The sequence below is a fragment of the SAR202 cluster bacterium genome, from assembly GCA_016872285.1.
Classification (GTDB): Bacteria; Chloroflexota; Dehalococcoidia; order Lucifugimonadales.
The window spans coordinates 1-45,751 of the sequence record VGZZ01000020.1; the positions used below are offsets into that span (position 1 = coordinate 1).

54 protein-coding genes and 2 pseudogenes are annotated in these 45,751 nt (G+C 57.5%); 35 read left to right on the forward strand and 21 right to left on the reverse strand.

What is annotated here, in order from left to right; all coding sequences use genetic code 11:
* The 3 genes from FJ320_06805 to FJ320_06815 all read right to left on the reverse strand — a co-directional run.
* The coding region (locus tag FJ320_06805) for a hypothetical protein (GenBank protein ID MBM3925686.1) at positions 1–321 on the reverse strand (321 nt) is incomplete at its 3' end.
* A gap of 40 nt (positions 322–361) precedes the next feature.
* The gene (locus FJ320_06810) at positions 362–1,093 is read right to left on the reverse strand and encodes a hypothetical protein (protein MBM3925687.1); all 732 of its coding nucleotides are present in this window, start codon (positions 1,091–1,093) and stop codon (positions 362–364) included.
* Complete coding sequence (locus tag FJ320_06815) at positions 1,090–2,034, reverse strand: ATP-binding cassette domain-containing protein (GenBank protein MBM3925688.1); 945 nt, start codon at positions 2,032–2,034, stop codon at positions 1,090–1,092. Before FJ320_06815 ends, FJ320_06810 begins: the two co-directional genes overlap by 4 nt.
* Positions 2,035–2,186: 152 nt before the next feature.
* On the opposite strand from FJ320_06815, the gene speD reads away from it, so the two are divergent.
* The 7 genes from speD to FJ320_06850 all read left to right on the forward strand — a co-directional run bounded on the left by speD (position 2,187) and on the right by FJ320_06850 (position 7,777).
* Positions 2,187–2,600, forward strand: coding sequence for an adenosylmethionine decarboxylase (speD, locus tag FJ320_06820; GenBank protein MBM3925689.1), 414 nt, complete (start codon positions 2,187–2,189; stop codon positions 2,598–2,600).
* 9 nt (positions 2,601–2,609) lie between these two features.
* Positions 2,610–3,524, forward strand: a complete 915-nt coding sequence (gene speB / locus FJ320_06825) for an agmatinase (protein MBM3925690.1) — start codon at positions 2,610–2,612, stop codon at positions 3,522–3,524.
* Between the two features lie 3 nt (positions 3,525–3,527).
* A complete protein-coding gene (locus FJ320_06830) occupies positions 3,528–4,640 on the forward strand; it encodes a hypothetical protein (GenBank protein MBM3925691.1) in 1,113 nt (370 codons plus the stop codon).
* Between the two features lie 135 nt (positions 4,641–4,775).
* On the forward strand, positions 4,776–5,972 hold the full coding sequence (gene nifS / locus FJ320_06835; GenBank protein MBM3925692.1) for a cysteine desulfurase NifS: 1,197 nt from the start codon (positions 4,776–4,778) through the stop codon (positions 5,970–5,972).
* A gap of 12 nt (positions 5,973–5,984) precedes the next feature.
* Positions 5,985–6,515, forward strand: coding sequence for a hypothetical protein (locus FJ320_06840; protein MBM3925693.1), 531 nt, complete (start codon positions 5,985–5,987; stop codon positions 6,513–6,515).
* Between the two features lie 97 nt (positions 6,516–6,612).
* A complete protein-coding gene (locus FJ320_06845; GenBank protein ID MBM3925694.1) occupies positions 6,613–7,092 on the forward strand; it encodes a peroxiredoxin in 480 nt (159 codons plus the stop codon).
* Positions 7,093–7,171: 79 nt separating this feature from the next.
* Positions 7,172–7,777, forward strand: coding sequence for a hypothetical protein (locus FJ320_06850; protein ID MBM3925695.1), 606 nt, complete (start codon positions 7,172–7,174; stop codon positions 7,775–7,777).
* Between the two features lie 12 nt (positions 7,778–7,789).
* Here FJ320_06850 and cofC read toward each other — a convergent pair whose 3' ends face one another.
* Both cofC and FJ320_06860 read right to left on the reverse strand, forming a co-directional pair.
* Positions 7,790–8,443 carry a 2-phospho-L-lactate guanylyltransferase gene (cofC, locus tag FJ320_06855; GenBank protein MBM3925696.1) on the reverse strand — a complete coding sequence of 218 codons (654 nt, stop codon included), beginning with the start codon at positions 8,441–8,443 and terminating at the stop codon, positions 7,790–7,792.
* Entirely contained in the window at positions 8,433–9,410 is a 978-nt protein-coding gene (locus FJ320_06860) for a 2-phospho-L-lactate transferase (GenBank protein ID MBM3925697.1), read from the reverse strand. The genes cofC and FJ320_06860 overlap by 11 nt, the downstream gene beginning before the upstream one ends.
* Before the next feature lie 386 nt (positions 9,411–9,796).
* Between FJ320_06860 and FJ320_06865 the strand changes: the two genes are divergently transcribed.
* The gene (locus FJ320_06865; GenBank protein ID MBM3925698.1) at positions 9,797–10,738 is read left to right on the forward strand and encodes a fumarylacetoacetate hydrolase family protein; all 942 of its coding nucleotides are present in this window, start codon (positions 9,797–9,799) and stop codon (positions 10,736–10,738) included.
* Positions 10,739–11,026: 288 nt separating this feature from the next.
* Positions 11,027–11,461 (forward strand): hypothetical protein, encoded by a 435-nt coding sequence (locus FJ320_06870; GenBank protein MBM3925699.1) that lies wholly within the window; start codon positions 11,027–11,029, stop codon positions 11,459–11,461.
* 817 nt (positions 11,462–12,278) lie between these two features.
* Here FJ320_06870 and cofH read toward each other — a convergent pair.
* From cofH to FJ320_06885, 3 genes and pseudogenes are all read right to left on the reverse strand, one after another.
* The gene (gene cofH, locus FJ320_06875; GenBank protein ID MBM3925700.1) at positions 12,279–13,652 is read right to left on the reverse strand and encodes a 7,8-didemethyl-8-hydroxy-5-deazariboflavin synthase subunit CofH; all 1,374 of its coding nucleotides are present in this window, start codon (positions 13,650–13,652) and stop codon (positions 12,279–12,281) included.
* A 149-nt stretch (positions 13,653–13,801) separates the two neighbouring features.
* Entirely contained in the window at positions 13,802–15,148 is a 1,347-nt protein-coding gene (gene cofG / locus FJ320_06880; protein MBM3925701.1) for a 7,8-didemethyl-8-hydroxy-5-deazariboflavin synthase subunit CofG, read from the reverse strand.
* Between the two features lie 544 nt (positions 15,149–15,692).
* Positions 15,693–15,818, reverse strand: a pseudogene (locus FJ320_06885) (hemagglutinin).
* A 211-nt stretch (positions 15,819–16,029) separates the two neighbouring features.
* On the opposite strand from FJ320_06885, the gene FJ320_06890 reads away from it, so the two are divergent.
* Positions 16,030–16,722 carry a molybdenum cofactor guanylyltransferase gene (locus FJ320_06890; protein ID MBM3925702.1) on the forward strand — a complete coding sequence of 231 codons (693 nt, stop codon included), beginning with the start codon at positions 16,030–16,032 and terminating at the stop codon, positions 16,720–16,722.
* An 11-nt stretch (positions 16,723–16,733) separates the two neighbouring features.
* On the opposite strand, the gene FJ320_06895 is transcribed toward FJ320_06890, so the two are convergent.
* The 4 genes from FJ320_06895 to ruvB all read right to left on the reverse strand — a co-directional run bounded on the left by FJ320_06895 (position 16,734) and on the right by ruvB (position 19,746).
* On the reverse strand, positions 16,734–17,150 hold the full coding sequence (locus FJ320_06895; GenBank protein MBM3925703.1) for a response regulator: 417 nt from the start codon (positions 17,148–17,150) through the stop codon (positions 16,734–16,736).
* A 144-nt stretch (positions 17,151–17,294) separates the two neighbouring features.
* Positions 17,295–17,804 carry a nitroreductase gene (locus FJ320_06900; GenBank protein MBM3925704.1) on the reverse strand — a complete coding sequence of 170 codons (510 nt, stop codon included), beginning with the start codon at positions 17,802–17,804 and terminating at the stop codon, positions 17,295–17,297.
* Between the two features lie 383 nt (positions 17,805–18,187).
* Positions 18,188–18,511 carry an NIPSNAP family protein gene (locus FJ320_06905; GenBank protein MBM3925705.1) on the reverse strand — a complete coding sequence of 108 codons (324 nt, stop codon included), beginning with the start codon at positions 18,509–18,511 and terminating at the stop codon, positions 18,188–18,190.
* A gap of 200 nt (positions 18,512–18,711) precedes the next feature.
* Positions 18,712–19,746, reverse strand: coding sequence for a Holliday junction branch migration DNA helicase RuvB (ruvB, locus tag FJ320_06910; protein ID MBM3925706.1), 1,035 nt, complete (start codon positions 19,744–19,746; stop codon positions 18,712–18,714).
* 102 nt (positions 19,747–19,848) lie between these two features.
* On the opposite strand from ruvB, the gene FJ320_06915 reads away from it, so the two are divergent.
* From FJ320_06915 to bfr, 18 genes and pseudogenes are all read left to right on the forward strand, one after another.
* Positions 19,849–20,139, forward strand: a complete 291-nt coding sequence (locus FJ320_06915) for a hypothetical protein (protein MBM3925707.1) — start codon at positions 19,849–19,851, stop codon at positions 20,137–20,139.
* Positions 20,140–20,164: 25 nt separating this feature from the next.
* The gene (locus tag FJ320_06920; protein MBM3925708.1) at positions 20,165–20,434 is read left to right on the forward strand and encodes a type II toxin-antitoxin system prevent-host-death family antitoxin; all 270 of its coding nucleotides are present in this window, start codon (positions 20,165–20,167) and stop codon (positions 20,432–20,434) included.
* Positions 20,407–20,829: a type II toxin-antitoxin system VapC family toxin gene (locus FJ320_06925; protein ID MBM3925709.1), complete on the forward strand. Its 423-nt coding sequence runs from the start codon at positions 20,407–20,409 to the stop codon at positions 20,827–20,829. The genes FJ320_06920 and FJ320_06925 overlap by 28 nt, the downstream gene beginning before the upstream one ends.
* 31 nt (positions 20,830–20,860) lie before the next feature.
* The gene (locus tag FJ320_06930) at positions 20,861–22,528 is read left to right on the forward strand and encodes a methylmalonyl-CoA mutase (protein ID MBM3925710.1); all 1,668 of its coding nucleotides are present in this window, start codon (positions 20,861–20,863) and stop codon (positions 22,526–22,528) included.
* A 10-nt stretch (positions 22,529–22,538) separates the two neighbouring features.
* On the forward strand, positions 22,539–22,769 hold the full coding sequence (locus FJ320_06935; protein MBM3925711.1) for a type II toxin-antitoxin system HicA family toxin: 231 nt from the start codon (positions 22,539–22,541) through the stop codon (positions 22,767–22,769).
* Positions 22,769–22,920, forward strand: a pseudogene (locus FJ320_06940) (type II toxin-antitoxin system HicB family antitoxin). Before FJ320_06935 ends, FJ320_06940 begins: the two are co-directional and overlap by 1 nt.
* Before the next feature lie 178 nt (positions 22,921–23,098).
* Positions 23,099–24,247 (forward strand): acyl-CoA dehydrogenase, encoded by a 1,149-nt coding sequence (locus FJ320_06945; protein ID MBM3925712.1) that lies wholly within the window; start codon positions 23,099–23,101, stop codon positions 24,245–24,247.
* A gap of 257 nt (positions 24,248–24,504) precedes the next feature.
* Positions 24,505–24,852: a methylmalonyl-CoA epimerase gene (locus tag FJ320_06950; GenBank protein ID MBM3925713.1), complete on the forward strand. Its 348-nt coding sequence runs from the start codon at positions 24,505–24,507 to the stop codon at positions 24,850–24,852.
* Positions 24,853–24,877: 25 nt separating this feature from the next.
* Positions 24,878–25,294, forward strand: coding sequence for a cobalamin B12-binding domain-containing protein (locus FJ320_06955; GenBank protein ID MBM3925714.1), 417 nt, complete (start codon positions 24,878–24,880; stop codon positions 25,292–25,294).
* Positions 25,295–25,411: 117 nt separating this feature from the next.
* Positions 25,412–25,939 (forward strand): DUF177 domain-containing protein, encoded by a 528-nt coding sequence (locus FJ320_06960; protein ID MBM3925715.1) that lies wholly within the window; start codon positions 25,412–25,414, stop codon positions 25,937–25,939.
* The gene (locus FJ320_06965) at positions 25,939–26,136 is read left to right on the forward strand and encodes a 50S ribosomal protein L32 (protein ID MBM3925716.1); all 198 of its coding nucleotides are present in this window, start codon (positions 25,939–25,941) and stop codon (positions 26,134–26,136) included. The genes FJ320_06960 and FJ320_06965 overlap by 1 nt, the downstream gene beginning before the upstream one ends.
* A gap of 138 nt (positions 26,137–26,274) precedes the next feature.
* Positions 26,275–27,159 carry an ACP S-malonyltransferase gene (gene fabD / locus FJ320_06970; protein ID MBM3925717.1) on the forward strand — a complete coding sequence of 295 codons (885 nt, stop codon included), beginning with the start codon at positions 26,275–26,277 and terminating at the stop codon, positions 27,157–27,159.
* Between the two features lie 30 nt (positions 27,160–27,189).
* A complete protein-coding gene (nusB, locus tag FJ320_06975) occupies positions 27,190–27,648 on the forward strand; it encodes a transcription antitermination factor NusB (GenBank protein MBM3925718.1) in 459 nt (152 codons plus the stop codon).
* A 1-nt stretch (position 27,649) separates the two neighbouring features.
* Positions 27,650–27,910 (forward strand): acyl carrier protein, encoded by a 261-nt coding sequence (locus FJ320_06980; protein ID MBM3925719.1) that lies wholly within the window; start codon positions 27,650–27,652, stop codon positions 27,908–27,910.
* Positions 27,911–28,258: 348 nt separating this feature from the next.
* Positions 28,259–28,876 (forward strand): uracil-DNA glycosylase, encoded by a 618-nt coding sequence (locus tag FJ320_06985; protein MBM3925720.1) that lies wholly within the window; start codon positions 28,259–28,261, stop codon positions 28,874–28,876.
* Positions 28,877–28,894: 18 nt separating this feature from the next.
* Complete coding sequence (locus FJ320_06990) at positions 28,895–30,553, forward strand: ribonuclease J (GenBank protein ID MBM3925721.1); 1,659 nt, start codon at positions 28,895–28,897, stop codon at positions 30,551–30,553.
* A 21-nt stretch (positions 30,554–30,574) separates the two neighbouring features.
* Positions 30,575–32,770, forward strand: coding sequence for a DNA translocase FtsK (locus FJ320_06995; GenBank protein ID MBM3925722.1), 2,196 nt, complete (start codon positions 30,575–30,577; stop codon positions 32,768–32,770).
* A 47-nt stretch (positions 32,771–32,817) separates the two neighbouring features.
* Complete coding sequence (bfr, locus tag FJ320_07000) at positions 32,818–33,297, forward strand: bacterioferritin (protein MBM3925723.1); 480 nt, start codon at positions 32,818–32,820, stop codon at positions 33,295–33,297.
* A gap of 369 nt (positions 33,298–33,666) precedes the next feature.
* On the opposite strand, the gene FJ320_07005 is transcribed toward bfr, so the two are convergent.
* From FJ320_07005 to uvrB, 3 genes are all read right to left on the reverse strand, one after another.
* Positions 33,667–34,524, reverse strand: coding sequence for an Mrp/NBP35 family ATP-binding protein (locus tag FJ320_07005; GenBank protein ID MBM3925724.1), 858 nt, complete (start codon positions 34,522–34,524; stop codon positions 33,667–33,669).
* 37 nt (positions 34,525–34,561) lie between these two features.
* The gene (locus FJ320_07010; GenBank protein MBM3925725.1) at positions 34,562–34,876 is read right to left on the reverse strand and encodes a metal-sulfur cluster assembly factor; all 315 of its coding nucleotides are present in this window, start codon (positions 34,874–34,876) and stop codon (positions 34,562–34,564) included.
* A gap of 218 nt (positions 34,877–35,094) precedes the next feature.
* Positions 35,095–37,101, reverse strand: a complete 2,007-nt coding sequence (gene uvrB, locus FJ320_07015; GenBank protein ID MBM3925726.1) for an excinuclease ABC subunit UvrB — start codon at positions 37,099–37,101, stop codon at positions 35,095–35,097.
* Positions 37,102–37,253: 152 nt separating this feature from the next.
* On the opposite strand from uvrB, the gene FJ320_07020 reads away from it, so the two are divergent.
* From FJ320_07020 to FJ320_07035, 4 genes are all read left to right on the forward strand, one after another.
* Complete coding sequence (locus tag FJ320_07020; GenBank protein ID MBM3925727.1) at positions 37,254–38,723, forward strand: hypothetical protein; 1,470 nt, start codon at positions 37,254–37,256, stop codon at positions 38,721–38,723.
* 2 nt (positions 38,724–38,725) lie between these two features.
* Positions 38,726–39,355, forward strand: coding sequence for a hypothetical protein (locus FJ320_07025; GenBank protein ID MBM3925728.1), 630 nt, complete (start codon positions 38,726–38,728; stop codon positions 39,353–39,355).
* Between the two features lie 293 nt (positions 39,356–39,648).
* Complete coding sequence (locus FJ320_07030; GenBank protein MBM3925729.1) at positions 39,649–39,852, forward strand: type II toxin-antitoxin system HicB family antitoxin; 204 nt, start codon at positions 39,649–39,651, stop codon at positions 39,850–39,852.
* A 1-nt stretch (position 39,853) separates the two neighbouring features.
* Positions 39,854–39,991 (forward strand): type II toxin-antitoxin system HicA family toxin, encoded by a 138-nt coding sequence (locus FJ320_07035; protein ID MBM3925730.1) that lies wholly within the window; start codon positions 39,854–39,856, stop codon positions 39,989–39,991.
* A gap of 84 nt (positions 39,992–40,075) precedes the next feature.
* On the opposite strand, the gene FJ320_07040 is transcribed toward FJ320_07035, so the two are convergent.
* On the reverse strand, positions 40,076–40,477 hold the full coding sequence (locus FJ320_07040) for a hypothetical protein (protein MBM3925731.1): 402 nt from the start codon (positions 40,475–40,477) through the stop codon (positions 40,076–40,078).
* A 192-nt stretch (positions 40,478–40,669) separates the two neighbouring features.
* On the opposite strand from FJ320_07040, the gene FJ320_07045 reads away from it, so the two are divergent.
* The 3 genes from FJ320_07045 (at position 40,670) to FJ320_07055 (ending at position 42,156) form a co-directional block, all read left to right on the forward strand.
* Positions 40,670–40,966, forward strand: a complete 297-nt coding sequence (locus tag FJ320_07045) for a hypothetical protein (GenBank protein MBM3925732.1) — start codon at positions 40,670–40,672, stop codon at positions 40,964–40,966.
* Between the two features lie 205 nt (positions 40,967–41,171).
* A complete protein-coding gene (locus FJ320_07050; protein ID MBM3925733.1) occupies positions 41,172–41,615 on the forward strand; it encodes an ester cyclase in 444 nt (147 codons plus the stop codon).
* 184 nt (positions 41,616–41,799) lie between these two features.
* Positions 41,800–42,156, forward strand: coding sequence for a hypothetical protein (locus FJ320_07055; GenBank protein MBM3925734.1), 357 nt, complete (start codon positions 41,800–41,802; stop codon positions 42,154–42,156).
* 504 nt (positions 42,157–42,660) lie between these two features.
* On the opposite strand, the gene ruvA is transcribed toward FJ320_07055, so the two are convergent.
* The 5 genes from ruvA to rpsP form a co-directional block, all read right to left on the reverse strand.
* Positions 42,661–43,248: a Holliday junction branch migration protein RuvA gene (ruvA, locus tag FJ320_07060; GenBank protein ID MBM3925735.1), complete on the reverse strand. Its 588-nt coding sequence runs from the start codon at positions 43,246–43,248 to the stop codon at positions 42,661–42,663.
* A gap of 355 nt (positions 43,249–43,603) precedes the next feature.
* Entirely contained in the window at positions 43,604–44,122 is a 519-nt protein-coding gene (gene ruvC / locus FJ320_07065; protein ID MBM3925736.1) for a crossover junction endodeoxyribonuclease RuvC, read from the reverse strand.
* Between the two features lie 3 nt (positions 44,123–44,125).
* Positions 44,126–44,887 (reverse strand): YebC/PmpR family DNA-binding transcriptional regulator, encoded by a 762-nt coding sequence (locus FJ320_07070; protein MBM3925737.1) that lies wholly within the window; start codon positions 44,885–44,887, stop codon positions 44,126–44,128.
* A gap of 132 nt (positions 44,888–45,019) precedes the next feature.
* The gene (locus tag FJ320_07075) at positions 45,020–45,247 is read right to left on the reverse strand and encodes a KH domain-containing protein (GenBank protein ID MBM3925738.1); all 228 of its coding nucleotides are present in this window, start codon (positions 45,245–45,247) and stop codon (positions 45,020–45,022) included.
* Positions 45,247–45,504, reverse strand: coding sequence for a 30S ribosomal protein S16 (rpsP, locus tag FJ320_07080; protein MBM3925739.1), 258 nt, complete (start codon positions 45,502–45,504; stop codon positions 45,247–45,249). Before rpsP ends, FJ320_07075 begins: the two co-directional genes overlap by 1 nt.
* Positions 45,505–45,751 lie beyond the last annotated feature (247 nt).

A 45,751-nucleotide genomic window follows, 5' to 3' on the forward strand; every position in this document is an offset into this window, starting at 1 on the left:
GTCCCACCGGAAGGGGTTGTCGAAGGCCACGAAGTTCAGCACGCCTATTAGACCCACGAACGCCACTGTCATAACAATGACGTTGGTGCTGTATCTTCCCTGCCTGGCAGCTATAGTCCCGGCCACATTCCTACGGGACACGACCAGCGCAGTGGCCAACAGTACGATTCCAATACCCAGGATGACATATCCGAGGGTCTTCAATTCCGAGACCAGGCCCACTATTACCAGGCCTACGACGATGCAGAGAACGCTTAGGAGGCCTGCGGTGGCAGCCACGGTCCCGAGGCCCTGTCCCAGGCCTTTCACAGCGTCCAGCATTGTCCCTGACGTTCGTTCTACGCGCGGATCGTTGCTCACTTCATCTCCATCGGCGCGTCTCCAGGGACCTGACGGTCAAGAAGAGGAAGACGGCAATCAAACTTACGTAGTAGACAACGTTCCCGGTGTCTATAACGCCACGCACAAAATCATCGAAATGGGTGGTCATACCTATTTGAGACACGATGGTGGAGGCTATGCCGGTGACCTGGTCCGCCGCCAGTTCTAAGAACGACAGCAGCACCAGTATTCCTAGCGACGTCACCGCCGCCACAATCTGGTTGCTGGTCAGGGAGGAAGCCAGCAGGCCTATGGCTATGCCTGAGGCGCCAAAGAGAATTACGCCAAGATATCCGCTCAGCAGTGGGCCAGGCTCGGGGTTCCCACGCCACACCAGCATCAGCACGTACCAGAGGGTGAGCGCCAATGCCCCGAGGAAGAAGGCCATGGAAGCTATGAACTTGCCCAGCACGACTTCCCAGTCCTTGACCGGCGATGTTAGCAGCAGCTCTATGGTGCCCATCTTCTGCTCTTCCGCCAGCAGACGCATGGTCAGTACAGGGGCCAGCCAGGGCATGAGGAAGAGGGACATCTGCCTGAACATGTCCCTAAGGCTTGCCTCGGGAAAGTTCGCGCCGGTTAGAACGCTGTCCACGCTGCGGACGAAGAAGAAGCCTGTCAGGGCCACAAAGATCAGGGCCACCACATACGCCATAGGGCTGGAGAAATAGCCTTTTATTTCCTTCCAGGCAATGGTACAGGTATTTTTCAAACAGAGGCCTCTTCCGTAGTGAGCTTGAGGAATATCTCTTCCAGGCTCATGCCCATAAGCTGAAGGTTTAAAAGAGACCATCCGTTGCTGATAATTGTCTTGGATGCCGTAGGCCGCAGGTCCAGCCCGCGCCGCGCGCGAATCCGAAATATATTACGGTCCGTGTTCCCTGCGGTCACGCAAGTCACGTCAATGACGCCTCTGATTTTCTGCAGCGCCTCCATGACCTCCACCTTGGGCCCTACCACCTCCACCTCCAGACGCTCCACGCCCTGGAGCTTGTCCGCCAGGTCTCTAGGCGTGTCCTCCGCGACAATTTGCCCCTGGTTGATAATCAGCACACGGTTGCACAACATACTGACTTCGGGCAGGATGTGGGTACTCAGGATCACCGTGTGGCTCCCCGCCAGGTCCCGAATCAACTGCCGCGTCTCGACAATCTGGATAGGGTCGATGCCGATGGTGGGTTCGTCCAGGACCAGCACGTCCGGTTCGTGGAGCACGGCCTGGGCGATGCCTACCCTCTGCCGGTACCCTTTGGACAGCTTGCCGATATGGCTGTACATGTAATCGCCGAGGCGGCACGCGTCGATTACGTAGTCGACGCGTGCCTTTATGGTCTTCTGTTTCATCCCTCGAATCGATCCCATAAAAGACAGGTAGTCTTCTACGGTCATGTCCGTGTAGAGGGGCACGGTCTCCGGCAGGTACCCGATGTGAGACCGCGCCTGAATGGACTGGTCCACCAGGTCGAAGCCGGCTACCAGGGCCGAACCGCTGCTGGGCGGCAGGAAGCCAGTGACAATACGCATGGTTGTGGTCTTCCCCGCGCCGTTGGGGCCGAGGAAGCCCACTATCTCACCCTTCTTCACTTCAAAGTTTACGTTTTCTATAGCAAGGAAATTGCCGTAGGACTTGGTCAAATTCCTGGCTTCTACCATGGTTGCCATGGAAACTTATCTCCGCTCTAGAGCAACTGCCGCGCGCAAATTAAAGCTATTGTGTAGGACAGCCTAGAATGATATTCTAAATATTCGTGTTTGCCAATATTAGGGCTAAACTTTCCAACAACTACTAGCTAAGGAGTAGGGGGGTGCACCTTCTTATTGACGGTTACGCTGGCGATACCCAGCGAATGTGGGATAGGGACTTTGTTCACAAGTTCCTGGAGGAGTTTCCGGCTACCCTCGGCATGAATAAGATTTACGGGCCCGTTGTATTAGAATACGACGCTCCCAAGCCCGAGGATTCCGGTGTTTCCGGTTTTGTGGTTATTGCCGAGAGCCATATCAGCGTTCACACCTTTCCAGAGCGCAGCTACATGAATATAGATATCTTCTCATGTAAGGCCTTCGACTCTCAGAAAGCTTTGGACAGGGTCAAGGAACAGTTCCGCCTGCAGAACATGAAGACCTGGCAGGTGGACCGGGGCCTTGAGCATTACGACCCCAGTCTGGCCCGCCCGCGAGGAGTTCGGGAGCAGGTGGCTGGCCCGGCGGACAACTAGGCACCGCCGGTGGCCTCCACGCCTGACATTTCCTGGGTTCCCTTCAACTTCCTAGCTCTCACGCCCGAACAGTCAGACCTCCGAAAAGCTCGCGCAGTGGTCCTGCCCGTGCCCTACGACAGCACTACCTCCTATCGCACCGGATCCCGCTACGGCCCGATGGCGATAATCCAGGCTTCCGGGACTCTAGAAGACTATGACCAGGAGCTAGACTTGGATGTGGCTAGCCTGGGCATACACACCACTCCATTTCTTGAACCGCATATGGCCGGCCCAGCCCAGATGGTGGAGCGGATCCAGCATGTAGTTCAACAATACGCCTCGACGGGTAAGATTGTGGCCGTTCTGGGCGGCGAGCATACCGTCACTGTAGGGGCTGTCAGGGCCATGGCGTCGCTATACGAAGACCTATCCGTTTTATACCTGGATGCCCACGGCGACCTGCGGGCCTCTTACATGGACACGCCCTACAGCCACGCAACTGCAGCGCGTCGAGTCCGCGAGATGTGCCCCGTGGTGCAAGTCGGCGTACGAAGCATCAGCCTGGAAGAGCGGGATTTCATCAAGAAGGGCGGCGCGGCCACCTTTTTCTGGGACGCCCAGTCCCCCAGCCTGCCCAAGATCAACGACGTTCTTAAACATTTGAGTCCTACTGTGTACGTCAGCGTGGACCTGGACTCCCTGGACCCCTCCATTATGTCGGCGGTGGGTACGCCTGAGCCTGGCGGTATGACCTGGGCGCATATGACCGGGCTGCTAAAGGATGTCGCGAGGCAGCGGCGCATCGTTGGCTTCGACGTCACCGAGCTGAGCCCCGAGGAAGGCCCCAACGCCTGCTCCTACACCGCGGCCAAGCTGGTGTATAAGCTTATAGCTTATTCCGCTACCCTGGGGCCTGACAAAGCAAAAACTTCAAAAGGCTAGCGCATGGGCGCCAATATTAGTCTGGGGCGCGTGCTGGGCATACCCCTGGGTGTAAGTTATAGCTGGTTCTTAATACTAGGTCTGGTCACCTTTGTCCTGTCCCGCCAGTACGGCGACCTATATCCCGCATGGTCCGCCGCGCAACAGTGGACTCTGGGTATTGTGTCCAGCGTACTTTTCTTCGCGTCCGTCCTTGTCCATGAGCTTTCGCATAGCGTCCTGGCTATCAGGAAGGGAATACCGGTAAAGGGCATTACTCTGTTCATCTTCGGCGGGGTCTCCCAGATATCCCGCGAGGCTGAGCGTCCGTTCAGCGGGTTCATCATTTCCGCCGTAGGCCCTTTCTCCAGCCTGATCCTGTGCGGCCTGTTCGCCGGCCTATATTTCGCCTTCGACCGTTTCGGCGACCACCTTGGGGCCCTTTTCTTCACGCTTGCCTGGATTAACTTCTCTCTCGCCGCGTTCAACCTCCTCCCTGGATTTCCTCTGGACGGCGGCCGCGTTTTGCGCTCCATTATCTGGGCGGCGACGAACAGCTACTGGCGGGCTACCCTTATGGCTACCCGGGCCGGCCAGGCCATGGGTTTCCTGATGATTGCCGGGGGCCTAGCTATGCTTTTGTTCATGGAGGAATTTCAGGGGATATGGATCAGCGCTATGGGCTGGTTTCTTACCATGGCCGCCAGCGCCAGCTACCGCCAGTTCAAAGTACGGCAGCAACTGGAAGGTCTGTCCGCCGCGCAGATCATGAATCCCTCCTTTGGCGTGGTCCCATCCGACGCCTCGCTGGAGTCTCTGGCCAGCGACATCCTGAACAATAGGCATAACCTCTACCTGGTGGTACAGGGGCAAGAATCCCTGGGGGTCATAACCTTCCGCGCCATGAACCGGGTACCCAGAGACAAGTGGGCGTCGACCCGAGTTGGGGAGGCCATGCGACCGCTCCACGGATACCCCGTGGTCTCTCCCGTGTCCACGGCTCTCTCCGCCCTGGAGGCGATTGAAAACCGCAATTCCCCTATGGCGCTAGTTTTCGACGGCCAGCAGTGCCGTGGGTACATTACCCAGGAGCACGCTCTACACACTCTTAAGAACCGCCCCTCCCAGCCCGCCTAAACGGTTTCTTAACAAGTTTCCTATAGAGTATCTCTAAGCACATTTCTCAATTCCGTCTATGAGGCCGTCCCACGGCGAAGGCGCCACCCCTGTGCTACAATACCTGGCGGAGCGCGAAGACGCACAAAACACAAAATGACCGTCCCTAATCACATCATTTATATGGACCACGCGGGCACCACTCCCATGGACCCCCGTGTAGCTGAGACTATGCTCCCCTACTTCACCTCGCTCTTCGGCAACCCTTCCAGTATACACACTGTGGGCCAGGAAGCTAAAAAAGCGCTGGATGAGTCTCGAGAGAAGGTGGCGCGGGTACTGGGCTGCCGCTCCAACGAGGTTGTGTTCACCAGCGGCGGCACCGAGTCTGACAACGCGGCCCTCAAAGGCGTCGCGGAGGCGCTCAAGCATACAGGGAATCACATTATCACCTCGGTCATCGAACACCACGCCATACTCCACACCTGCCAGTATCTTGAAAACCAGGGCTTTGAGGTCACTTATCTACCGGTGGATAAGCACGGTCAGGTCAGCCCACAAAAAGTCCAGGACGCCATCACCAGTCGTACCATTCTTGTGAGCGTAATGCTGGCCAACAATGAAATCGGCGCCATCCAGCCTATTCCTGAGATCGCCAGGGCTGTGAAAGAGCGCGCCCAGCAGCTTGAGCGCACGGTGGTAGTCCACACCGATGCCGTCCAGGCTCCCGGCCTGCTGGACATCAACGTGAGGCGCCTGGGCGTCGACCTGCTGAGTCTCTCCGCCCATAAGTTCCACGGTCCTAAGGGCGTAGGCATTCTTTTTATTCGACGCGGCACTCCCTGGCTGCCCCAGCAACTGGGCGGCGGGCAGGAGCGGGAGCGGCGCTCCGGAACGGAGAACATCCCCGGTATTGTAGGCGCGGCCCATGCCCTGGAGCTGGCGGAAGAGGAGCGGCCGCAGACCGCTGCCCACTGCGCCCGTCTGCGAGACCGCATTATCCAGGGGATGCAAGCGTCCATACCTCACGCGTATCTCAACGGCCATCCCATCCAACGACTGCCGAATAATGTCAACTTCTCCTTTGAGAATGTTGAAGGCGAGCCTATTCTGCTTGGGCTGGACATGAAGGGCATTTGCGCCTCCAGCGGCAGCGCCTGCTCCTCCGGCTCCCTGGAGCCCTCCCACGTTCTCCTGGCCCTGGGCCAGTCCGCGGACCTGGCCCGCGGCAGCCTGCGGCTTACCCTTGGACGCAACAATACAGACGATGAAGTGGACCGATTGCTCTCCGTCCTTCCCGACCTGGTCCACCGCCTTCGCGAGATGCCCTCGCTCACAACAACTGGAACATAGCGAGTAGTAGACATGAAGTTTTACCGAGCGTTCATAACCCTGGTTATCCTTGTGGCTGCGATAGGCCCCACCGCCGCCTGCTTTGGAGGCTCCGCGTCCTGGGGCCGAACCTTCCAGGGACCTATCCTGGAGGTAACGCCTGTAGAATCGTTCACCGTGCCTGAGGTGGTCTACCAGGAAGACGACAAGAACACATACGTCATCAAGCCTTCCACCGGCAATGACCTTCTGGTCTTTCACGCCCGCATTGGGAACCACGCCGCCGACGTCGCCTTCATGGATATAGACAGCCAGCCTGCCGAAATAACCCTTGCCAGTGCCGGTTCAGTTAAGTCTGTCAACACTGCCCAGGTTAAGCAGCCTTTCGATGGCAGCGGCCAGCATCCCAGCCTGAACCGATACATCCCTTTTGTTCGCGGCACCCAGGAGTTGGAAAAGGGCTACGAACTGAATGGGTGGCTGGTATTCGACGTGCCCAAGGGCGATAAGCTTGAGCAGTTCAAGTGGGAAGCCGGCGGCGACGTCATCATCATTGATTTCTAGCCTCCCGCGTTCCCTACTTTGTACCAGGCACTATTCCTGATACCATTACAGGCATTTCCCGGCTTATTAACTCTCGCCATTTACACAGGAGGACTCCATGGCCGTAGACGTTGGACAAAAAGTCCCGGACTTTACGCTGCCCGATAGCGGCAACACCCCTCAGAAATTCAGCGACCTGGCCAAGGGCAAAAACGTTGTTCTGGCATTCTTCCCGGGCGCGTTTACCGGCGTCTGCACCAAAGAGGCTTGCTCTCTTAGAGACAGCGCGAGCAAGCTCAACACGATGAACGCCCAGGTTATAGGCATTTCCGTGGATTCACCCTTTGCCCAGAAGGGCTGGGCCACGGCTAACAACCTCAACTTTCCGCTTCTCAGTGATTACTCTCGAATAGTGGTAAACCAGTTTGGCGTTTCTCTGCCCAACTTCGCGAAGCTGGAGGGGTATACGGCTTCGCGGCGCGCCGTCTTTGTTATCGACAAGAGCGGCACCGTGCGCTACAAGCAGGTCACGCCATCCCCCGGCGTAGAGCCTAACTATGACGAGATTAACCAGGCTGTGGCAAAGCTACCGAAGTAGTCGCTGGCTTCGCTTTTGATTCGAGATTACGATAAGGCAGGCCGAGGCATAGCGCCTGGCCTGCCTTATAATATTCGCCATGGCTGACATTGCCCCGACACGTCAGGTACACCCGCCTCCCTGGCGCCGGCTGTTCCATCTCACCGCCGGCAGCTCTATACCTATCATAGGCGTCTTCGCGTCCAAGGAGGCTATGATTGTCCTCCTATCTGTCCTGGCTGGGCTCTCCCTTATAGTCGAAGCCGCGCGCATGTTCATCCCACCCCTCAACACCTTCCTGCTACGTTACCTCAAGCCGCTTCTCAAAGACGCTGAGAGCCGGCGATTCACCGGCTCTACCCATATGGTCATAGCAGCCTTATTCTGCTTCCTGTTCCTCGACAGAGGCTTCGCCGTGGCCGCTTTCCTATTCCTGTCGGCTGGCGATCCGATGGCGGCTATCATTGGCCGCCGCGCTCCCGGCTGGCGGCTCAACGGCAAGTCTCCCGTGGGCACCCTGACCCTATTGGCCACCGGCATGGCTCTTTCCTTTCTCCTCTGGTCTACCGACGTGGCCTCACCACTATGGGCGCTTCTGGCCGGCGCCGCTGTAGCCTCGGTGGTGGAGATATTACCTCTGCCGCTGGACGATAACTTCACTATTCCAGTCATCGCCGGCGCCGCCATGGGGATTATGACCTTGTAGGAGTGCCTACACTTATGGCGCGGCGTCTGGGGCGGTGAGGCGGTAGATGAGGCCGGGGGTGAGGCTTTCGTATTCCTGGGCGTCTTCCCAGGTGTCGAGGTCAAGGGTGAGGCCGAGGGAGTAGTTGATGGTGAATGGAAGGAAGATAGAGGCGGCCTGGGCGACGTGCTTTCTGAAGCTGGACTCGCCCATCATGAACTGGAAGGCAATGGGCTGGGGGAGGAAGATAGCGTTGGTACCGCCGCTGCGCTGGGCGGGGACGAGGACGGCGGTGTCTCGGTGGGGGGAGGATGAGATGAGCATGTCCAGGTCGCGCTTTTTGACGTAGGGGAGGTCACCGGGGAGGAAGAGGGGAGCTTTGTGGGTGTCCCAGGCGGTGCGGAAGGTGAGGTGGAGGATGGTGTTAAGGTCGGGGCCTGGGTCGGTTTTCCAGAGGGCGGCGTGGTCGGCGGCGAGGCGGCGGACGGGGTCGTCGGTGGCGACGACCCAGGTCTCGAGGGCGGCCTCCTGGCAGGCGCGGAGGGACTCGCGGAGGAGGTTGAGGGTGAGGCGCTGGCGCTGCTGGGGGTCGAGGTGAGGGGCGAGGCGGGACTTGGCCTGGGCGAGAGGTTTGACGGGGATGATAATGACTGGAGCGGGGGGGGTGGGCGCGGGGCTAGTCGACATGGGCTAGCTGGAGCACAAAACGGGCCAAGGCGACCTTGTCGTCGAGGGTGTTCATTATGGTGTTGGCGACGGCGGGCTCCATGCCGAGAGATTGTATGGCAGGGGCGTGGGCCTTGTCAGCGGTGTCGATGATAAAAATGTCGCAGAGGCCTTGGTACCATTTGGCGACCTCGACACAGTTTACCGGCATGCCCAGCTCGGCCATCATTTTGGCGGCGGGGCCTTTGACGGCGGCGCCGGCGACGATGGGGCTGACGGCGATGCGCTTGCCCCTTCGACCTTGCTCAGGACGGGCCTGGAAGGCCTCAATGCGTTTACGGACGCCTTTGAGGGCTAGTATGGGCGCGACGCTAAGGAAGGGGTTGGAGGGGCAGAATACCAGAACCCCGGCCGTCTTGAGGGCGGCGTCGAAGGTGGAAGAGGGGCGGGCTTTGGCTGCGCCTTTGTATTGAACGGCGCGGGCGGCGGGCTCGCAGTGGCGCTTGACGAAGTACTCTTGAAAGCGCAGAAGGCCTTCATTGGTGTCCACCAGGGTGCGGACGGGCTGGTCGGTCATGGGGGCTACGGCGTGCTTGATTCCGAGACGCTTGCAGAGGTCTTCGGTTATACGGGAGAGGGTGTGGCCCTGGCGGAGAAGATGAGTGCGCCGGATATGGGTAGCGAAGTCTTTGTCGCCGAGGTTGAACCAGGTGTCGTCGGCGTTATAGAGAGTGAGCATAGCCAGGGAGTTCCATGTCTCGTTGACGAGTCCCCAGCCTCTATGGGTGTCGTTGAGGCCGGCGAGGGTGTACATGACGGTGTCGAGGTCGGGGGAGACGTGGAGGCCGTGGAATTCATCGTCGTCGCCGGTGTTGACGACGATGGTGAGGCGGTCGGGAGGAAGGGCGCGAGTGAGGCCGAGGGCGAGCTTGGCGCCGCCGACGCCGCCGGCGAGGGCGAGGATGGAGGGAGATGTGAGGTTAGGCATAGAGGTATGTTTTCAGGGAGTCGTTTTGTGGCAATATCTCTTAACATCTTTTTTATTTGACAAACGAATATACAAACGAATAGCAACCGACCCAAGGCAGGTTATGGACTGCCATACGGATGGGATGACAGAAGGCCGCTGGGTATAGGTGAGTGCACATGCGGTAAAGGGTAGGGGATTGGAGGCGCTTAAGGCAAGAGGAAGTTGTCACTGGGAGGATAGAGAGGACAGGGTAAGGAGGTTGGTCTTAGACCCGTCCCTACGGCTGTTCCTATCACGCCGTCGCAGCCTCGCTGGATTATTATGACGGTCTTGGTAATAATGGGCGCATAAGTGGGGAACGGATAAAGTCGGCCGAATTTTGAGGCAGAGGAAAGGGGTTTGTTATGAAGCTGGCATTTTTTGACGATTACAAGCTGGGTGTGATTAAGGGAGACAGGATTGTGGACGTGAGCGAGGCGGTGAGGGGGGTAGTACACACGTCGCCGCAGGACCTGATAAGGCAGGTGATTGGGGACTTTCCGAGGCACCGGCGGTTGATAGAGGCGGCGGCGAGCAAGTCGCAAGGGGTGGTGGTAAGCGGGGTGAGGCTGCGAGCGCCGCTGCCGGAGCCGCCCCGGATTGTCGCCATGGCGGTGAACTATATGGAGAACGGGACTCGAGAGAAGGCGGCGGAGATTAACGCGTTCCACAAGTCGGCGAGCTGCGTCATCGGGAACGGGGACACCGTGATACTGCCGGACGCCGACGCGACGATTTTTGAGCAGGAGGCGGAGCTGGGGATAGTCATCGGCAAGAAGGCGAGCAAGGTAGAGAGGTCGAAAGCGCACGAGTACATCTTCGGCTACACGAACTTTTTCGACATATCGGCGCGAGGGTTCAGGCCGGAGGGGAGCGGGAGCTTTTTCTGGGGGAAGACGTGGGACACCTTTGGGCCCATGGGGCCGGCGATAACGACGTCGGACGAGATAAAGAATCCGATGAAGCTGCAGGTGAAGTCATGGATTAACGGGAAGCTGTACCAGGACTATTCGACCAGCGACATGGCGAACGATATACCTCGGATTGTGGAGTGGGTGACGTGGATGACGACGCTGCAGCCGGGGGATATCATCGCTTGCGGGACGAACCATCGAGGCCTGGCGGCGATTCAGAACGGGGATGTGGTGGAGATGGAGGCGGAGGGCCTTGGCCGCCTGATGGTGCGAGTGAACGACGAGCTGGGGAGGGAGTGGGATAGGAAGCCGAGGTTGGAGAAGAGCGCGGAGGAGATAAAGAAGATTAACGGGCCGGCGAGGCTGGAGAGATTGGGGAAGAGGAGTAGGTAGGAGATTCCAGAGGGGACAAGGGGGCAGGTCTGTGACCTGCCCCTACAAAGTCTGAGAACAATGATAGGCGGCATTGATACAGTATCGTTGAGCTAGTGTTCACCCTCACCCATTCGGCTACGCTCAGGGCAGGCGCTTATATTCTCTCCCTTGACGGGAGAGAATATAATAAACGAGAGCCATTCGAGGCGTGTGGTTAAACCGATGGGTCGACTCAATAGCGGTCGATTAGATTCGTCCCCTGAGTCTGCCGGAGGCGAACCTCGCTCGGAACCAGGGAGGTAAATGATGCGCGCAAATAAAAATGCCACAAGGGAGCTAGAGGACATCAGAGTAAACGTGAAACTGAAGCTGGCAGCATTGTGGGCAAGCCTCATGTTCGTATACCTGTATGTGGATGTTATCAGCTTCTATAAACCGGGGGTCATAGAGGACATCCTGGCAGGCATAGTTTGGGAATTCGAGATTACCCAAGGGTGGGCGTTGGGAGGACTAGCGTTAATGACGTTCCCTAGCCTGATGGTGTTCCTGTCTCTGGCAATGCCAGCCAAAGTGAATCGCTGGATGAACATCATAGTGGCTGCACTGTATGTCGCTGTTTCGATAGGGAATGCGATAGGAGAGTCGTGGGTATTTTACTTTGTATTCGCCGCTATTGTAGAAGTTGCTCTTCTTTTACTCGTTGTCCGATACGCATGGAAGTGGCCGAAGGTTGAAATGTGAAAGGATTGGGACGGAGGCTCTCAGAAAATGTCTATCCAGCGTGAATTGTGCTTTGGCGCGCGAGGTCGCATTCGGTGCAAGAGGTGGTGGGAAGGTGGAGGAAGGGTAGGACGCCGCCGCGTCTGATGCCGAGGGCGCGGAACTGGGCGACTACTTCGGATTTGGCGAGTCAGGGAGGGCGGGTTGGGAGAGATTATGATAAAAGAGAAATGGATTCGTGGTTCTATTGAGTGTATTGTACTTCCAGGGTTTACCCCTCATTTTCCGAATAGTATTTCAAAAGGTGTTCAATAGTCCTTTCCCACAAGGGGAGAGGAAAGAAGAAGGGGGGCTGGGAAGAGCGTATACAGTCAGCACACAAGGCAGCCTAGGTGTGCATGTGGGGGTGGCCCTCCGGACTGGAGGAGGGGGCGGGGCGTCAACAGCCGGGCTGGCCGAGGTTGCCGCAGCAGGGGCGACGGGTCTTGATTTTGCGCCAGTTGTTGCGGAGGGCGAGGCGGAGTTTGGTGGGGAGAGGCGCGGGATAGGCTTTGAAGTTGGAGAAGAAGTTTCTCATATCCAATACCGCTCAAATACCTCGACTATTCACGGGTACGTCTTTCGAGAAGGCAGGCCTTGTGTTTAATCGAGATACCATCCCCTTAGTCCCCTTTCCCGACTGCATCGGGACTGAGTACAGCCTGCTGGAAGGGGAAGGAACAAATAAGGATCACCTCATCACCCTCTAGCTCCCTCTTCTCCATTGCAATAGGAGAAGAGGGAGAACCTGAGAGAAAGATATGCATTCAGGCGGTTCCTCATGAGGAGGGGAGAAATTTTAAGAAATAGAAGGTGTGCTAGGCTTAACCGTAGCGTCTGCGGTCTTTTTGGGGTGGTGGAATCGGAAGGTGGACATTTTGACGAGCTTGTTGTAGGAGCCGAATCGTTCTTCAAGGTTGCCCTCCACCAGGTCTAACGGGTCCAGGGGCTCGTCGCCGTTATCGAAGACGCGTTTGAGCTTGTAGGTGGTGTGGCGCTCGGCGGGGATGCGTCCTGCGTCGCGGATGGCGTGTCGAAACTCGGAGGGGCGGACGAGCTGGCCGTGGAGGGCGCCGGCGGCGGTGGAGATGCTTTCGTTTATCAGGCTGCCGCCCATGTCGTTGACGCCGGCGGCGAGGAGCATCTGGGAGACCTTGAGGCCTTCCTTGACCCAGGAGACCTGGAGGTTGGGAATCCAGTTGTTGAGCATGATGCGGGAGACGGCGTGCATTCGGAGGACTTCCAGGCCGGTGGCGCCCGGTCGTACGCCGGAGACCTTCTTGCGGAAGAACATGGGAGCCTCGGCGTTGATGAAGCTGAGGGGGACGAACTCGGTGAAGCCGCCGGTGGCCTTCTGGATATCGCGGATGTAGGCGATGTGGCGGGCCTGGTGCTCGGAGGTTTCGACGTGGCCGTACATGATGGTGGAGGTGGTGGGGATGCCGAGCTGGTGGGCGGTGGTGATGACCTCGGTCCACTGGGCGACGTTGATGCGGCCGGGGGCGATGCGGTCGCGGACGTCCTGGTCAAGGATTTCGGCGGAGGTGCCTGGAAGGGAGCCGACGCCGGCGTCCTTGAGGGCCTTGAGGTAGTCGGCGATGGAGCATTTGGAGCGGACGGAGCCGTAGAGGACTTCTTCGGGGGAGAAGCCGTGGATGTGGATGTCGGGGAGGTCGGCTTTGATGGCCTCGGTGAGGCGGATATAGAGATCACCCTCCATTTGGGGAGGGAGGCCGGCCTGGACACAGACCTCGGTGGCGCCCAGGTCCCAGGCCTCGCGGGCGCGGCGGACGATTTCTTCGGTGGGAAGGAGGTAGCCCTCCTCGGTGCGGTGGTCGCGGGAGAAGGCGCAGAAGCCGCAGCGTTTGATGCAGACGTTGGTGAAGTTGATGTTTCGGTTGACGACGTAGGTGACGATATCGCCGACGGCGCGGCGTCGAAGCTCGTCGGCGACGGTGATGGTGGCGTTGAGCTCGAGGCTGGTGGTGTTAAGGAGGGCGACGGCCTGGTCGACAGAGATATCGTGGCCGTCCAGGGCGGTGGAGAGGGCGCGGGCGACGTCGGGACGAACGGTGGAGAGGAGTCGATTCAGCGAATCCCGGGCAGAATCGTCCACGCCTTGTTGATCTGAGCGGAATTGGTTTGTCGGCTTTGATGTGCGGATTGTGTCCATAGGGTTTCACCCCTCATCCTGCGCCTTCTCCCACAAGGGGAGAAGGGATTTTCTTGGTGGCTTGGCAGTCCTTGTGTCTCACCCCTAAGCTCTCAATTACCACCAGGCGTCCAAGAGGGGAAAGGAAATTAGATGGCACCTCGGCATTTTCATAGCGATGATGAGGAGGCGGTGTTGGTGCGGACATATCGTTGGATACCCCCTTTCACATAGCCATCGGAGTCGGCCAGAGAAAGGGCGCGCTCGCGGATAGGCTGAGGGAGAAAATCGGACTCGTCCAGTATATATCTAGGATACACCGGAAGGCGAGGTTTTAGGTTAAAGCCCAGGGCGGCGGTGTGGCGGTGGAGGTCGGCGAGGCTTGGCCAGGGGGCCTCGGGGTTGACGTAGTCGATGGTGAGGGGCGAGACGCCGCCCCAGTCGTTGATGCCGGCGAGGAGGTAGATGGGGTAGTCGCTGGCGCTGAGGTTGGGCGGCACCTGGATGCTCATGTGGGGGCCAAGGATAAGTCGGGCGACGGCGACGGTCCATAGGAGGTCCAGGGTGGAGGCGTCGGGGTGGGAAGACATGTCGGTGGCGGGCTTGGCGCGGAAGTTCTGGATGATGACCTCCTGGACGTGGCCGTAGGTCTGGTGGGAGTGGCGGATGGCGAGGAGGGTGTCGATGCGCTCCTGACGGGTCTCGCCGATGCCGATGAGGATGCCAGTGGTGAAGAGGACTTTTAGCTGGCCGGCGATGTCCAGGGTCTTGAGTCGGACGGCGGGGTACTTGGAGGGGGCGCGGTGGTGGGGCATGCCCGGGAGGGTGAGTCTGGGGCTGAGGACCTCCATCATGACGCCCATGGAGGTGTTGAGGGGTTTTAGTCCGGACATTTCGCGGCGGGACATGGTGCCGGGGTTGGCATGGGGGAGGAGGGTGGTCTTGTCCAGGACGCGGGTGGACACGTGTCCAAGGTAGTCCAGGGTGGTGCGGAAGCCGCGGCCGGCGAGCCACTGCTTGGCCTGGGGGTACCGCTGCTCGGGGCGCTCGCCGAGGGTGAAGAGGGCTTCGGTGCAGCCGAGGCGCTGGCCGGCGGAGGCAACTTCCACAGCCTGGTCAGGGGTCATGTAGAGGCGGTCCGTTTGGGAGGGAGACTGTCGGAAGGTGCAGTAGCCGCAGAAGTCTCGGCAGAGCTGGGTAAGGGGGATGAAGACTTTAGGGGAGAAGGTGACGGTGTTGCCGTGGCCTTGGTCTCGGAGGATGGCGGCGGTGCGGCAGAGAGCGGGGAGGTCTTGGGGGGTGGAGTGGGTGAGGGTTTGGGCGGTAGTGTCGTCGGGGAGGTGGCCGTCGAGGGCGGCGGAGACGAGGGGTTGGAGGGTGGGGGAGAGGGAGGAGAGGGGGTCGGAGGGCGCGGGGAGGAGGCCCAGGGTGGTGGCGAGAGCCGACACGTCGGCTTGCCCCGATTGAATGGGGTAGTTTGTGGGGCAGATGGGGTTATGGGTGGTGATGGGGGTCATGGGGGTATTGTAGCCTTGAACGAAAAGGACGACAAAGCCCTACTATTTACGAACTACCCGACCTTCACGAAGCCAATCGGCCACTTGATTCCAGGATTTAGTCCTTGCGTTAATGCTCGCCCTCGGTTCTTGCCATCTAATGCCAGCTTTGCCCACTATCAAAGTACCAATGTTGCTTCCGGAAGAGTCTCTGACTTCAAAGGAGACAGCTTGGGTTCCTCGAAGTTCTTGCTTCTCTAAACTAATCTCAATTTTCATGTAAAACCTCTGAAATTTTTGGCGGATAGTATATTATACGGTTCATTTTTTGATTTCATTAAAGGAATATAGAATGCCATGTAGTCAACGGGATTTTTCATAGAATGCAGGCTTTCTCTCGTAGAGGTCTTAGTAATGATTGCGAAAATCTTATTACTAATTGCTAACCTTCTTGCCATAGCTGCGTTTATGGCGCTGCTGGTGGCGCCGATGTATTCGGAGGAGGAGGTGGTGGTGACAGCAGAAGGTGTGATGGAAGTGAAAAGCACGTCGGCGACGATTGTGGAGGAGAATGGGTGGTGGGTGGTAGGGCTGTTGGTGGGGCCGGTGGTTGTGGTGGCGGTGGGATCGGCGGTGGGGTGGTGGAGGCGGAGTCGGGGGGCGCTGTGGGTGACGGTGGGGGTGATGTTGGCGTTTTGTGCGGTGTCGTTGGCGCCGGTGGGGATGTTTTACGCGCCGTCGGCGCTGGTGATGGTGGCGGCGGCCGTGATGGTGGGGAGGCGAAGGCCGGATGCTTCGCTTCGGGCCGACCCTTCGACAGGCTCAGGGCGATCGGCCCTTCGCTCAAAGGACCGCCGGTGAAGGTGAGCGCGATTGTTTTGGCGGGGGGTAGGAGTTCCAGGATGGGGGTGGAGAAGGCGTCGCTGCTGGTGGGTGGGAGGACGATGCTGTCGCGGGTAGTGGAGGCGGTGTCGTCGGTGGCGGAGGAGGTGCTGGTGGTGAGGGCGGTGGGGCAGCGGTTGCCGGATTTGAAGGGGTATGAGGTTAGGATTGTAGAGGATGAGGAGCCGCACGGGGGGCCGCTGGGGGGGTTGGTATCGGGGTTGAGGGCGGTGAAGGGACAATGGGCGCTGGTGGTTGGGTGCGATATGCCGTTTTTGGATCAGAGATTACTCCAGTGGCTTGTGGATGTGGCAATGGTTTCTGGTCAGCAGGGTTTCACCCTCACCTTAAATCCTCTCCCATCAAGGGAGAGGAAAGAAGAACCGAAGGGTGAAGTGACCTCGCCCCTACGTGGCGGCAAGGGGCCAAGAAGAGGTCCGTGGGATGCGGTGGTGCCGGTGGTGCATGGGCGGGCACAGGTGCTGCATGCGGTGTGGTCGAGGGGATGTTTGGGGGTGGCGGAGGGGATGGTGTCGGAGGGGAAGGGGTTGCGGGATGTGCTGGGTGGGGTGAGGGTGAAGTGGGTGGAGGAGGGGGAGTGCGAGGCGCGAGACCCAGGGCTACGATCGGTTTTTAGCGTGGACACGCCGGGGGACTGGGCGCTGGCGGAGGCGATGGGGGGTGAGGAGTGGCTGCTGCTCAACGAGGCTTAGCAGCAGATGGCCTATCGCAGGGAAGCGATGGGGGAGCCTGGCATTCCATCCTTCTGGAGAAGGGACTCGGACAACTCGCGGACCTGACGTAGGTTAAAGGGTTTGAACATCAGGGCGTCGACGTCTAGCCTTTGGACTTTAGTTTTCTGTAATTCCTGCTCGATGGACATGAGGACTACGACCTTGGCGTGAGAGGTGCGCTGATGGTGTTTAATGCGGTCAATGGCGATCCATGCCAGTCCGTCAGGAACGGTGACGTCGATAAAGACTAGAGGGGGCTGGTGGTTCCAGGCCATCTCGAGGGCGTCTTTGCTATCGGCGGCGAAGAAGAGCTGCCAGTCACGCTCAAAAAAGATGGCCCTGAACAGGTCCCAAACTAGAGGCTCGTGATTAACTATTAGAACTTTAACTGGGTGGGATGCTTCCATATGCAGACACCTTTTCCCTAGGCATGTCTAATTTTCCAGGCTCATGGCGAGGCGCCACTAGGGTGGAGACCACCAAAGGTGCTGGGGAGGGCATGTAACGTCGATGATAAAGGGTGGTAGGAGAGAATCATCGTACGCCTGGAGTTATTCAAAGGGCTGGCCGAAGCGGCCTCGGTGGGCTATTTGAGAGAGGGGTTTGCGCTGTTTTTTGCCTCGGCCAAGGGTTTTCTTGGGATAACCGAGGGGTATGACAGCTATCACATCGAGTTCTTTGGGTATGCCTAGAAGCGCGTTGACCTGGTCGAGAGACCTCAAGAAGCCAACCCAGTTGGAGCCTACGCCCTCGGACCAGGCGGTGAGAACCATGGACTGGATGGCGCGGCTGGCGTCGGAGACGGAGTAGGGGGACTTTTCGATGGCTACGACGATGGCTATGGGGGCCTGGGCGACGTAGGACCTGGAAGGCGTCGTACCAGCGAGGCGGTGGAGGGTGTCACGGTCGTTGACGACGATGAAGTGCCATGGCTGGCCGTTCATGCTGCTGCCGGTGAGGCGCCCGGCCTCGAGGATGCGGCGGAGGAGGTCGGGGGGCAGGGGTCTCTCCTGGTAGTCGCGGACGGCGAGGATGGTACGGACTGTCTTGAAGGCTTCCATGGTTGACCTTCTTTCTGACTATAAAAGGACGACCTTAAGCAGATAGGGCCAATTGCTATCTAAATGAGAACGGAGGGCACCCCATTTTAGTCTTCCCTCTGAAGATGGCTAGTGCTAGTTATCCCGGTACGCTTTAGAGATGGAAGAGTGATGGAAGAGTGATGGAAGAGTGATGGAAGGTGGCATTGATAAAGTATCGAGTCCACAGTGTTTCACCCTCATCCTACGCCTTCCCCCATCAAGGGGGAAGGAATTTTCTTGGAAGCAGTTGATCCCTTCATGCTTATCGAACCTCAATTAGCACCAGGCGTTCAGGGGGCAAAAGACAAAGGGGCTAGCCGAGGCGTTAAAGTCTGTTTCACGTTCAGGGTGACGTGCTGAGGTCACTTCATGGCGGAGTAGCGGGTGGGGCGGAGGACGGTGTTGACGGCTTTGGAGATGAGGGGGCCGTCTTTTTCGGTGGCGGCGGCGATGGCGGGCCACTTGCCGCAGTCGCGGAAGGACTGCCACTTTTTCTCCATGTCGGCCTGGTCTTTGAATCGCATCATGTAGTAGAACTTGGAGCTGTCGCCAACGGCCTCGGTCCAGTAGCCGACGCATTCCATGCTGAGTTCTTTAAAGAGGGCTTCGGTGTGTTTTTCGAAGCGGTCGATGAGGGCGGGCATTTTGCCGGGCATGGCGTAATAAATTCTGAGTTCGTAGATCATTTTTCCTCCCCTGGGGGCGTTGGAGAGATTTTAAGGGTAATTTGGGTAGTGGGCTATACCCTTACTGAGAGACACAAGAGCTGTTAAGGAAAGTTACATAGTCTGGCGGACGGAGCGTAGTGCTAGGGTTTCACCCTCTCTTCTGTTCTCCCCCATCAAGGGGGAGAAAGTAAAAAGAAGAGGACACAGTGTTCGAAGCGCTAGATAAGCTTGGCCTGGGGGGAGTCTTTTTCTTTGTTGGGGGGAGGAATCCGGAGGTGCTGGTAGGCGCGGGGGGTGGCGGTGCGGCCTCGCGGGGTGCGGTCCAGGAAGCCGAGCTGCAATAGAAAAGGCTCGTAGACGTCCATGATGGTGTCGGCCTCCTCGCTGATGGAGGCGGCGAGGGTGTCGAGGCCGACGGGGCCGCCGGAGAACTTTTCGATGATGCTGCGGAGGAGACGATGATCGATATCGTCGAGGCCGAGGGGGTCGACCTCCAGCTTGGCGAGAGCTTCCAGGGCGACTTTTTTAGTGACCTTGCCGTCGCTAAGAACCAAGGCATAGTCGCGGGCGCGCTTGAGGAGGCGGTTGGCGACTCGAGGGGTGCCGCGGGAACGGGCGGCGATTTCGCGGGCGGCGCCGGCGTCGAGGTCGACGTTAAGGATGGTAGCGGAGCGCCGGACGATGGACTCCATAGCGGGGAGGTTGTAGAACTCGAGTCGGTAGATGGAGCCGAAGCGGTCTCGAAGGGGCGCGGAGAGCATGGCGTATCGTGTGGTGGCGCCGATGAGGGTGAAGGGGTTCACCTTGAGGTTCACGCTGCGGGCGCCCATACCTTTGCCCATGACCCAGGAGAGGAAGAAGTCCTCCATGGCGGGGTAGAGGACCTCCTCGACGGGGCGGCTGAGGCGGTGGACCTCGTCGATGAACAAGAGGTCGCCGTTTTTGAGGGAGGTGAGGATGGCGGCCATGTCGCCGGCGCGCTCGATGGCGGGGCCGGAGGTGACGCGGATGTTGACGCCCATCTCGCGGGCGATGATGTGGCCGAGGGTGGTCTTGCCGAGGCCGGGGGGGCCGTAGAGGAGGATGTGGTCGAGGGGCTCCTTGCGAAGCTGGGCGGCCTGGATGGCGATGGAGAGGTTGTCTTTAATCTTGTCCTGGCCGACGAAGTCTTTGAGGGAGCGGGGCCGGAGGGAGAGGTCTATACCCTGGTCTTCGTCGTGGGCCTTGCCTGAGACCAAACGTTCTGTTGTCATGGTACGTCAATTGTACAGGCGTCGGAGGGGGAGGGCAACGAAGGTGGGGAGCGGGTTTGGAGGAGAGTTAGGATGGCTTTTGGGCGGTGAGTTGTGTAAAATATGATAATCAGACTTTATGGTGTGGCTATGGCAGAGGTAATAACGGCTACTAAGTTGGCCAGGGGACTATCAAGAATTCTAGATAGGGTTAAGAGAGGTGAGAGGTTTACAGTGTTACGCAACGGGATACCCGTAGCAATCATAAGGCCGATAGAATCCAAGAAAGGAATAACAGTAAAAGAGTTCGTAGATCTGTGGGATACAATATCCAAGCCAGACGAAGACTTTTGGAAGGACCTTGAAGAGATTCATAACTCGGAGACTATGATGGAACCACCAAGGAGCATCTAAAACACATTAATTGCGATGGTGTCGAATGGAAAAGACGATAACGGCAACAGAATTGGCGAGAGAGCTGTCTGAGATATTGAATAAGGTGAAGTACAAAGGAGAGCGTTATACAGTAACGCGCAACGGTATGCCTATTGCGACCATAGGCCCGGCAACGCCGCCCAAATCAGTTACATTTCGTGAGCTTATGGGCAGCCTGAAGAAAGTACCATGGCCCGATGAGGACTTTGCCAAGGACTTGAGGGAGATACAGAAGAGGCAGTCCAAATCGGAGCCGCCATCGTGGCCGTCCTGATTGACTCCAGCGTTTTTATCAGCCTGGAGCGTAGCGGTGAGCCGCTGGAGGGGTTTATTGAGTCGTTAGGCGACGAGGAATCATACCTGGCTTCGATGACGGCGGCGGAACTGCTCATAGGTGTCCATAGGGCAGATTCAGAGGAACGGCGCATGAGAAGGCAAAATTTTGTGGAACAGACGCTGTCACTGGTCACCGTAGTGCCATTTGATTTACAGGTAGCAAGGACTCATGCAGCACTTTGGGATCGAATGGCCGCGGCCGGAGGTCTAATAGGTGATAGAGACTTAATGATTGCTGCCACGGCGCTGACATACGGATATGATGTACTTACACTGGACCTGCGGGATTTTGGACGGGTGCCTGACTTAACTGTCAGGCGGGCTAACCTTTGAGTGTTTAATATAAGCAGCCGAAGATTGAGGAGTGAACGTGGCTAGTAAGAGCAAGAAGGAGTGGAAGGAGAAGACGCTGGAACCGTCGGTGAGACGGTTTGCGGAGCGTCAGGAGAGGTTCGAGACGGAGTCGGGGTTGGAGGTGGAGGCGGCGTACGCGCCAGAGGACTTGGATCACGCCGGGTTTGAGTACGGGCGGGAACTGGGGTATCCGGGGGAGTACCCGTACACTCGCGGGGTGCAGCCGAACATGTATCGAGGGCGGGTGTGGACGATGCGGCAGTATTCGGGGTATGCGTCGGCGGAGGAGAGCAATCGACGGTACAGGTACTTGTTGGAGCAGGGGCAGACGGGGCTGAGCGTGGCCTTCGATTTGCCGACGCAGATTGGCTACGACTCGGACCACCCGCTAGCCAAGGGTGAGGTGGGGAAGGTGGGGGTGCCGATTTGCCACATCGACGACATGGACACGCTGCTGAAGGACATCCCGCTCGAGGAGGTCAGTACGTCCATGACCATCAACGCCACGGCGTCGGTGCTGCTGTGCCTGTATATGGCTGTGGCGCGGCAGCGGGGCGTGGGGTTGGATAAGATCAGCGGGACCCTGCAGAACGACATTCTGAAGGAGTACATCGCGAGAGGGACTTATGCGTACCCGCCTCGGCCGTCTATGCGGTTGGTGGTGGACGTGTTCAAGTACTGCTCGGCACAAGTGCCCAGGTGGAACGCCATCAGCATCAGTGGGTACCACATGCGGGAGGCGGGGGCGACGGCGGTGCAGGAGCTAGCGTTCACCTTTGCCAACGCCATCGCATATGTGGAGGCGGCGGTGAAGTCTGGGCTGAAGGTGGACGAGTTCGCGCCCCAGCTATCGTTCTTCTTCGTGTCGCATAACAACCTGTTCGAGGAGGTGGCGAAGTTCAGGGCGGCGCGGCGGATGTGGTCGAAGATAATGAAGGAACGGTTTGGGGCGCAGAACCCGCGGTCGATGATGCTAAGATTTCATACACAAACGGCGGGGGTGACGCTGACGGCGCAGCAGCCGGACAACAACGTGGTGCGAACGACGGTGCAGGCGCTGGCGGCGGTCCTGGGAGGGACGCAGTCGCTGCATGTGAACTCTAAGGACGAGGCGCTGGCGCTGCCGACGGAGGAGTCGGCGCAACTGTCGCTGAGGACACAGCAGATACTGGCCAACGAGAGCGGGGTGGCCGACGTGGTGGACCCGCTTGGGGGATCGTATTTCATAGAGGACCTGACGGGCAGGCTGGAGAAGGCGGCATGGAAGTATATCGAGCAAATCGACCAGATGGGGGGCGCGGTGTCGGCGCTGGAGCGGGGGTTTCAGATGCGGGAGATAGGGGAGTCTGCGTACCGGCACCAGAGGGAGGTGGAGCAAGGTCGACGGATAATTGTTGGGATGAACAAGTATGTGACTGAGGAGCCACCGATTAAAGGTCTGCTGCGGATAGACCAGGCAGCGGCGAAGCGGCAAATGGAGCGGCTGCAAAGGTTCCGCAGGGGGCGGGATGCAGGCGTGTCGAAGAAGGCGCTGGGGAGGCTGGAGGAGGCGGCGCGAGGGGAGGAGAATTCGGTGGCGTCGATACTGGAGGCGGTGGAGGTGCGGTGCACGCTGGGGGAGATATGCGACGTGTTAAGGAAGGTGTTTGGGGAGCAGAGGGAGATGGCGGGGGTGTAAGCTTCTCCGAATGCCCAAACGCTATCAACCTAGAGAGTTAAACCTTGTTTTGGAACACCTAGGATGGCGACAGACTCGCCAGCGTGGCAGACATGCTATCCTTACGAAAGCAGGGGCATACCGAAATATTGCAGTGCCAATGTCAAGCAGAGAGGTTTCTATTGGCACATTTTACTCGATACTCAAGACAGCAAGTTTAACCAGAGAAGATTTTGATAACATGGCCGAAGAGGTCTTGTGATGAAGACAAAAAGGCTAACTGTAATACTTCTTTCTCAGCCTGATGGTGGATATCAGGCTTTTTCCCTTGGCATCCTAATTGCATAACAGAAGGCGAAACAGTAGAGGAGGCTCTGAAGAACGGAAAAGAGGCGCTGGAATTACTTTTGGAGGTCGAGGCAGAGCAGGGCAACGACGGCTCAGTGGAAGACTGGATGAAAGTCTCAGATGTAGTGGTAAGAGAATTGGATATCAGGGTGCCTACGTCCAGCAAGAGCAAGACTAAATACTCGGCTAGCATGAAGGAAGAAAAAGCCTCATATAAAACAACTCGAAAAACGAGACAGTAACATGAATTTCCTGCTAACAGAAGAAGAGAAGATGTTGCAGGCGGCGGTGCGGGAGTTTGTTGAGCGGGAGGTGAAGCCCCGCTCTAGGGCGACGGATGAGGCGGAGGAGTTCGACTGGGAGGTGTGGAAGGGGATGACGGGTTTAGGGCTAGCGGGGATTGGGGTGGACGCCAGGTATGGGGGCACGCCGGGGACGCACCGTCAGATGGTGCAGGTTATCGAGGAGGTGAGCCGGGGGGATGCGGCAGCGTCAGTGAGCCTGCTGGCGCACAGGTCGCTGGCGATGGAGACGGTGCTGCAGTTCGGCAACGACAAGCAGAAGGCTAAGTACATTCCGGGCGCGGTCAAAGGGGAGAAGATACTGGCGTGGGCGCTGACGGAGCCGGGGTCGGGGTCCGACGCGGCGGCGATGCAAACGACGGCGGTTAAGAAGGGCGACCACTATGTTTTGAACGGCAGCAAGATGTTTATTACGAACGGGGACATCGCCGAGGCGGTGATGGTCTTCGCGACCCAGGACAAGAGCCAGAGACACAAGGGCGTGAGCGCATTCATAGTGGACAAGGGGTTGGAGGGATTTGAGGCGCACAAACAGTCGGGGAAGATGGGGCTGAGGGGGTCGAACACGGTGGAGCTGACGTTTCGGGATACGCCGGTGCCAGTGGGGAACAGGCTGGGCGAGGAGGGGAAGGGATTTCGGTACGCGATGGAGATACTGGACTCGAGCCGCATAATCATCGCGGCGCAGAGCGTGGGGATAGCGCAGGGGGCGTTCGAGTCGGCGGTAAGGTATGCGCAGCAGAGGAAGACTTTTGGGAAGCCGATAGGCGAGCACCAGGCGATCCAGTTCATGCTGGCGGACATGGCGACGGATATTTACGCGTCGCAGGCGATGACGCTGCATGCGGCGACGCTGAAGGACCAGGGGCTGCCGTATTTGCAGGAGGCATCGATGGCGAAGCTGTACGCGTCGGAGGCGTGCTTCCGGGTGGCGTCCAAGGCGGTGCAGATTTACGGGGGGATTGGGTACTTTAAGGAGAGCGACGTAGAGAGGTATTTCAGGGACTCGAGGGTAACGAGCATATATGAGGGGACGTCGGAGATACAGAGGCTGGTGATAGCGCGGCAGATTTTGGAGCAGTATAAGTAGAGGCCGAGGATGGTACTATTTGCTCAAAGTCGGTGGCTGGCACGCTGTACCCTCCACTCATCCCCGACCCCCCCTTCGGCCAGGCTCAGGACAGGCCTCAAGGGGGGAGAGGACTAGATGGGCCAGGGAGGCTTGGTAACCAACCGATTGAATAACGCCCGCAAGCGAATAAAGCACAGAGGACAAGCGTGAACAGCTCGTGCAGTGTGCAACATATTGACCATGTGGGGGTGGCGGTGAGGGATATTGGGGCGGCGATGAAGTTTTTCGAGAAGACTTTTGGTATAAAGCCGTCGCCGGTGAAGGTGCTAATAGACCAGGGGGTGAAGGCGACGCTGCTGGCGGTGGGGCAAACTCGATTGGAGCTGCTGGAACCGTTGAGCGCGGAAACGACAGTGGGGAAATTCATCGAGAGGCGAGGCGAAGGGCTGCATCACCTGGCGTTCAACGTGGAGGATGTGTCGAAGGGGCTGGAGTCGGTGAAGGGACAGGGGGTGGAAGTCATCGACAAGGCGCCGAGGGAGGGCCTGTCTGGCATGATAGCGTTTCTGCATCCGAGGTCAACGTTTGGCGTGCTGACGGAACTGGTACAATCGGTCGACTAATATCTACTGGCTGAGAGCGGAGAATATGACAGAGCAGCAGAGGAAAATACGTGTGCTGGTGGCCAAGCCAGGCCTGGACGGGCACGACCGGGGGGCCAAGGTCATTGCGAGGGCGCTGCGGGACGCGGGTATGGAGGTTATCTACACGGGGATACGGCAGACGCCGCAGATGATTGTGGAGACGGCGTCGCAGGAGGATGTGGACGTGGTGGGGCTGAGCATACTATCGGGGGCGCACCTCGAGATATTTCCGGAGATTATGAGCGGGCTCAAAGAGAAGGAGATGGGGGATGTTTTGGTGGTGGTGGGTGGTATAATACCTAAAGAAGACCACGAAGCGCTGAAGGCGATGGGCGTACGGGCGATATTCGGCCCCGGCGCCTCGACGCAAGAGATAGTCAAGTATCTAGGGGAAGCGACGGAAGATAAGCTGCGAACATAGGCCTCGCGGAATTTGGCAGAGCAAGAGCGCAAAGAAGCCCGCCAAACTGCGACGAAACTTGACAGTCAGAAGGGCATTCAAATATAATTTTCGTCGTTTTGGCTTGCAGGAGTGATAGTGCGTTACGATATTGGACAATTTCTCAAGGAGCCGATGGGCTCAGTCCGCGACTACGAGGTGGATACCGGAGTAGTCATGGAATCGGGCGAGAAAGAGCGGGTGAAAGGACACTTGAGCCTGACCCGCTTAAACAGGAGCATCTGGGTCAGGGGCAGGCTGGAGGCGGAGGTCGGCGGAGTGTGCAGCCGCTGCCTGACGTCGTTGAGGCAGCCCGTCACAGCGTTTATCGACGAGATGTTCCAGCTAAAGATACCGCAATACATGCGCCCCGAACCTACGGGAGAGGGGGAGGAGCCTGAGTTCACTATTGGCGACGACCACGTGCTGGACTTGGAGGAGGTTGTACGTCAGGCTTTTATACTGAACGCGCCGATGAAGTCACTTTGCAGGGATGACTGCAAAGGTATATGCTCTGTCTGCGGCGGCAATAGGAACACGCAGCCCTGCGACTGCGAAGCCCGTTCCACTAATCCTGTGTTGAACAGGCTGGCGGATTTACTAACACGCTCAGGAGAAGAGTTCTAATGGCCCCTCTGCCAACAAAGAAATTAACTCGAGCCTTCAGCCGGAGGAAGTTTACAGCCTACCGTCTTGAGGCGCAGCACGTATCTATCTGCTCCCAGTGCCACGGCTCCAAGCGGCCTCACAGGGTCTGCATGCACTGCGGATACTATAAGGGCCGGCAGATACTTAAAGTGGGGACCGCCATAGAGGGAGAATAAACTGGCCTATGAGGCCAGTTTCCATGTTTGGGCTTGTCGCGCATTCTCTCAGGCCAATCAAGGAGGGCCTTAGTGGATACAGAAGCCAACGTTAAGGCGGCTTATCTTTTTCCCGGTCAGGGTTCACAGGCGGTAGGGATGGGACAGGACCTCTACAAGTGCTCCAAGCGAGCCAGGGAAGTGTTAGAAATGGCAGACGCGTCTCTGGGCTTCCCATTGAGTAAGCTCATGTTCGAAGGGCCGGCGGAGGAACTGGAGAAGACAGCGTATTCGCAACCGGCGATTATGATAACGAGCCTGGCGGCGCTGGCGGCCTTTGAGGAGTGCCGGAACGGCAATAAGATGCAGCCTATGGCGGTGGCGGGACATAGCCTGGGGGAATACACGTCGCTGGTGGCGGCGGGTGTTGTGGATATAAAGGATGCGCTGAAGCTGGTCTGGGAGCGGGGCCGCCTGATGCAAGAGGCAGCGGATAAGCAGAAGGGCAGCATGGCGGCGATCATCGGCATGGAGGAAGGGAAGCTGGCGGAGGTGTGCCGCGAGGCCGGAGTGGAGATAGCGAATATCAATTCGGAAGAGCAGGTGGTCATCAGCGGGGACAAGGAAGGGATAGAGAAGGCGGTGGCCCTAGCCACGGCGCGGGGCGCGCGGAAGGCGATACCGCTGGCGGTGGCGGGGGCGTTCCATTCGCAGCTGATGGCGCCGGCGCAGGAGGGACTGCGCCGGGCTATAGCCAGCATGAAATTTCAAGACCCCAAGGTGCCTATAGTCGCTAACATTACGGGGCGGGAGCTTACCTCCGCAGAGGAGGTGAGACGGGAGTTAGAGCACCAGCTGTGTCATTGCGTGCAATGGAAACGATCGGTGGGGAGGATGATGGAGATGGGGGTCTGCACCTTTGTGGAGTTTGGGCCGGGCCGGGTGCTGTCAGGGCTGGTGAAGCGGATAAATCGTGAGGCGGTAGTGGCCAATGTGGGGGATATGGCGTCGGCGCAGAAACTGGCGACAAGCGGCGCGGAATAGCACTTTACCTGGAAGCCTTAAGACACTAATATGCAACGAACGAAAGCGCCATTTTCGAGACGCACGGCCCGGGCTGTAGCCCTGAAGGCCTTATACGAAAGCGACGCTTCAGGACATTCAGCGATGGAAGCGGGGAGCCGCTTAGTGCAGGATGAGGAGATTAACACTGAGGGCACAGCCTTCGCGATGGAATTGGTGAAGGGAACGGTGGAGCATTCCCAAGAGATAGATGGGTTAATAGCTAAGTTCGCGCCCGCCTGGCCGGTGGAGCAGATACCGGTAGTTGACCGGAACATACTGCGAATGGCAATCTTTGAGATGATTTTTCACAAGGCCACGCCACCAAAGGTGGTGATTAACGAAGCGGTAGAGCTGGCAAAGACCTTTGGGAGCGAGAGCTCGCCACGGTTTGTTAACGGAGTGCTGGGATCGCTGGCGGGGCAGCACAGCGCTCAGGAACTCGAAGCGACCAATAAGAGGGAGAGGTAAAATGGCGACAGTGCAGGAGAGGGTCCAGGTTATTGTGGCCGACAGGCTGGGAGTGGAGAAGGAGAAGGTTGTGCCGGAGGCTTCCTTTGTGGATGATTTGAGCGCGGACTCCCTGGACCTGGTGGAGTTGATAATGGCCTTTGAAGAAGAGTTCTCTTCCGGCGATGTGAAGATAGAGATTTCAGACGAAGAGGCGGAGAAGATAGCTACTGTTAAGGATGCGATTAGCTATTTGAAGGCGCATGGCGTGGATGATGGCTAGGGGTATGTTTGTCCAATAGCCGCTGTAAGCCAGCAAAGTAACGTTTAATATTTCTTGTCCTGGTATTGCACGAGCCATCCTTGTTTCTAATCGGGATACCATCCCCTTTATCCCCTTTCCCGACTGCATCGGGACTGAGTACAGCCTGCTGGAAGGGGAAGGAATTAATTAAAACCACAACCCCCTCTAACTCCCCCTTCGCCTTCCAGGCAAAAGGGGGAGAACCAGACGGAGACCCCCACGTCCCAATTCTCCTGGAAGGATTGCGTATCTATGACTCGAGCGTTTCAAGTGGGGGTGGGACTTTCATTGGAAGGCTTGCTATGATGGATTCATGGAGAGATAGCCATGAATAATCTTGCAGAAGTGGCCAGTCGGGTGTCGGTCTGCACGGACTGTATTTTGAGCAAACAGAGGACGCTTGCTGTCCCGGGGGAGGGGGCTGGCAACGCATCGGTTATGTTTATTGGAGAGGGGCCGGGGTTTCACGAGGACAGGCAGGGAAGGCCCTTTGTGGGTCCTGCGGGGAAGTTTCTTAGCGAGCTATTGGATTCCGTGGGAATGAAGAGGGAAGACGTTTTTATCACTAACGTGGTGAAGTGCCGTCCTCCAGGCAATCGGGACCCGTTGCCGGGGGAGATACAGGCCTGCAAGAAGTATTTGGACAAGCAGTTGGAGCTTATCAAGCCGAAGGTGGTGGTCACTTTGGGGCGGCATTCGATGGGCCGGTATATGCCCGGGCAGACGATTACGAAGGTCCACGGGAAGCCCAAGAGGGTGGATGACGTGATGGTGTACCCGCTTTACCACCCCGCGGCGGCGCTGCATAACGTCAGCTTGAAATCGGTGATCGAAGAGGACTTCAAAGCCGTTCCAGGGCTGCTAAAAGAGGCGGCTAAGGAGACGGCAAAGCCCGCCGCCAAGACTGAAGAACAATCTTCTAAGCAACTCAATCTATTTTCTTAGGCTTATATATTGACTGCATTGACTGATCGGGCGCTTCGCGTAATACCCCTGGGCGGACTGGGGGAGATTGGCAAGAACATGATGGCCCTGGAGCATGGCGACGATATCATCGTCGTGGACTGCGGGGTCCAGTTTCCGGAAGAGGACATGCCAGGCGTGGACCTGGTGCTGCCGGATATATCGTACCTGGTGGAGCGCAAAGACAAGGTCAGGGCTATCCTGATCACCCACGGGCACGAGGACCACACGGGGGCGCTGCCGTACGTGCTGCCTCAGCTAAACGTGCCTGTCTATGCTCCACGGCTGGCCCACGGTCTCATATCGGTCAAACTGCGGGAGTACAGGCTGCACAAGTCGACGGACCTGAAGGTGGCGGAGCCCAACTCGCCGGTGAAGCTGGGGGCGTTTGAGGTGGAGTTTTTCAGGGTGTGCCACAGCATACCTGACGCTATGGGGCTGGCGATCCGCACGCCGGTGGGAGTGGTGATACACACAGGAGACTTTAAGATTGACCACACGCCGGTGGACGGCAAGACTACGGACCTGGCGACGCTGGCCCGCTACGGCAGCGAAGGGGTCTCGCTACTGCTTTCGGACTCGACGTACGCGGAAGTGGAGGGGTACACGCCATCGGAGAGGGTGGTGGGACGTTCCCTGGACAGGGCGATAGGAGAGGCGCCGGGACGGGTGCTGGTGGCGTCTTTCGCGTCGCTAATATCGAGGATACAGCAGGTGATTGATGCGGCGGCGCGTCACGGGCGCAACGTGGCGTTCGCGGGGCGGAGCATGCAGGACAATGTGACTATGGCTATTGAGATGGGGTATATCAAGGCGCCAGCCGACGTGATTGTGAACGTGCAACGGGCGCTGGAGCTGCCTAGGAACCAGGCAGTGATCATGACTACGGGCAGCCAGGGGGAGCCGACGTCGGCGCTGGTGCGCATCGCCAACAAGGCGCATCGGCAGATAGAGATACTGCCGGACGACACAGTGATTATTTCGGCGACGCCGATACCTGGGAACGAGAAGGTAGTGTCGCGGACGATTAACAACCTGATGCGGCAGGGGGCCCGGGTGCTGTACGACCGGGTGGCGACGGTACACGTCCACGGCCACGGCAGCCGCGAAGAGTTGAAGCTGATGCTGGACCTGACGCGGCCGAAGTTCTTTGTGCCGGTGCATGGAGAATATCGAGGTCTGGTGGCGCACGCTGCGCTGGCGCGGGACACGGGGGTGGAGGCGTCGAACACGTTTGTGCTGGAGGATGGGGACGTGCTGGAGGTGACTGGCACGGACGCGCAGGTGGTGGACCACGTGGAGGCGGGGCATATCTATGTCGACGGGCTTAGCACCATGGACATTGAAAGCGTGGTGTTACGAGACCGGCGGCTGCTGTCGAGGGACGGCATTGTAGTCATCATACTTAGCTTCGACAAAGCCACTGGCGAGCCGCTGGGGGAGCCTGCGGTGGTGTCCAGCGGGTTTGTGGAGAATGACGAGGCGGGGGAGCTGTTCGAGAGGGTGTCGGCGGCGATATTCGATTCGTTGAACCACGGGCGCAACCAGCCGACGGACTGGTCTTACATAAACACGAAAGTTAAGGAAATAGCCGGCGATTTTCTCTATAAAGAGACGGGCCGGCGTCCTATGATTGTACCTGTGACCCTTGAGGTCTAGGCTGTCATTTGGATAGAGGGCATGCTCAAATCCCTGGGGAGATTGATCTTTTTCCTGCTGGGGAGGCCGGTCTGGCTGGTTTCCACCCCGGTGGGCCGACGCGTGTTAATTGTCGGCGCGATTCTTACGCCAGTAGTGTACCTAGGGCTATCAGTCGAGGCACGGGAGTGGACGTGGAGCCGTTTGGGGTACGGATACCTGCCCATTGGGATGTGGGTGGCGGCTTTTGGGGCGGCGCTTTTTCATAGACGATGGCTTAACAAGAAATACTGGAGTTACTGGGCCGCCGGCGCATTGATGGTGGCTGGAACGCTGGGCCTGCTTTCGTTATGGCATCCGCCGTATGGGCTGCTGGAGGAGACGGGACTGAGCGGGCACTGGGGTCGGATATTTGGCGGTGAGCCGCTGGCGCTGGGGATACCCAAGGCGGCGCTGGCTTTCTGGCTTATACCTTTCGTTGTCGCGCCAAGCTGGGCTGCGCTGGCTCATAAGCGGGGCGCGGTGGCGATGGGCCGAACGGGACTTGTTCTTATTCATACGGCTGAGGCGAGCGTTGGCGCGCTGGCGGGGAGGGCGCGGAGGAACGGGCATAAGGAGGAGGTTGTAGTGGAGGCGGTACCGCAGGAGGCGCCTGAGAAGAAGGGAATTCTGGCAAAGTTGAAGAAGAGGGAGAAGGGGGAGGCCAAGGCCCTGAAGGAGCCTGTGGAGAAAGAGGCCGGCCAGGCCAGGCCGATGAAGCGGACCGGGTGGCGGCTGCCGAAGGCGGATATGCTGGCCATAGGCGAGGCCCAGCCAATGTCGCGGGCCGCGCTTAACGAGATGTCGCAGACGATTGAGACCACGCTGGCGGACCACGGGGTGGAGGTGTCGGTGCAGGACGTGAAGGTGGGGCCGCGGGTGATACAGTTTGGGCTGGTGCCGGGATGGATAAAAAAGACGAAGGAACTGAGGGGAACCAAGACGTCGGAGCCGGTAACGCAGGTGGACATGAGCCGAGTGAAGGTACATAGCATACTGGCTCGGGAACAGGACCTGGCTCTAGCGCTGAAGACGTCGGACCTGAGGCTGCAGGCGCCGGTGCCGGGCGAGGCGCTGGTGGGGATTGAGGTGCCGAACCCCAACCCGAACCGTGTATATCTGAGAGCCGTGGCTGAGAGTACGTCGTTTCGCAGGATTACAGCCAAGGGCGGCCTGCCGCTGGCGCTGGGGCAGGGGACAGGCGGGGAGCCGGTGTCTGAGGACCTGGTGGAGCTGCCGCACCTGCTCATTGCGGGGGCGACGGGGAGCGGGAAGAGCGTGTGCATCAACACGATTATCACGTCGCTGATTATGGCCAAGGGGCCGGACAGGCTCCGGATGATTATGGTAGACCCGAAGCGGGTGGAGCTGACGCCGTTCAACGGACTGCCGCACCTGGTGGTGCCGGTGATAGTGGACAGCGATAGGGTGATGCCGATTCTGGGCGCCATTATGCGGGAGATGTTCCGCCGCTATCGCGTATTTGAAGAGGCGGGGGTGCGGAACCTGGCGGGGTACAACCAGAAGGCCAAGGACCCGATGCCGTTCCTGCTTTTGATTGTGGACGAACTGGCGGACCTGATGATGACATCGGGCTATGAGGTAGAGCAGGCGCTGGTGCGGCTGGCGCAGCTGGGCCGGGCGACGGGCATACATTTGATTTTGTGTACCCAGAGACCATCGGTGAACGTGGTGACGGGACTGCTGAAGGCGAACATAGCGGCGCGCATCGCGTTTGCGGTAGCGTCGCAGGTGGACTCGCGGGTTATCCTGGACGAAGCGGGCGCGGACAGGCTGTTGGGCAAGGGCGATATGCTGTTTATATCGGCCCAGTCTCCGAAGCCCCGGAGGATACAGGGCACGTGGGTGACGGACGAGGAGATCGATTCTGTGGTGAAGTTCTGGAAGGAGCAGGAGGGGCCGGCGCTGGCGGAGATCAAGATGGAGGAGCCGGATCCCGCGGAGGGGCAGGCCGGCGGCGATCTGGTGGACGACGAGGCACTGTTGGACAAGGCGCGGGAGCTACTGGAGAAGTACAAGCACGTGTCGCCGGGGCTGCTGCAGCGGAGGTTGCAGGTGGGGTACCAGAAGGCGCTGCAGTTGGTGGAGACGCTGGAGACGGAGGGGTTTGCGTCGGCGGGAGAGCCGGGGAAGGCTAGGAGCCTGGTGAAGAAGGAAGGGGATGGGATAGTAGGGTAGGCTAATCCCGCTCCTGGGGGTATTATGGAAGTGGGGGAGGTGAGGTTATGAAAGGCAATCCTGAAGTCATTGACGCGTTGAATAAGGCCCTGAGAGGGGAACTGACATCGATTGACCTGTATTTTGTGCAGTCCAAGGCGTGCCGGAATTGGGGATACCATAAGCTGGCGCAAAAGCAGTATAAAGAGTCGATAGAGGAGATGCGGCATGCCGAGGACGCCATCGAACGCATTCTCTATTTAGGCGGATCGCCGGTAGCCCAGGCGGACCGCATTCATCTAGGCGCGAATGTGAAGGAGCTGCTGGAGGCGGACTTGAAGCTGGAGAACAAGGCGGTGGAGGTCTATAACGAGGGGATCAAGGTGTGCATGCAGGTGGGGGACGCCGGAAGCCGGGAGGTGCTAGAGCATATCCTGGTCCAGACGGAACATCATGTAGAGTGGCTGGAGTCTCAGTTAAGAGTTATACAAGAGGTCGGGCTTGAGAATTATCTGGCCGACCAGATAGGGGAGGAGAAGGAACCTTAATTGAGAGTCCGATTTACGTAGCGGAATTGATATTGGGCCTATCACCACCCTCCACCCCGACCCCCCCATTCCTTCGGCCCTTCGACTAGGCTCAGGGCAGGCTCCCTCAGGACAGGCTCTAAGCTTCCCCCTCAAGGGGGGAAGGGACTAGAAGGGGCCAGTGGACTCAAGGCCGCAAGATGGATTGTGCTTCCAGGGTTTCCCCCTCATCCTGCACCTTCTCCTCCCTCGGGGGATACTCGGGACAGGCTCCAGGGGAGAAGGGATCTCCTTGGTGCCGCTCAATCCCTGTGTATGCCTCTCAGCCTCATAAGGGACATATTGACAGGAATAATTTCAGAAAAGGCCGCTAAAAAGCGGCCTTTTTTATTATGGGGTGGAGGCTGGGTTGGGGGTGGGTTGAGGGGTGGGCTTGGGGAGTTTCTCGAGAATTTCTTTGAGGTTCTGGACAACACGCTCGTACTCTTTGCGAACTTTGCCGCTGGACAGGACGGTGGGCTTGGATGTATCCCGGTAGTCCGAGAGCATGGAGAAGGAACCCAGTAGTGGCACGTCCAGGTCTTTTGCCAGGGTCTCGCCGCCGCCTTTGCCGAAGACATCGCCGGAGAAGTTTTCTACCACGCCCAAGACTTTGATGTTGAGCTTTCGCACCATATTGATGGAGCGTTTGGCGTCCAGGATGGCGAGGCTCTGGGGTGTGGTGACGACGACGAAGCCGTCCAGGGGGAGGGTCTGCATGATGGTGAGGGGGGCGTCGGAGGTGCCTGGGGGTAGGTCGGCGATGAGGTAGTCCAGGTCGCCCCAATCGGTGGCCTGGAGGAACTGGTTAATGGCGTTGTGGATCATGGGGCCGCGCCAGATGATAGCCTCCTCCTCATTCTGCTGGAAGAAGGCCATGGACATGACCTTGACGCCGAAGCGGTCGGGCGGGATGAGCTTGCCGTTGTCCTGCTCGGGAGGCTCGGTGAGGCCCATGAGCTTGGTGACGTTGGGGCAGTCGATGTCGGCATCCAGAAGGCCGACCTTGTGGCCCTGCTGGGCGAGGGTTGCGGCGAGGTTGACGGCGACGGTGGTCTTGCCGACGCCGCCCTTGCCGCTGTAAACGGCGATTTTGGTTCTTATCTTGGACAGGTTCTGGGTGATGGCGCGCTTCTGCTGCCAGGCGCGCTTTACGGCCTCCAGCCGCGCTTGCTCTTGAGGCGTAGGTTGTCTGGGGGGGGTGGTCACTACGCGTGTCTTTCTAGGTCTGTGAAAGAGTAGAGGGCTAGTCTATGCCGAGGAGCTTCTTGCCGTCGGCGGTGATCATTTCGGGGTTCCAGGGCGGGTCGAAGGTCATTTCGACTTCCACGTCTTCGACGCCTTCCAGTTCGGCGATGGCCCATTCGGCCTGCTGGGCGATCATGGGGCCCATGCCGCAGCCCGGGGCGGTGAGGGTCATGAGGACGTGGACGTTGCCTTCGACGACTTCGACGCCGTAAACGAGGCCGAGGTCGACGACGTTTACGGGGATTTCGGGGTCGTAGACCTGCTTCATGGCGTCGATGACTTTTTCTTTGGTGATGGTTTCAGCTTCGGCCATGGGGGCCTCCAGATGCAAGTAGTGCAGATTTGATGCTAACAGGGTAAATAGGCACAGTCAACTTAATTTCAGTCGGGATACCATCAACCCCTGACCCCTTCTTCCTGCAGGAAGAAGGGGAAGAGAAAAAATTGCACCAATTCCCCCTCTAACTCCCCCTTTTCCTCACGAGGAAAAGGGGGAGGACCAGAAAAGACTAATTAGCCTTGTTGCGAAGGCTACGATGTGGTCTTGGGGAGGGCGAGGAGGCGGCGGAGCTCCACGATTTCATCTCGGAGCATGGCGGCTTTCTCGAACTCTAAATTCTTGGCGGACTGCTTCATCTGGACTTCCAGGTCTTTGACGACTCGATACAACTCGTCCTCGGACATGAGCTTGCGCTCGGCCTTATAGGAGGCTTTTTCCTCGGCTACGGCTTTGACGCGCTCGGTGATATCCTTGACGGCCTTCTTGATGCCCTGGGGGACGATGCCGTGCTGCCGGTTGAAGTCATCCTGGATTTGGCGGCGGCGGTTGGTCTCGTCGATGGCGCGGCGCATGGAGCCGGTGATGACGTCGGCGTACATGACGACTCGACCGTCCTCGTGGCGGGCGGCGCGGCCTATCATCTGGATGAGGGAGGAGGAGGAGCGGAGATAGCCTTCCTTGTCGGCGTCGAGGATGGCGACAAGGGAGACTTCGGGGAGATCCAGGCCTTCGCGTAGGAGGTTGATACCTACGACGACGTCGTAGACGCCGAGGCGGAGGTCGCGGAGGATTTCGCTGCGCTCAAAGGTCTGGATTTCCGAGTGGAGGTAGTGGACGCGGACGCCCATCTCCTGGAGGTAGTCAGCCAGCTCCTCGGCCATCTTCTTGGTGAGGGTGGTGACCAGGCAGCGCTCGCCACGTTCGGTGCGAGTCTTGATCTGCTCCATGAGGTCGTCAATCTGGCCGCGGGTGGGCTTGACCTCGATGATGGGGTCGAGGAGGCCGGTGGGGCGAATGACCTGCTCCACGACCTGCTGGCTGACCTCCATTTCGTAGGGGCCTGGGGTGGCGGAGACGTAGACAACTTGGTTGACATGGGTCTCGAACTCACGGAAGTTGAGGGGTCGGTTGTCGATGGCGGAGGGAAGCCGGAAGCCGAAGTCCACCAGGGTCTGCTTGCGGGAGAGGTCGCCGTGATACATGCCGCGAATCTGAGGGAGGGTCATGTGGGACTCGTCGATGAACATGAGGAAGTCGCGGGGGAAGTAGTCCAGGAGGGTCCAGGGGGTGGAGCCGGCGGCGCGGCGGCCGATATGGCGGGAGTAGTTTTCAATGCCGGAGCAGTAGCCGACGGTCTGCATCATCTCGATGTCATACTTGGTGCGGGACTCCAGGCGGGCGGCCTCAAGGATTTTGCCATCGGCGCGGAGGTGGGCCAGCCATTCGGCCAATTCGGTCTGGATGTCCTGGATGGCGAGGCGCATCTTGTCCTCGGATGTAACGAAGTGCTTGGCGGGGTATATATCCAGGTCCTGGCGCTCGTTGAAGATTTCGCCGGTGAGAGGGTCTAGCTCCGTGATGCGCTCGACCTCATCGCCCCAGAACTGGATGCGGACAGCAACTTCTTCGTAGGCGGGGAGCATCTCGATGGTGTCTCCCTTGACGCGGAACTTGCCGCGGGTGAGGGAGACGTCGTTGCGCTCGTACTGCATAGCGACGAGGTCGCGGACGAGGGCATTGCGGGGGCGGGTCTGGCCGACTTTTAACGGCGCGACGAAGGAGTAGTACTCCTCGGGGTCGCCCAGGCCGTAGATGCAGGAGACGGAGGCGACGATAAGGACGTCGCGGCGGGTCATGAGGGAGCGGGTGGCGGAGTGTCGGAGCTTGTCGATCTCCTCGTTGATATCGGCGTCTTTTTCGATATAGGTGTCGGTCTGGGGAACGTAGGCCTCGGGCTGGTAGTAGTCGTAGTAGGAGACGAAGTACTCGACAGCGTTGTGGGGGAAGAACTCGCGGAACTCGGTGGCAAGCTGGGCGGCGAGGGTCTTGTTGTGGGCAATGACGAGGGTGGGCTTCTGGACGCGCTGGACGATGTTGGCCATGGTGAAGGTCTTGCCGGAGCCTGTGACGCCCATGAGGGTCTGGTGGCGGAGGTCCTGGTTGACGCCGTCCACCAGCTTGCCGACGGCGGAAGGCTGGTCGCCGGTGGGCTGGAAGTCGGAGACGAGCTGGAACTGGCCGGGCTTGGTGGAGAGCATAGGGATATTTTAGCGCAAAAGGGGGAGGGGAGTGGGGTGGTAAAGAGGACTGTGCTCGACCTGCAATGAAAGTTGTACAGAGGAGTACGGATAAGTTGCGCTAGGCTAATAATGTGGTTAAGTTTCTTGAGTGCAATGAGGAGGATACCAGAATGCTGCCAGATAACCCAATAACATCTGTAAGCCAAGATCGATTAGGGCGAGAATTTTTTGCAGACCAAATTGCTAAATCTGTCTTGAACCGAGACTCGACGAATTCGCTAATTATAGGATTATTTGGACCGTGGGGAGCCGGAAAATCTTCGGTGGTCAACATGATCGAAGAGAAAATTGATAATGAGTCTGAAACATCGAAGCAGACAACAATTATCGTGAGATTTAATCCCTGGCTATTTTCATCAATAGAACAATTAATATTGCGTTTCTTTGCAGAAATACGGACCTCGCTGAAATTAAAGTCCAACCGCAAAAATATAAAGAAGATTGGTGACCTTCTGGATGGGCTTGGAACAATACTAGCTTTCGCGGAGATGGTACCAGGCGCATCTATCATGGGAAGGCCTAGTTCGCTAGCTCAACGAGGCTCTGATGCCTTGAAAAAAATAGGTGTTGACCGTCCGATCCATGAAATAAAGAAGGAATTGAGCGAGAGGATGAGAAAGTTGCCGATCCATTTGATAGTGATGGTGGATGACCTGGATAGGCTGGAGAAAGATAGTTTGGTTGAGATGTTCAAGCTTATTAGGCTGGTTTCCGACTTGCCCCATACGACCTACATTTTGGCACTGGACAGGGAGCAGGTTGTAAGAACTCTTGAAAAGGACGATTCCATCTCTGACGCTACTTCATATTTGGATAAGATAATTCAGGTCAATATTGATTTGCCCGCACTACTTCCAGGTAAATTAGAGAGCTTTTTCTTAGATGGGTTGAATCAAGGCTTGGGGTCGTTTGAGGGATTCTCTTTAGCGGATACTGAAAGGGAACAGATAAGGTGGCAGAAAATATTCTTAAAGGGTATTAAACCGCTAATTAGAACTCCAAGGCATGCGATAAAACTAAACAACATCCTGGGGCTTTTGTTCCCGCTTATCAAGGATGAAGTCAATGTTATTGACTATATAACGTTGGAAGCTATTCGGTCGTTCAATCCGGAGTTATTTTCCTTCATTTCGGGAAGTAAGTCTGAGCTATTAAATGGTCCACAAGTGTACAGCCCACAAGCAAAGACTAAGCCAATGGACGCCGCGCCGCAGATCTTAAGGGGTATCTTGGAGGGAGGATCCCTTTATAAGCAGATGTTGTTGGAGATATTCCCAGTTGTCTCAAAGTACATATCCGACATAAATTTCGGCAGTACTCAAGAGTGGCGAAAGTTAAGGCGTGTTTGTGCAGATGAGCACTTCGACAAATATTTTATGTTAACTATCCCCCAGGGCCGCTTATCTGAATCACAATTGAGAAATATTTTGAATAGTTCAGCAGATCCAAAGGCCTTTGAGGATTATGTTACTGGGGTAATTGAAGGTGATGGCATACACTCAGTAATTAACTACTTGTACGACCACATGGAAGAGATTCCTGCTGCCAACATACCAACCATACTGACAACCTCAGCTTAACAATGAAAGGATTCTTCGCAATAAGCGCAAAGGAAAGATTTACGGTCTTTGGAGAGGATCTTATTTTGGGCTTAGGCGAGCAAAGTGAAAGAGACTCACTACTCTTGAGAGTAACAGACGAGGGCAGATCTCTTTCTACAGTAGTCTATTTCCTTGGCTTCGTAGAACACACAACAGGCAGACATCCAGTTTTGGATAGCAAAAAGCTAGAGATCTTTTCAAAAGATGGCATTGAGAAGGCAAAGAACATTCTACTTGCTAGGATCCGCACCGAGGCGGAAAAAGGGACTGTGCTTGACCTTCCGGATCCTATGAATATCGTCTTTAGATGGAGAGATTGGGCTGGTAAAGATGAGGTCACGATAAAACTAAACAGTTATCTGAATACATCCGAAGGTTTGCTAAAGCTGATGAAAGCTTTCTCTAGCGAGATAAAATCCGTAGGTGGAGATGATACCGAAATCGTGCGTATTAGAACTGAAATAAGATTAAAATACTTACAAGAATTTTTTGATGTACCAGCCCTGAAACAAAAGGTTGCACAACTGAAAAACTCACAAGACATCAAGTTGTCTGATGATGAAATTAACTTAATCAATGGGTTTCTTAGTGGAGAAAGTTTAGACTTTTGAAATGATTATAAGAAAAGCTGGTTTGTTGCCTTGAGGATATTTCATTCGGGTTACAGTAAATCTTTACTCTTCAAGCTGGTGAAGACGGTTTCTCACACGATCCAAAATAATTTGGACATTACGAACTCGTAGTCCTCGTCGGTGGCGCTGGCGGATAGGGTGCAGATGAAGTTTTTGACGTAGGGGTGGGCGTGGGCACACGAGACGGAGGTGGCGAGGAAGGTAATATAAACGGAGGTGGCGAGGAAGGTAATATAATGGGAGTTGCACTATCAAAATTACCAGGCAGAGACATGCGCAACATAGACGTGGTGTTTTATAAAGAAGGAAGGTACTGGGTTGCCCAGGCGTTAAATGTGGAAGTCTCTTCTTTCGGGAATACCCTGCGAGAGGCTAAGGTGGCGATAAAAGAGGCCTTAGAATTGTATTTTGAGGATGAGCCTGAGCCGGAAGTGCTAAAGATATCAGAGGCTATTGTAGAGCGGATAACCGTTTAGTTTGTACAGCAGTCGAGAAATCGTTAGGGCGCTGGAGAGAAGAGGCTTTACCCGTGTATCCCAAAGAGGAAGTCATCTGAAACTGCGGAAGACTACTTCCGAGGGTGTGTTGACAGCTATTGTGCCTGTGGGGGGCTAGAGAAGTACCGGTGGGCACTTTTAGGTCCATTTTAAAGCAGGCGAAGCTGACATTAGAGGAATTTGAGTTGGCTTTGCGATAGGTTTACAGCAAATCCTTGCTCTTTAATCGGGTGAAGACGTTCTCTCGCATGATCCAGTAGACGCGGGACATGACGTATTCGTAGTCCTCATCGGTGGCGCTGGTGGATAGGGTGCAGATGAAGTTTTTGACGTAGGGGTAGTTGTTCTCGATGGAAGTTACCGCTTCGAAGACCAGGTGACGCTGGACGTCGTCGGAGTGGGCGCGGAGGAGGTTGTGGAGCTCGGCGATGCGGGAGTCGTCGGCGGGGGAGACGGAGGCGGTGAGGTTGGCGAGGATGTTTAGCGACGCTACGCCCTGGCGCATCCGGTCATCGTCCGGAGTGGTTTTACACGCGATATACGTTGTTTGATGGGCGGCCCATTTGAAGAGATTGGCGACATGGACGCTTTCGATTTCCCGCATTCGTCCCCCGTGATGGTTGTGAGCGTGTCGGGGCCATTATATTCGGGAGGGTAGACATAGATTCAACGATTTCTATAGCAAGTTTTGTCTGTTTGGCAGGAAGATAGTATTGCTGACCCGGCTACCTGCTATGAGTCGGGATGGGGTAGAATGGAGAGGTGGGATAGAGGCGATGAGAGAGGTGAGGTAGATATGGTCAAGAGAAAGAGCGCAAAAGAAGTTCCAAGCGCGAAGGACCCTAAGTGGCGGGGATTCAAAAAGATGATTGATAAGCGCCGAGCGTGGACTAGCGTTCGGCTGGAGGAGATTGCGAACGATATTAAAGAAGGGTCGCCGGAGACGGAGCCGTGGTGGAACGAGTTGGAGTACCACTTGGCCAGGTTTAGGCAGTGGCCGGCGCCCCGGCTGGCGGACTTGATGGACAGAATTGAGGATGGAAGGGAGCCGCGGTTCGCGGGGTACAAGGAGATGATAAACGAGGTGGACTAAAGCTCCGGCTAGTCCCGAGGGGTTGCATTCGGTTAGAGAATAGCAAAGCCCCCCGATGAATCGGGGGGGGCTTTTGTTTTGGCGCTTACTTAAAGCTAAGGGCAGGAACATTTAGCTTAGTCGCCATGGGGGATTACAGGCGGCTACGCACGACTAGAATTAGCTGGACTAACGACCTAGGGCGAGGTCGTAATGGGGAGCAGAGATGACGGAGCACAATAAATCGATAGCCAGAAAGACCTTTGATTACATCTTCAACAAGAACGAGCTGGGAATGATACCTGACGTGTACGCCGAGGACTTTGTGGGCCATTACGGGGGGGAAGAGATAAAGGGACCTGAGGGTCTGCGGCAGTTCCTGGTGATGTACCGCATCGCGTTTCCGGACGCGCGGATAACGGTAATGGACCAGTTTTCCGATACCGACAGGGTGGCGACTCGATGGCGGTTGACGGGGACACAGCAGGGGCCGCTGTTGGAGATAACGCCCAGCGGGAGGATTGTGAGCGTGGACGGGCTGACGCTGACGCGAATCGAGAGGAGAAAGATAGCGGAGGAGTGGACGCAGTTCGACTCGCTGGGGCTGATGCGGCAGCTGGGGGTGATTACCGGTGCGGTGCAGATGCGGGCGCAGGTGCGGACGGCATAGGGACGGGCGCTGGGCCAGCAGATTTGAGGGGTTTGGGAGGAGCTATGGGGGTGCAGGCCACCTGGGCGCCCTAGTATTGACCTTATAGGCTTTGGTGTGTAGAGTTGGCGACTGCCGATAACACTGTACGAAAGTACGGTGTTTTTTGAGACGTTAGAGCCATCTCCAGGCCTGAGAGGTTATTTTGAGGATTAGCGCCGCACTGTTCAATCTTAGCCCTGTGGCCCAGTTATGGATGCTGGGGCTTGTATTGATATTCGCGGACTGCGCCAGCACGTATTACGCGCTGGAGATGGCGTCTAAGGATATGGAGGAGGCGAACTGGCTTGCGCGGGCGGCGCTGGAGGCGGGCGGATGGCCGCTGCTGGTTGTGAAGGACCCAGTGTGTTTTGGGATAGTGGGAGGGCTGCTGGCGGCGTACCGGCGCGTGAGGGGCGGGTTTACGGCGGGGGAGAGGGCAGCGGCGTACGGGATGCTAGCGGTGTTTGGGCTGGTGAGGATTGGGGCGGTGATGAATAATATGCTGGTGGCGAGTATTTAGTCCATAACCTTAAATACTGACGAGATGTGATAGCGGCCTCGCTTTAAATAGGCGGGGTCTTTTGATTTGAGTGCGAGCCTTGTTTTCGTTCGGGATACCATCCCCTGTCCCCTTTCCCGACTGCATCGGGACTGAGTACAGCCTGCTGGAAGGGGAGGAAAAAATAGGCTCACCTCATCACCCTCCTTCGGCCAGGCTCAGGACTGTCCGATTGCATCGGGCCGATCCTCCTACGGCGGACGGCCTCCTCATTGAATAAATATCAAGGATGAGGAGACTCCGCGATATATGCTTTAAGGCAGCAAAGCTCTTCCAGGCCGAAGGGGGAAGACCTGCGGAGCGGCTTCCCACCCTACAACTCTAGTTGCTCAGTGCAAGCGACGAAATAAACAACCTTATCTGACTCTTCTCTAGTCTTGACTTGCTGATCGCGGGACAAACAGATTGGCAGCGACGGAGTCAAAGGTTTCTTGTTCAGCACAGCAGAAGCGTTTATGTAAGGGGTTAGCGGCCGCGGGCGAGGTGGGAGAGGGCTAGGCGGACTTTTTCTTCCAGGGTCAGCCCGTTGACGTCGCCGATGGCGCGGAGGGCGTTGCGGGCTTCGACGGCGGTGTAGCCGAGGGCGGTGAGGGCGGAGAGGGTCTCGGCGTCGGAGGCGCCAGCCTCGGAGATGACGAGAAGCCCTTCTTTTTCCAGCTTGCCTTTCAGCTCCAGGATAATGCGGGCGGCGGTCTTTTTGCCGACGCCGGGGACGCCGCCGAAGGCCTCGAGGTCGCCGGAGAGGATGGCGGAGACCAGGGCCTCAGGGGAGCGGGCGGAGAGGAGGCTGAGGGCAGTGCGAGGGCCGATGCCGGAGACGCTGATGAGGAGATTGAAGAGGTGAAGGGCATCTGGGGTGGGAAAGCCATAGAGCTGGAGGTCATCCTCTCGGACGACGAGTTTGGTGTAAAGCCGGACGTTCTGTCCGATTTCGCCTAGGAGGGGGATGAGAGAGGAGGGGACGGAGACCTGGAGGGTGACACCGCCGCCGATTTCGATGAAGACCCAGTCGGGGCCTTGGGCCTGGAGGGAGCCTTTTATGCCGGAGATCATTTGAGCACTTTACCATACTATTGCGGAGGCTAGCCGAGAAACTTTTGCCTTTTTACTAAAACTCACCCCAAAGAGGGGAGAAGATAGGCGCAGCACGGCAGGTGACACTAATGTGTGTCTTGTAGTGCTAGAGTTTCACCCCTCATCCTGCGCCTTCTCCCACAAGGGGAGAAGGAATTTCCTTGGTGGCTATCGCTCCTCAGCTTCACCTCAATCGTTAACTGATGCCAGTCATGGGTGTTGGACGGGGCGCAGAAAGACGGATGCAACCTTGGTTTTGTATTAGCAATTCGGGAGCAAAAAACTAAACTGTTGGCTTGCCGAAAAATTGTATCAGTAAGAGTTAGCATTTTTGCTAGCCGGGGTCAGCGCGGCGGGATAGGGCGGCCTGGGCGTCGCGCTGGCGGAGATGGCAGAGGGCGATGGCGAGGGCGTCGGTGGCGTCCAGAGCCTGGGGGGAGTCGTCCAGGGAGAGGGCCATCTTGACCATGGCCTGAACCTGCTCTTTGGAGGCGGCGCCATGGTCGGCCACAGCGGCCTTGACCTGGGCGGGGGAGTATCTGAAGACAGGGATATTGCTGCCGGCGGCGGCGATGAGGACGGCGGCCTGGGCCTGGCCGACGGCGAGGGCGGGTCCGACGAACTGACGGCTGCCTTCGCCGAGGAAGGGCTGCTCTATGGCGACCTCCTGGGGGCTGAACATGCCGATCATGTTGGCGATATGGGTGTAGACCTGGTAAAGGCGCTGCTCGATGGGGAGAGAGGGAGGGAAGTCCAGGCAGCCGAAGTCTTCGGCAAAGAAATCGCCCTGGCGGTCTTCGACGAGGCCGTAGCCCAGGTGGCGGGTGCCAGGGTCGATGCCTAGGACGCGCACAGGCTAGGCCTGGGTCTTGTACTTTTCGAGGACTTCATCGGGGAAGTCGGCGTTGGTGTAGACCTTCTGGGAGTCTTCCAATTCCTCCAGGAGGTCCAGGAGACGGAGGGCTTGCTCGGACTCTTTGGGGCCGAGGGAGATGGTGGTCTTGGGGATCATAGCGAGGTCGGCGGATGCGCTGGCGATGCCCTGTTTTTCCAAGGCATCCTTTACTTTTTTGAGGTTCTCAGGAGCGGTATATACCTCCACATAGCCCTTGTCCACCTTAACGTCGTCAGCGCCGACATCGATGGCGGAGAGTGCGACGTCCTCAGCCTTGTCGGGTTCGAGCTCCAGGACAATGAGGCCTTTGTGCTCAAAGTTCCAGGCCACGGAGCCGGACTCGCCGAGGGCGCCGCCGGCCTTGGTGAAGGTGGAGCGGACCACGGAGGCGGTGCGGTTGCGATTGGAGGTGAGGGCCTGGACCAGGATGGCCGCGCCGCCGGGGGCGTAGCCTTCATAGAGGACTTCGTCGAGGTTTTCGTTGCCGTCGCCGGTGCCGGAAGCGCGTTTGATGGCGCGGTCGATGTTGTCGAGGGGCATGCTGTTGCTGCGGGCCTTGTCGACAGCGAGGCGGAGCTTGTAGTTCATGTCGGGGTCAGGGCCGCCGCCCTGTTTGACGGCGACCATGATGTCGCGGGTAAGTTTGGTGAAGAGCTGGCCGCGTTTAGCGTCGGCGGCACCTTTCTGGTGCTTAATGGTTTTCCATTTTGAGTGGCCAGACATGAGCGGTCTCCTGTGGGTGGAGGGTGGTATTAAAGGAATTGTACACAGTATGGAGCAAGGGGGCAAAAGAAGCGGCCCCACCAACTTGAGTTGATTGGGGCCTGCAAAGGGCTGAATTTAATAAAAGGGGTTCTAGACTATCTCCAGAACGGCCTTGGTGCCGTCTTTGACGGCGGCGACTCGGAGGAGGGTGCGCATAGCCTGGGCGACGCGGCCCTGGCGGCCGATGATCTTGCCTTTGTCCTCGTCAGCCACCTGAAGCTTGAGGACTACCCGGTCTTCTTCTTTGGTGGTGGTGACTTTTACCTCGTCCGGCTTACTGGCAAGACTTTTGGCTATGTATTCAATGAGCTCTTGCATTAGGTCTGGCCTGCTTCCTCGTATAATTTCTGCCATTTAAAAATACGATGCACGGCTTCAGACGGTTGCGCGCCCTTCTTTAGCCAATCCTTGGCCCGCTCCTTGTCCAGCTCCACGCCGGGCGGGTCTTGCAGGGGGTGGTATAGGCCAATGCGCTCTACGAAGGCGCCCTCGCGGGGCGCCCTGGAATCTGCGACGATGATGCGGTAGTAGGGCTGCTTTTTCTTGCCGACACGCTTCAAACGGATCTTGAGCATTAAATGGAAATCCTTCCGCGCTGATGGGGATTTTCAGTGGAAATTCTAAGGGAGGGCATATAGGTTGTCAACTTTTGAGGCAGGTATCCAAGTGTGTTAGGGCCAAGGAGAGCGGCTTCCCGTGTGACCTCATAAACAATGGTTACCGAAAGATTTTTGTTGCCTCAGAATTACGGTTACCTTTCCCCGACCATGATAAGGGACTACCTGGCCTAGCTGCGAGCTTTAGAAGCTTCTCGGTCTCTTG

Excerpts from the sequence above, each read along its gene's own strand:
- FJ320_06815 (MBM3925688.1), bottom strand. The coding sequence starts at position 2,034 with ATGGTAGAAGCCAGGAATTTGACCAAGTCCTACGGCAATTTCCTTGCT.
- FJ320_06830 (MBM3925691.1), top strand. The coding sequence starts at position 3,528 with ATGGGCGCCAATATTAGTCTGGGGCGCGTGCTGGGCATACCCCTGGGT.
- nifS (MBM3925692.1), top strand. The coding sequence starts at position 4,776 with ATGACCGTCCCTAATCACATCATTTATATGGACCACGCGGGCACCACT.
- FJ320_06840 (MBM3925693.1), top strand. The coding sequence starts at position 5,985 with ATGAAGTTTTACCGAGCGTTCATAACCCTGGTTATCCTTGTGGCTGCG.
- FJ320_06845 (MBM3925694.1), top strand. The coding sequence starts at position 6,613 with ATGGCCGTAGACGTTGGACAAAAAGTCCCGGACTTTACGCTGCCCGAT.
- FJ320_06850 (MBM3925695.1), top strand. The coding sequence starts at position 7,172 with ATGGCTGACATTGCCCCGACACGTCAGGTACACCCGCCTCCCTGGCGC.
- cofC (MBM3925696.1), bottom strand. The coding sequence starts at position 8,443 with ATGTCGACTAGCCCCGCGCCCACCCCCCCCGCTCCAGTCATTATCATC.
- FJ320_06860 (MBM3925697.1), bottom strand. The coding sequence starts at position 9,410 with ATGCCTAACCTCACATCTCCCTCCATCCTCGCCCTCGCCGGCGGCGTC.
- FJ320_06865 (MBM3925698.1), top strand. The coding sequence starts at position 9,797 with ATGAAGCTGGCATTTTTTGACGATTACAAGCTGGGTGTGATTAAGGGA.
- FJ320_06870 (MBM3925699.1), top strand. The coding sequence starts at position 11,027 with ATGCGCGCAAATAAAAATGCCACAAGGGAGCTAGAGGACATCAGAGTA.
- cofH (MBM3925700.1), bottom strand. The coding sequence starts at position 13,652 with ATGGACACAATCCGCACATCAAAGCCGACAAACCAATTCCGCTCAGAT.
- cofG (MBM3925701.1), bottom strand. The coding sequence starts at position 15,148 with ATGACCCCCATCACCACCCATAACCCCATCTGCCCCACAAACTACCCC.
- FJ320_06890 (MBM3925702.1), top strand. The coding sequence starts at position 16,030 with ATGGGGGTGGAGAAGGCGTCGCTGCTGGTGGGTGGGAGGACGATGCTG.
- FJ320_06895 (MBM3925703.1), bottom strand. The coding sequence starts at position 17,150 with ATGGAAGCATCCCACCCAGTTAAAGTTCTAATAGTTAATCACGAGCCT.
- FJ320_06900 (MBM3925704.1), bottom strand. The coding sequence starts at position 17,804 with ATGGAAGCCTTCAAGACAGTCCGTACCATCCTCGCCGTCCGCGACTAC.
- FJ320_06905 (MBM3925705.1), bottom strand. The coding sequence starts at position 18,511 with ATGATCTACGAACTCAGAATTTATTACGCCATGCCCGGCAAAATGCCC.
- ruvB (MBM3925706.1), bottom strand. The coding sequence starts at position 19,746 with ATGACAACAGAACGTTTGGTCTCAGGCAAGGCCCACGACGAAGACCAG.
- FJ320_06915 (MBM3925707.1), top strand. The coding sequence starts at position 19,849 with ATGATAATCAGACTTTATGGTGTGGCTATGGCAGAGGTAATAACGGCT.
- FJ320_06920 (MBM3925708.1), top strand. The coding sequence starts at position 20,165 with ATGGAAAAGACGATAACGGCAACAGAATTGGCGAGAGAGCTGTCTGAG.
- FJ320_06935 (MBM3925711.1), top strand. The coding sequence starts at position 22,539 with ATGCCCAAACGCTATCAACCTAGAGAGTTAAACCTTGTTTTGGAACAC.
- FJ320_06945 (MBM3925712.1), top strand. The coding sequence starts at position 23,099 with ATGAATTTCCTGCTAACAGAAGAAGAGAAGATGTTGCAGGCGGCGGTG.
- FJ320_06950 (MBM3925713.1), top strand. The coding sequence starts at position 24,505 with ATGAAGTTTTTCGAGAAGACTTTTGGTATAAAGCCGTCGCCGGTGAAG.
- FJ320_06955 (MBM3925714.1), top strand. The coding sequence starts at position 24,878 with ATGACAGAGCAGCAGAGGAAAATACGTGTGCTGGTGGCCAAGCCAGGC.
- FJ320_06965 (MBM3925716.1), top strand. The coding sequence starts at position 25,939 with ATGGCCCCTCTGCCAACAAAGAAATTAACTCGAGCCTTCAGCCGGAGG.
- fabD (MBM3925717.1), top strand. The coding sequence starts at position 26,275 with ATGGGACAGGACCTCTACAAGTGCTCCAAGCGAGCCAGGGAAGTGTTA.
- nusB (MBM3925718.1), top strand. The coding sequence starts at position 27,190 with ATGCAACGAACGAAAGCGCCATTTTCGAGACGCACGGCCCGGGCTGTA.
- FJ320_06980 (MBM3925719.1), top strand. The coding sequence starts at position 27,650 with ATGGCGACAGTGCAGGAGAGGGTCCAGGTTATTGTGGCCGACAGGCTG.
- FJ320_06985 (MBM3925720.1), top strand. The coding sequence starts at position 28,259 with ATGAATAATCTTGCAGAAGTGGCCAGTCGGGTGTCGGTCTGCACGGAC.
- FJ320_06995 (MBM3925722.1), top strand. The coding sequence starts at position 30,575 with ATGCTCAAATCCCTGGGGAGATTGATCTTTTTCCTGCTGGGGAGGCCG.
- bfr (MBM3925723.1), top strand. The coding sequence starts at position 32,818 with ATGAAAGGCAATCCTGAAGTCATTGACGCGTTGAATAAGGCCCTGAGA.
- FJ320_07010 (MBM3925725.1), bottom strand. The coding sequence starts at position 34,876 with ATGGCCGAAGCTGAAACCATCACCAAAGAAAAAGTCATCGACGCCATG.
- uvrB (MBM3925726.1), bottom strand. The coding sequence starts at position 37,101 with ATGCTCTCCACCAAGCCCGGCCAGTTCCAGCTCGTCTCCGACTTCCAG.
- FJ320_07020 (MBM3925727.1), top strand. The coding sequence starts at position 37,254 with ATGCTGCCAGATAACCCAATAACATCTGTAAGCCAAGATCGATTAGGG.
- FJ320_07025 (MBM3925728.1), top strand. The coding sequence starts at position 38,726 with ATGAAAGGATTCTTCGCAATAAGCGCAAAGGAAAGATTTACGGTCTTT.
- FJ320_07030 (MBM3925729.1), top strand. The coding sequence starts at position 39,649 with ATGCGCAACATAGACGTGGTGTTTTATAAAGAAGGAAGGTACTGGGTT.
- FJ320_07040 (MBM3925731.1), bottom strand. The coding sequence starts at position 40,477 with ATGCGGGAAATCGAAAGCGTCCATGTCGCCAATCTCTTCAAATGGGCC.
- FJ320_07045 (MBM3925732.1), top strand. The coding sequence starts at position 40,670 with ATGGTCAAGAGAAAGAGCGCAAAAGAAGTTCCAAGCGCGAAGGACCCT.
- FJ320_07050 (MBM3925733.1), top strand. The coding sequence starts at position 41,172 with ATGACGGAGCACAATAAATCGATAGCCAGAAAGACCTTTGATTACATC.
- ruvA (MBM3925735.1), bottom strand. The coding sequence starts at position 43,248 with ATGATCTCCGGCATAAAAGGCTCCCTCCAGGCCCAAGGCCCCGACTGG.
- FJ320_07070 (MBM3925737.1), bottom strand. The coding sequence starts at position 44,887 with ATGTCTGGCCACTCAAAATGGAAAACCATTAAGCACCAGAAAGGTGCC.
- FJ320_07075 (MBM3925738.1), bottom strand. The coding sequence starts at position 45,247 with ATGCAAGAGCTCATTGAATACATAGCCAAAAGTCTTGCCAGTAAGCCG.
- rpsP (MBM3925739.1), bottom strand. The coding sequence starts at position 45,504 with ATGCTCAAGATCCGTTTGAAGCGTGTCGGCAAGAAAAAGCAGCCCTAC.